Here is a 46231-nt window from a genome sequence, read left to right as displayed (position 1 = left end):
TGGACGGTTCGCTGGTGTTCGACAGCGGCAGCGACTTCGAACGCATCATCGCGGCCCGCGAGCCGGCGTTCTTCAACGCCAGCAACGACGACCGCGCCTTCGACAGCCGCTCGGACAACAAGGGACCGGAACCGGAAGCCGTCACCGTCGGCCAGGTCGGAAAACGCACGTATGCGTTCGTGGGTCTGGAGCGCCAGGGCGGCATCATGATCTACGACGTCACCACGCCGCGCGCGCCGGTGTTCGTCGACTACGTGAACAACCGCGATTTCTCGGTCGATCCCGCCACGGCACCCGCCGCGAAGGATCTGGGCCCCGAAGGCGTGATCTTCATCGACGCCAAGGACAGCCCGACGCGCGATCCGCTGCTGGTGGTCGCCAATGAGGTCAGCGGCACGGTGACGATCTATGCGGTGACCGCCACCGACAGGAAGTGAAGTCGTCGACGTGGAGGCCGGCACTCGCCGGCCTCCACCCTGCCGTGAGAATTTCTATCGCACGAGCTGCCTGCGGCAGTTCCTGAAGCGTTCGGCGAGGCGCAGATAGCTGACCTCTTCGACCGGCCCCACCGCCAGCCATTCGAAGGCGAGCGCATCGAGCGACTCCGGCGCCGCCGATCCCTGTCCCATGCCCTGCTGCAATCGTCGCAGCTGATATTCGCGGCGCAATGCCAGATCCTCGGCAGGAGACGCCCGGTCCGCGAGGATCTCCGCACGGATGCACAGCTGTCGCAGCGCCAGTTCATTCGCTGCCAGATCGTCGTCGCCGGCGCGTTCGAGAGCGGCCTGCAACGCCTCCACGCTTCCCTTGGGAAACGGGGCCGCACCGGCCAATCGCGCCTCTGCGGCCTGCTTCAACGCGTCGAGTTGCGCCGCATCGGCCTGCTTCGCCGCCGCGAGCCGATAGGCGCGCACGGCGTTCGCCGCGTCGAACAGCTCGATCCAGCCGCGCTCGGCATCGCGCGCATGCTGTTGCGCGACCGCACGCCTGCACCGCTCGAAGGCCCGCTCGAAGCGGTCCTGAAGCTGTCGCGTGCTCGCCCGCGGCAGTTCTTCGATGGCATCGAAGGCGAGACGCAGTTCGGGCAGCTTCCTGGCGCCTTCGAGCAGCGCCTGACCCGTAAGGCCGGCGATGGCATCCAGCTCGTCGCACAACCCGCTCGCCTGGAGCCGGTGGGTTTCCAATGCGGCGTTGCGGCTGTCGAATTCCTGCTGGCGCTTCTGGAACAGGGCATCGCACTGCTCGCGGAAGGCTTCCCACAGCGTGCGATCGTCCTCGCGCGAGACGGGGCCGACCGACTTCCAGGTGTCCTGCAGCCGTTTCACTTCTTCGGCGGCGGCGCGGCTGTCCGGCGCCGACAGCAGGCCGCGGGCGCGTTCGATGAGCGATTTCTTCGTCCTGACATTGCGGGCGTATTCGGCATCGATGCGGCCCTGCAGCGCGGCCGCAAGCTCACTGAACTGTTGCTCCAGCGGCTCACCCGCCACCGGATCCACAGGCGAATGGCCGCGCCACAGCTGCCTGGCTTCACGCAGCGCCGTGATCGTCATGCGCCAGTCGGGCTGCTCCCAGTCCTGCCGCTGCTCGAAGGCGAGCAGGCGCTCGAACAGCTCGCCGCGCCGCTGCAGGTTCTCCTGCTTCAGCCGATCCTGCGCCTCGAAGAACTCGCGGCACGGCTGGAACGCCTGCTGCGAGGCTTCGTGAAAGCGCTGCCACTCGGCCTCCGCGTCGCCGCCGCCCGCGCCCTTGCTCAGGGTGCGCCACTGTTCCTGCAGGCTCCGGATCTGGCCGGCGAGTGCGGTCGGATGCATGGTCGCTCCGATCAACGCTTCCATCCGTTCGATGAGTTCAATCCGCTTGGGCGCGACCGAGAAACTCTTCCAGTCCTTCAGTTCCTCCAGGCGGGTGTCGAGCTGTTTCAACTGGCTGGCAAGATGCGCCGGCAGCGGCGGCGCACCGGCAATTTTTTCTTCGATGGCGCGACGCAGCCCGGCGGCGGTGCGGCTGCTGCCCGAGGCCAGCGCGCCATGCGCCTTGCGCAGCAGGCCACCGATCTGGCCGAGCGCCTGGGCCTCGGCTTCGAGTTTCCCGGAGCGGGCCTTGCGATCCTCCTCCTCGACTCTCGCACGCTCCGCGGCTGCCTCCGCTGCCGCGTGTTCTTCCTGTTCGCGTTGCGCGCGAGCTGCGGCCGCCGCATTCGCCGCGGCCAGTTCGGCAGCGGCCTGCGCGGCCACCTGGCGCAGATGCTGCGCGATGACTTCGCGGGCGCGGTCGATCGCCTGCTGTGTCTTCTGCGCGATGGCCGGCTCCGCGCCGGCCGCGACGGCATTCCAGCGACCCTCGAGCTGCTCCAGATGCGGCGTGAACAGCGAATCGTAGACCCGTCGGCTGTGCCGCTCGATTTCCGCGGACGCTGCGCCGATCTCGGCCTGCTGCAACTCCACGTCGCGCTCGCGCGCCAGCAGCGCATCGCGCTTGCGCGTCAGGATCCGGTAGACGTTCTTGTCGTTGCCGCCGCGGACCTTGCGGATCAGCTCGCGGATCTGCTGCGGATCGTCGATGGCCTCGGCGGCGAGCTGCCTGATTCGGGTGGACGATCCACCGACGACCGCGCGCGATACCGCCGGGAAATCTCCCGACGCCATCGCGTCACGCAGCGTCGCTTCCTCCTGGGCCGCAGCCGCGGCTGCATCGACGGCTGGCGTGGCAGGTGCGGCCGGCGGTACGGCGTCCCGTGGCTCCACCGGAGCCGGAGCAGGCGGCGCTTTGCGAAAGCGCGAAAAAAACGACATCGATCGATCCTTGTCGGGCGGGGATGGACTTCATTCTACTTTGCCATCCACGCCGACAAGCAACGGATATGGAGCCGCCTCCGGGATCGAAGAAGTCAGGCTAAAGCCTGACCCACAGGGAAAGCCCTCCGTCTCAAGCCGCGAAGCCCGCCAGCCGGCCGCGGATGATCGCGCTCGCTTCTTCGATCATGCGCGTCAGCAGTTCGGCGACGGAGGGGATGTCGTGGATCAGGCCCTGCGACTGACCGGCCCAGATCAGGCCCGCATCGAGATCGCCGGTTTCCAGCAGCTTGCGGCCCTGCGCGCCCTTCACCAGGTGCGCCACGTCTTCGAACTTCGCCTCGGACTGCGCGAGGATCTTCACGACCTCGTCCGACACGCTGTTCTTGCCGACGCGCGCCGTGTTGTGCAGCTTGCGGAAAATGAGATTGGTGCCGCGCTCGTCGTTCTCGACGATCAGCTGCTTCGCCCGTTCGTGGATGGGCGCTTCCTTCGTCGCGCAGAAGCGCGTGCCCATGTTGATGCCCTGCGCACCGAGCGCCAGCGCCGCGACCAGGCCGCGCGCATCGGCGAAGCCGCCGGAAGCGATGATCGGAATCTTCACCTTGTCGACGGTGGCGGGAATCAGGATGAGACCGGGAACATCGTCCTCGCCCGGATGACCGGCGCATTCGAAGCCGTCGATGGAAATGACGTCCACGCCCATGCGCTCCGCCGACAGCGCATGACGCACCGACGTGCACTTGTGAATGACCTTGATGCCGTTGGCCTTGAATTCATTCACGTGTTCCTGCGGCTTCGAGCCCGCCGTTTCCACGATCTTGATGCCGCTTTCGATGATCGCGCGGCGGTACTCGGCGTACGGCGGCGGCGTCATGGTCGGCAGGATGGTGAGGTTCACGCCGAAGGGCTTGTCGGTCATGGAGCGGCAGCGTTCGATTTCCTTCGTCAGCGCCTCGGGCGTCGGCTGCGTGAGCCCGGTGAGCACGCCGAGGCCGCCCGCGTTGGACACGGCCGCCGCCATTTCGGCGCGACCGACCCACTGCATGCCGCCCTGCACGATCGGGTGCTCGATGCCCATGAGCTTCGTGAATGGAGTCGTGATCGCCATGATCCTAAAGCGCCTCGATGATGGTCATGTTGGCGAGGCCGCCGCCTTCGCACATGGATTGCAGTCCGTACCGCTTGCCGCGCGCACGCAGCGCGTGCACCAGCGTCGCCATCAGCTTGGCGCCGGTCGCGCCGAGCGGATGACCCAGCGCGATCGCGCCGCCGTTCACGTTGAGCTTGTCGGGATCGGCGCCGAGCGCCTTGAGCCAGGAGAGTGTCACGGAGGCGAAGGCTTCGTTGATCTCGAACAGATCGATGTCGGAGAGCTTCATGCTCGCACGTTCCAGCGCGCGCTTCGTACCCGGGATCGGCTGTTCCAGCATGACCACCGGATCGCCGCCGACCACGGTCAGGTTGTGGATGCGCGCCAGCGGCTTGAGTCCGTGCGTCTTCAGCGCACGTTCGCTCACGACCAGCACGCCGGCCGCGCCGTCGCACATCTGGCTGGCATTCGCCGCGGTCAGCACGCCGCCTTCCTTCAGCAGCTTCACCGAGCGGATGCTTTCGATGCTCGCGTCGTAGCGGATGCCTTCGTCTTCGGTGTGCAGGCCGCCGTCGACGGCGACCTGCACGATTTCATTCTTGAAGGCGCCGGCGCGCGTTGCCGCGGCGGCGAGCTGATGACTGCGCAGCGCATACTGATCGAGTTCTTCGCGGCTGAGCCTGTACTTGTCGGCGAGCATCTGCGCGCCGGTGAACTGGCTGAATTCCTCGACGCCATATCGCTTGCGGATGCGCTCGCTCCACGGACCGCCGAGCCCGGCCTTGACGGCGAGATCCGTCGGCGAACCCATCGGCACGCGCGTCATGCTCTCGACACCCGCGGCGATCACCACATCCTGCGTGCCCGACATCACGGCCTGTGCCGCGAAGTGCACGGCCTGCTGCGACGAACCGCACTGACGATCGATCGACACCGCCGGCACGCTGTCCGGCAGCTTCGAAGCGAGCACCGCGTTGCGGCCGACGTGGAACGCCTGCTCGCCGACCTGGCTCACGCAGCCGAACACCACGTCTTCGACGGCCGCCGGATCGATGCCGCTGCGATCGACCAGCGCATTCAGCACTTCGCCCGCCAGGTCCGCGGGATGCCAGCCGGCCAGCCGGCCCTTGCGGCGACCGCCTGCCGTGCGCAGCGCCTGAACGATGTATGCCTCACTCATGCGAACCTCTCGTCAAGTGAAATCCGGCTTGCGGCGCGTGACGAACGCGGCGACGCCTTCGCGGCCGTACCTGGTCCTGCTCGAATCGGCGATCGAGCGCGCCTCGGCTTCCATCTGCGCTTCCAGCGTCGAGCTGAAACTCGTCAGCAGCAGGTTGCGGACCTTGCCGAGCGCCGGCGTGGCCGACGCCGCGAGCTGCTGCGCGATCTGCCCGGCCTCCGCACCGAGGCCGGCGTCGTCGACGGCGCGCGTAACCAGTCCCAGCGTCGCAGCTTCTTCTGCCGACAGGCGCTTGTTCAGCAACGCCAGTTCCTGCGCGCGACGCAGACCCACCAGGCGCGGCAGCAGCCAGGTGGAGCCGCCGTCCGGCGTCAGCCCGAGCGCCGTGTAGGCCAGCGTGAAATGCGCGGAACGTGCCGCGAGCGCGATGTCGCCCAGCACCGCGAGACTATAGCCGGCGCCCGCGGCCGGGCCGTTGACTGCAGTCACCAGCGGCTTGCCCATACGCGACAGGCGCGTGATCGCGGCATGCAGGTACGCGGTGATTTCCTTGAGCATCGCGGGCAGGGAATCCCCGGCCGCGGCGAAGGCGCCGACATCGCCGCCGGCGCAGAACATGCGTCCATTGCCGGTCAGCACGACGCAGCGGATCGCATCGTCCTCGTCGCACTGGATGGCCGCCTCCATCAGCGAGCGCGCCAGCGGAATGTCGAGTGCATTGCCGACGTCCGGACGATTGAGACGCAAGGTCGCCACCGCGCCCTCGCGTTCGAAGAGGAGAGAAGGATTCGTGCTCATGGGAATCGCCTGTCGCAGGGAGGGTCAGGGAGGGGGCGACTCAGGCGGCGGAACGGGCCAGAGGCCGAGCCGCACCTTCGACACCGCGTCCAGCGGTGCGATGCCTTCCTCCAGTTGCACATTCACGCTGTTCGCAAACGCGCACAGCGATCCGAAGCAGCCGACGAGCAGGACGAAGTCCATCATCTGGCGCGTATCGAAGCACCGCGACAGCCGCGACCACGTGTCGTCGGCAAGCCGCGCGTCGCGGTGCAGTTCTTCGACGCCGCGCAGCAGATCAGCGTCCTGTGCGCTCCAGCCGTCCGCCGCCGAACCCGACGGAATCCGCTGCAGTTCGATCTCGCTCAGCCCCGCCTTGCGCCCCTGCGGCAGGTGCTGCGCGTACTCGTACTCGCAGCGCTGCAGCCAGCTGATGCGCAGGATCGCCAGCTCGCGTTCGCGAAACGGCAGCGAACTGGCGCTGAACACATGCTTTTCGAAAGCGAGGAAAGCCTTGCACAGCTCGGGGTGATGCAGCAGCGCGCCCATCAGATGGAGGCCCGCGATGTCGCGACGGCCCGATTGCCAGGCATTGACCAGGAAGTCGCGCGCGCCGGGGAACGTGCTCATCGCATCGAGCGCGACGGCGTCGTAGTGCGACGGCAGGATGGGTTCGAGGCGCGGGGGGTGGTCGGTCATGGGATCAGAAAGAAGAATGGCCGCAAAAGGCGCAAAAAGCACAAAGGAGAATCCAAGGTATTCCGGCTATTTTTGCGCCTTTTGCGGCCATCTGCTTTCTCCTACGTGATCGCTTCAATGCCATCCAGCACCGTCCGATGCATCATGCGTCCCGACGTCGGATCGTACGGCAGCGCGCGATGCATGACGCCGCAGTTGTCCCAGATCAGCAGATCGCCGACCGACCACTCGTGGCGATACACGTTCTCGGGACGCGTGGTATGCGCGGTCAGCCGTTCGACCAGCGCGGCGCTCCCGGCAGCCGGCATGCCGACGACGTAGTCCACCGTCATGCCGAGCACCAGCGACTTGCGGCCCGAGGCGTGCTTCCACACCAGCGGATGTTCCTTGGGCTTGCGGTGATTGCGCCAGCGTGTGCGTTCTTCCTCGCTCGCGCCGGGATTCCAGACGCGGTTCGACGCTTCGAGGCTGTGCATGATGCGCAGCGAATCGCATGCGCGGCGGTCCGCCTCGCTCAGGTCTTCGTAAGCCGCATACACATTGCAGAACTCCGTCTGGCCGCCGGTGGGCGAGAGTCGCCGGCCCGACAGCAGCGTCGCCCTGGGCGGCGGTGTTTCATCGAACAGGCCATCGATGTGCCAGTGCACCGTGGACTTCAGATACTCGGCGGCATTGTTCTCTTTCTGGTCCAGCGTGATCTTGAACACGATCTCCCGCGTGCCGTCGGCGCGCTTCGGCCCCTGCGGAATCACCTTGCCGAGATGCGAGCTGAATTCCACCTGCTGCTCGTCGGTGAGGTGGACCTGCGGAAACAGCAGCACGCCATGCTTTTCGAGCGCCGCGAGACACGAGCCGGCGAATGCGGGATCGAGCATCTCTTCGCGCGTGACCTGCGCTTCGGCGCCGATGCGCGGACGCAGCGGAATGAATGTGGCCATGGTGTTCTCCAGGTCTTCCTGTAGGTCAGGCTTCAGCCTGACCTACAGGAAGAATCAGTAGACGATCTTCTCCGCAACCAGACGTTCGCGCTCGGCCTCGCTCAGACCGAGCAGTTCGCCGAAAACATAATCATTATGCTCGCCGAGCCGCGGCGCCGAGCGCGTGATCTTCGCCGGCGTCAGCGACAGCCGCCACGGCGCGCCGGCGATCGACATCTCGCCGCGCGCCGGATCGCTCACGTGCTGGAAGAAACCGCGACGCCAGAGATGATCGGAGCTGACGAGGTCGATGGAATTGAGGCTCTTGAACGCGGCGACGCCGCGCGCGCGCAGACGCTCGCCGAGTTCCTGCGCATCCTGCGGCTTCGTCCAGGCTTCGAGCAGGACATCGAGTTCCGCGGCGTGCTGCTGGCGTGCGGCGCGATCGACGAAACGCGGATCCGCCGCCAGCGCGGGATTGCCCATCGCCGCACACAACGCATGCCACTCGTCCTGGGTGCGCACCGCGATGCTGATCCAGTCTTCGTCGCCGCACGGATAGACGCCGTGCGGCGCCATCTCCGAGTGACGGTTGGCATTGCGCGTCGGCACCTTGCCCGTCAGGAAATATTCCATGAAGGCATCGCCGACGACGGAAGCGAGGGTCTCGACCGCCGATACGTCGACGTACTGTCCTTCGCCCGTGCGACGACGGTGATACAGCGCGACCAGTGCGGCAAATGCGGCCGCCGAGCCATAGCTGCTGTCGCCGTAGCGCACATTGAGCAGTTTCGGCGCGCCGTCCTTCAGGCCCACGAGATGACACACGCCGCCCAGCGCCGAGAACGAAGGCGCGTAGCCGGTCTGATAGCTCAGCGGGCCTTCCTGCCCGTGCATGCTCATCGCCACGGCGATGATGTCGCGCTTCAGTTCGCGCAGCTGTTCGTAGCCGAAACCCAGGCGTTTCGCGGCGCCGGGTCGCAGGTTCTCGATGACGATGTCGGACTTCTTCACCAGGTCGGCAAGCAGGCGCTGGCCTTCGTCGGATTTCATGTTGAGCTGGATGCTGCACTTGCCGGGATTCACGGCCTGGAAGCCCGGAGCGGCGTTGATGTCCTTCACGCCGAAGCGGCGCGAGGCGTCGAGCGAATCGAGACTTTCGACGCGGATGACTTCGGCGCCGAGGAAGGCGAGCAGTTTGCCCGCGTAGGGGCCGGCCCAGATCTTGGTGAGTTCGATGACGCGGACGCCGTGCAGCGGGCCGGTGGAGAGTGGGGTCATTGATGCTGCCCCCACCCTAACCCTCCCCCGCTGCGCGGAGGAGGGGACCGGAAGGTGCTGCGAAGTTGGACAGAGCGTCCCCTCCTCCGCGATAGCGGGGGAGGGACAGGGTGGGGGCAAATCATGGCACGCAGGTTCACGCTTCCACCCCACTCAACACCTGCTCCGTATGCTGCCCCAGCAACGGCGCCGCAGAAGCAATCCCCGCCGGCGTCGCGCTCAACCGATACGGCACCGTCGGATACGACCGCCGCCCCAGCACCGGATGCTCGACTTCGACGAAGAACCCGCGGAACTGCATCTGCGGCGATTCGACAATATCCGCCGCCGTGTTCACCGACGCGAGCGGAATGCCGAGCTTCTGCGCCCGCGCTACGACGTCCATCTTCTGCTGATCCTTCATCCACTCGCCGATGTGCGTGCGGCAGCGCTCGATGCGCTCCGGCGTGAGATGCAGCTCCAGCCAGCGATCGGGAAACTCCGTCATCCATTGCGGATCGCCCATCAGCGTGCTCAGGCCCTTCCAGTGGCCCGGCTCGGAAATGAACAGGTAGACATAGCCGTCGGCGCAGCGGAAGAACGTCGCCGGCCCGCCGAGATCGAACGCCGAGCGCCGCGTGCTCACGTCCATCGCGCCGTCGACCATCTGGCTGAGCACGTAGTCGCTGAGCGAGGCCAGCGATTCCTGCTGCGATACATCGATGAACTGGCCGCGACGCGAATCCTCGCGCCAGTAGAGCGCAGCCATCAGCGCGATCGCGGCGCTCAGTCCCGATTCGTAGTCGACCACGAACCGTCCCGCGCCCTGCAACGGCGGCGTGCCCGGATCGGGCGCACTCGGCGAGTGATACCCCCAGCCGCTGCTGTGAAAGACGTTGAGGCTGTAGGCCTTGTGCACGTCAGGAGGCGCGTCGTAGCCGAACGGCGTGATGCAGCAGACGGTCAGGCCCGACTCGTCACTACCGCAGCGTGACGGATCGATACCGAGCGCTTCGAGATAGCCCGGCGCGTGATCGTCGAGGACGACATCGATCCGCGCGAGCAGCCGCTGCAATACCTGCCGGCCTGCATCGCTGCCGAGATCGAGCGTGACCGAGCGCTTGCCGGTGTTGAGGTAGGCGAACAGTCCGCTGTTCTCGTTGGCCTGCGCTCCTTCGGCGAACGGCGCCATGCGCCGCGTCTCGCTGCCCGTCCCGGGCGCCTCGATCTTGATGACTTCCGCGCCGAAGTCCGCCAGCAGCTTGCCGCAGTATTCGCCCGCCACGCCGCCGGCCAGTTCGAGAACCCGTAGATTGCTCAACGCGCGCACCGCGCCACCCCTGTGTGGAACCGCGGGCACTATCGCTCATCGGCTTGCCCGGTGCCGCGAGGGTGCAAGGTCAACCAAATGCCATTGCGGACGGAGGCAAGGAGAGACCGATCAAGAGTCGGAGCAACCGCATAGAACGCAAAGACGGAGAGAAGAGATAACCGCAAAAGGCGCAAAACGGAATCCTTCGGACTTTGCGCCTTTTGCGGCCATTTTCTTCTCTGACTATGCGTTCTTTGCGGTTACTCCGACTCCGGAGAATGCCTGCAGCAGAACCTGACCTTGCCCCAGGGTGGCGGGCGCAGGACGGACGGCGCGGGACGCTCCACACTGCCGGCTCGCAAGTGTCAGCGGGAACGGGATTCATGTCGGCAAGCACCCTGCACGACGAGGCGCGGATCGATCGCGACGACCGGCTGTCGGCCGAACGCGCGAAGCCGGCCGTGCGCGCCGTGGCGGTTTCGATCGCGATCCTGCGTCACCTCGCGCTGAGCCGCCGGCCCATGGGCGTCAACGCCATCGCGCGGGCGGTCGGCTGCACGCCGAGTGCGTGTTTCAACATCCTGAAGACGATGGCGGCCGAACACTTCGTCGAGTTCGATCGCGATACCAAGGCGTATTCGCTGGGCCGCGGCGTGGCCGCTCTCGCGCGTCATGCGCTCGATCCCAATGCCATGTACGGCTGGATGCGCGAGCGCATCGAACAGCTCGCCGACGACTGGGCGCTCACGATCGGACTGTGGCGCGTGCAGAAGACGTCCGTCCTGCTGGTGGGCTACGCGACGGGCTTTACCAGCACACGCATCCATCTCACGATCGGCCAGCGCGTACCGCTGCTGCTCGGCGCGACGGGACGTTGCATCGCGGCAGCCTGCCAGCTCGCCGATGCCGACATTGCCGAGCAGTTCGCCGCCCTGCGCTGGGACGAGCCGGTCGCGCTCGATCGATACCTCGCGGAAGTGGCCCAGACGCGGCAGACGGGCTGGGGTGTCGATGACGGACACCAGCTGCGCGGCGTCACGTCGATCGCCACTGCGGTGACGGACGATCTCCAGCAGGTCCGCTTCTGTCTGAGCGCGCACGCCTTCAACGGGCAGCTGTCCGACAGCGCGCGGCAGGAACTGGCGGGACAGATGCTGAATGCGTCGGCATGGGCGTCCGAGCGGATCGGCTCCTCCTGTGGGGCCGGCTTCAGCCGGCCTTCTTCAGAGTCAGGCTGAAGCCTGACCTACATCTGAGGCCGGCTGAAGCCGCCCCCACAGGAAGAACCCCCTTCTCCGGCGCTGCCCCGCACGTTGCCCTTCCCTGCAATGCCAGTCCGCTCCTCACCCGCGCTGGCTAAGATCACGCTTTCCGCTTCCACGACTGTCGAGGACCGCCCCGCATGGCCGCCAACTCCCCCACGAATGATTCGGTCCAGCTCGATCTGAGCGACGTCGATCCGCGGGTCGGCAAGGAAGTGGGCGGCGGACAACTGTGGGAACCGTGCGGCGCGCAGGACATCCGTCGCTGGGTGCATGCGCTCGACTATCCGAACCCGCTGCACTGGAACGAGGACTTCGCCCGCAACAGCAAGTTCGGCGGCATCGTCGCGCCGCAGTCGTTCACGGTGTCGATGGATTTCGCGCACGGCGTACAGCCTGCCTGCGTGGGAAAGATTCCCGGTTCGCACCTGATCTTCGGCGGCGAGGAATGGTGGTTCTACGGTCCGCGCATCCGCCCGGGCGATCGTCTGTCGCAGAAGCGCTGGTTCCACAGCTACAAGGTGGCCGACACCAAGTTCGCCGGCCCGACCATGTTCTCGAACGGCGATACGATCCACACCAACCAGCACGGCGATCCCGTCGCCAAGGAACGCGCCACCGCGATCCGCTATCTCGCCGACGAGGCGAAGAAGCGCGGCATGTACGAAAACACGCTCGCGCCGGTGAAGCGCTGGACGCGCGATGAACTGAAGCAGATCGAGAAGATCCGCTTCGACTGGCTGATGTCGAACCGTCTCGGCCTCTCGCCGCACTTCGATGAAGTGAAGGTCGGCGACAAGCTGCCGCGCCGCGTGATCGGCCCGCATTCGATCGCCTCGTTCACCTGCGAATACCGCGCCTTCATGTTCGACACCTGGGGTTCGTGGCACTGGGTCATTCCGAAGGACGTGGAAGATCCCTGGACCGACCAGGACGCCGGCTGGCTCGAAGGCTTCACCTGCGACTACGAGGAAGCGAAGATCGATCCGCGGCGTCGCGACGGCCTGTTCAACGGCCCTTCGCGCGGCCACATCGACGACGATCGCGCCGGCGAGATCGGCATGGCGCGTGCGTACGGTTACGGCGCGACGATGGGCGCGTGGGTGCACGACTATCTCGGCTACTGGGCCGGTCACGACGGCTACATCTGGCACTCGAAATCGCAGTTCCGCGGCCCGGCGTTCGAAGGCGACGTGACGTACTGCGAAGGCGAAGTGATCGGCAAGGATCCCGAAGCCGCCAACGGCCGGCCGCTGGTGCAGATCGCCGTGCGGCTGAGCAATCAGGATGGGCAGCGGCTGGTGGATGCGAAGGCCGAGGTGGAAATCCCGTTGTGATGGCAATCAACAGGATTGCCTCTCCTTCCTTCCCCTCCTCCGCTTGCGGGGGGAGGGCAGGGAGGGGGCTGCTTCGCCGCAGCAGCACTGCCGGAAACACCCCCATCCCAACCTTCCCCCGCAAGCGGGGGAAGGGGTGAAGCATGAACCCCGCAGCCGCCATCCTCTCCGGTCCACCGCTCGCCGAAGAACCCGGCCTCGGCCCGCTCACGCTGTCCGGCTACATCCGTGAAGTCACGACGCGCTACGCCGATCGCGAAGCCATCGTCTGCCGCTCGCCCGAAGGCACACAACGCTGGACCTACCGGCAATGGTGGGATCGTTCAGTGGAAGTCGCGCGCGCCCTGCTCGCCTGCGGGCTCAACAAGGGCGGCCGCGTCGGCATCCTGATGACGAACCGGCCGGAGCATCTGGCCGCCGCATTCGGTACCTCGCTCGCCGGCGGCGTGGTCGTCGGACTCAGCACGTTCTCGACGCCGTCCGAACTCGATCATCTGCTGCAGGCTTCGGGCATTTCGATCCTGCTGTTCGAGCGCCAGGTCCTGAATCGCGATTTCGCTGCAGTCCTCAAGGAACTCGAACCCGCGATCGGCAACGCCACACCGGGTGAGCTCGAATCGTTGAAGTATCCGTTCCTGCGTCGTCTCGCCGTCCTCGACGACGGCGCCAGCGGCGCGATCGAAAGCTGGTCCACCTTCCTGCGACAGGGCGAATCGGTATCGCCGGCGCTCGTCGATGCGACGGCTGCGACCGTGCAGCCGAGCGATCCCGGCGTGCTGTTCTTTTCTTCCGGCACGACCAGCAAACCGAAAGGCATTCTCAATGCGCATCGCGGCGTCGCCATCCAGATGTGGCGCTGGTGCCGCATCATCGGTGTCGAGAACGTGCGCTGCTGGCCGGCCAACGGATTTTTCTGGTCGGGCGTGTTCGGCATGGCGCTCGGCATCACGTTCTCGTCGGGCGGCACGCTGGTGCTGCAGCCGACGTTCTCGCCCGCCGAAGCGCTGGCACTCATCCAGGCGGAGAAAGTGAACCTGCCGCTCGCCTGGCCGCATCAATGGTCGCGACTCGAAGAAGCATCGAACTGGAACGATGTGGATCTCTCCAGCGTGCGCTTCGTCGATCGCAAGAGCGCGCTCGCGCGGCACCCCACCGTGCACTCGGAGTGGACCGAGCCGCGCGCCTACGGCGTCACCGAAACCTTCACCATCGTCACCGCCTACGACTCCGGCACTTCACTGGACATCGTCGGTGACAGCTACGGCCAGGTATTGCCGGGCAACACGCTCAAGATCGTCGATCCGCTCAGCGGCGAAATCGTGCGGCGCGGCGAACGCGGCGAGATCGCCGTGAAGGGCGCGACATTGATGCTCGGCTACGTGGGCATCCCGCGCGAGGACTCGCTCGATGCCGAAGGATTCTTTCACACCGGCGACGGCGGCTATGTCGACGACCGCGGCTTCGTGTACTGGGAAGGCCGTCTCAACGACATCATCAAGACCGGCGGCGCGAACGTTTCGCCGGTCGAGGTCGATCTGATCCTGAACACGTTTCCGGGCATCAAGATCGGCCACACCGTCGGCGTACCGCATGAAACGCTGGGCGAGATGGTCGTTTCCTGCGCCGTGCGGCACGAGGGTGCGTCGGTCGATGAAGCCGCGATTCGCGATTTTCTCAAGGAACAGCTCGCCAGCTACAAGGTGCCGCGGCGTGTGCTGTTCTTCGAGGAGCACGAGCTGTCGCTGACCGGCAGTGCGAAGGTGAAGTCGGCGGCGCTGCGGGAGCTGGTTGCGAAGCGGCTGCAGGCTTCAGTCTGACTCTGAAGCGGCAGGGACTCTTCCTGTGGGGCCGGCTTCAGCCGGCCTGAGAACTGTCAGGCTAAAGCCTGACCGACAGGAAGAGCCCCCACCCCAACCCTCCCCCGCTGTCGCGGAGGAAGGGGTGAGAACAGCAGAACACGATTTACATCGAATGCGGGGAACACCATGACGTCTACAAAACCAGTCGTTCTGATCACCGGCGCCAGCTCAGGCATCGGCGATGCCGCCGCACGGCGCTTCGCCAAGGGCGGCTGGAACATCGTCGCCGTCGCGCGCCGCAAGGAACGGCTCGAACAGCTCGCGAAGGAACTCGCTCCGGCGGAAGTCGACATCGTGGTCGCGGACGTCACCGCCGCCGACAGCCCGGAACGCGCCGTCGACGCGGCGATGAAACGGTTCGGCCGGCTCGATTCGCTCGTCAACAACGCGGGCGCCGCGAAGTGGGCGCCCGTGCACGCCACCGACGACGCAACCATGAACGAAGTGATCGACACCAGCCTCAAGGCGCCCTTCCGTTTCACGCGCGCGGCGCTCAACGTGATGAAGCCCGGCTCATCGATCGTCATGGTCGGCTCGGTATTCGGCCTGCTCGGCGGCCTCGACGGCGGCATCTACTGCGCCGTCAAAGCCGGATTGCAGGGCCTCACGCAGACACTCGCCGTTCAGTACGGCGCGAAAGGCATCCGCTCGAACGTCGTCGCACCGGGCGTCATCCGAACGGAAATGACCGATGCCTACTGGGACGCGCCCGGCTTCCGCCGCATCAACCAGGAAATGACGCCGTTCGATCGCGAAGGCACGGTCGAAGACGTCGCCAATGCGATCTTCTTCCTCGCCTCGCCCGAGGGCAGCTACATCAACGGCCAGACGATCGCGCTGGACGGCGGCTGGTCGACGACGAAGTTCCTGTGCATGGAAGCGCTGGTGGCCGAGCGCGTACCGCCGAAGGCGGGGTGATTTCTGCCTTCCTCTTCCTCTTCCTGTGGGGCCGGCTTTAGCCGGCCTCTGAGGAGTCAGGCTAAAGCCTGACCTACAGCAGAATTCTCACCGGCCCTTCCCAGGCCGGCGCACCGTCCTGATCCTGCCGCTGCGGGCGCCGCCGCAGAAGAAGCGCTCGCGGCCGTCCGATTCCAGTCCGGACACATTGACGCCGGCCGGCAGGTCGAGTTGCTCCAGGACCTCGCCGGTCTGCGAGTCGATGCGGCGCAGAGCGTTTTCCTCACCTTCCCAGACGCCGTGCCACAGCTCGCCATCGAGCCAGGTGACGCCCGTGACGAAACGGTTCGACTCGATCGTGCGCAGGACGTTGCCCGTGTCCGGATCGATCTGGTGAATCTTGCGATCGCGATACTGACCGACCCACAGCGAGCCCTCTGCCCACGTGAGCCCCGAATCGCCGCCGCCACCGGGCGCGGGAATGGTCGCCAGCACGCGGCCGGTCTGCGGATCGATCTTCTGGATGCGGTTCTCCGCGATCTGGAACAGATGTCGGCCGTCGAAGGCCGTGCCCGCATGTGCGGCCACGTCGATCGAGCGCAGCGTTTTGCCGCTTTGCGGATCGAGCGCATTCAGCCGTTCGCCCGAGGCGAACCAGACGCGCTCGCCATCGAACGTGACGCCGTGGACGGCGTCGACTCCGGGAAAGGGTCCGTATTCATCGATGATGTCGGCGGTGGTGCGTTTCATGTTCGGGTCTCCGGGTAACTGGCTTCTTTCCTGCTGTGGGGCCGGCTTTAGCCGGCCTCTGAAGAGTCAGGCTGAAGCCTGACCTACAAAAGCAGGAAACAAGACTAATCATCCCGGCAGCGGCGCCGGGAGTAACAAAGTCGTCGCGAATCCCGGCAGCGGCGGTGTCGTCCAGCGACGCGCGCGACCGCGGCCGAAGCACTGCACCTTGTCCGCAGCAGCGAGCGCATCGAGCGAGCGCTGCACGGTCCGCTGGCTCGTTCCCAATGCCAGCGCCAGCGCTGAACTCGACCATGACTCGCCGTCCGCAAGCAGGGCAAGCACGTTCGCATGTTCTTCTTCGACGGGACGCGCCAGCACGACGACCTCGCGCGCACGCTGCGGTGTCAGCACGAAACCGCCGGGCGTGGCATCGATGCCTGCGATGCCGCGCAACGCCCGGCGCAGCCGGCCGATCTCGACGCGCAGGCGCGCGCGATACGACTCGTCGACGTGCTTCACCCTGAAGGTGCGTGCCACCAGTGTTTCGCGCAGCACGTCGTTCGGCCACGCCTCGGCCAGCACGCGCGCGAGCACGAACAGCACCGGCCGCTTCGCCAGCGCAACGACGTTGCGCCGTTCGCGCACGACATGGCGGCACGCGTCCACGATCAGCGCCTTCGACTCCAGCAGCGTCTCGACTTCGTCGAGCACGATCGGCCGCTGCGCGCCGCGCGTCATCAGGCGCGCGGCCGGCGCATCCACGATCGACACCGCACTCTCGACTTCCGCCATCAGCGCCGGAATGGCGGCGCGACGCGCAGCGTTCCGTGCGCGGGCCAGCGCGGCACGCGCCGACTTCGCCTGCAGGCGTCGCATCGCCATGCCCGCCACGACCAGTTCATGAAAAGCGGCGAGCGCCGGCGGCAACGGTTCGACATCCAGTTGCGCCAGTCGCTGCTGCGCCTCCTCCAGACGCCCGAGCAGCAACAGGCGGCGAATCGCGAGATAGCGCGCATGCGCGACGTTCACGCGATCGCCGTGGGATTCGAGCGTGGCCTGTGCGGCGTCCAGCGCCTTCTCCGGCCAGCCCAGGTCGCGCGAAGCGAAGGCGATCTCTGCTTCCGCGACGATGCAGCGGGCGCGCGCCACCGGTTCGCGCGGACCGAACGCACGGATTGCGCTGCGCATCAGCGCCTTCGCGCGCCCGAAATCGCCGAGCTGCGCCATCGCGATGCCGCGCAGCGCGAGCGCCGGCGCATCGCTGCGCAATGCCACCCGCTTCAATGCCCCGAGCGGATCGCCGACGGCCAGCGCGCGTGCTGCCGCCGTGATCAGCGAATCCATCCGAATCCCGTCACACTTGTCACTCCCACCTGGCGCGCCTTCGCTCCTAATTTATCTCACGACCCATCCACTGCTGGAGTGAGACGATGACTACACATCAGACTGCGACGCGCGAACAATGGCTGGCCGCGCGGCTGAATCTGCTCGAGGCGGAAAAGGAACTGACCCGACGCAGCGACGAACTGGCCCGGCAACGCGAGGCGCTGCCCTGGGTCCGGGTCGAGAAGGACTATCGCTTCGATACCGATGCGGGACAGGCGTCGCTCGCCGACCTGTTCCAGGGCCGCTCGCAACTGCTCGTCTATCACTTCATGTTCGGGCCCGACTACCAGGCGGGATGTCCATCGTGCTCGGGCATCGCGGATGGCTTCAACGGCATCGCCGTGCATCTCGCGAATCACGATGTAAGCCTCACCGCCGTGTCGCGGGCGCCGCTGTCGAAGCTGCAGTCCTACAGGCAGCGGATGGGCTGGACCTTTCCCTGGGCGTCGGCGCACAGCAGCGATTTCAATTTCGATTTCAACGTCTCGATCACCGAGGCGCAGCAGCGCAGCGGCAGCATCGACTACAACTACACGCGCAACGGCCACGCGACTGCATTAATGGTTTTCTGCGTTGCGCGCCTCTGGTCTGATCCCCTCCTCCGCGAAGCGGGGGAGGGTTAGGGTGGGGGCATCAACGCAAACTGCGCTGCTTGACTCGACACCCCCATCCTGTCCTTCCCCCGCTACGCGGAGGAAGGGACGCTCGATTCGATCTCATCTCAATCCTTTGGCGCTTAATGCAGTGCCGTTGCCGGCTGAAGCCGGCCCCACAGAGGAGGCGGCAGCAACCGGGGAGCGACCGCTTGTCAGCCATCCCGACAGGGTCCTTTTGAGACACAGTTTGCAGTCCGTGCTGCGACTTTTCCGCAGCATCCGGCGCATACCAACTCCAAATCGCTGCCAGCCGAGGGCGACCTGCATGTCCTTCTTCAAGAAAAAGCCTGTCTACACTCCCCAGACCGGCGCAGTCTCGCTCGATCGCAACCAGTTCAAGACCATGATGCGGACGCGGCCCATCTTCCGCGAATACAGCCGCTACGTGGGGCTGCAGCCCGCCGCGACCGCGCTCGACAATGCCTTCACCGAGAACCTGCGCTGCATGGGCGCCGGCGGTTTCTGGCAGTTCGGCACCAGCGCCAATGTCGGCAACCCGACGGTGCTGCGATTCCCGGACGATGCGGGACTGGCGACCTTCTTCACCGCCATCGAAGGCCTGATGGATTTCGACATCAAGAAGATGGACCAGCGCGCCGCCTATGCGAACGGCCTCAAGGGCAAGGCGGGCAATGGCCTGCTGTATCTGAGCCTGCAGGCGAGCGCCGAACCGGAAGCGAACTACTACCAGGCACCCGCACCCACCGCGCCGAAGCCGGGAGCACCGGCGGTTCCCGCGAAGCCGGCGAACCTCGTGAACCAGGCCAAGGGACTCGCCTGGCTGTCGCACGGCGTGCACGGCGATACGACGGCGTTCACGCGCATGCTGTTACGCCACAGCAAGTTCGATGGCACATTCCCGCTCGGCACCGATACGTCCCTGCTCATGGGTGTGTGGCAGACGCTGGTGCCGATCGCACCGGCCTACCGCGGCTGGACCAACGTGGCCATGCAGCAGAAGTACCCGTCGAACGTCGGCGGCGTGAAGGTGCTGAATGAAATCATCAGCGACCTGTCCACCTCCGCCATGCCGGCCGCGGGTGACAACCGCTGGTATGACCTGGCGCTCTACGTGCTCGGCTCGATCGTCACCACGCAGGCCTTCACCGACGGCAACAAGCGCATGAGCCGCTTCGCCTACGTGCTGATGCTGCTGAGCGGCGGCGTGCCGATCGTGGTGCCGAACACCACGCTCGGATCGAGTCTGGGCGACATGCTGTAGCCTTGTCGTTCCCGCGCAGGCGGGAACCTGTTTCTGGCGCTGAAGAATGGATCCCCGCCTTCGCGGGGATGACGAGAGGGCGCGGCGGATGACGACGCCTACAGCCCCAGCTCCAGAATCTTCCCATTGAAGTTCCCACCCCGCTTCTGGGTGGCGCTGGCCAGCTTCTCCGGCGCAACGCCGGCGAGATAGCCGTCGATGATGCGCTGGTCGATGCTGCTTGTTCAGACAGACAGTTTTGACGACCGGATGTCGGCCCGGGAATCTCTCAGGCGTCCTTGAAGCCGAATCCCACCGCCACCGTGAGATGTTCGATGAAAGTCATGCTGTTGACGAAAATGACCGAAAACGCCGAAAAGCTGGCTCCGCCCACGCCGGAGGCGATCAACGCGATGCACGAGTACAACGAAGCGCTCATCGCCGCCGGCATTTTGAAAGACCAGATATACGGCGGACTCATGCCGACCAGCTTCGCCAAACACCTACGGTACACAGGCAAGAACCTCACGGTCACCGACGGGCCATTTACCGAGACGAAGGAAGTGGTCGTGGGTTTCGCGCTCTGGGAGGTCCAATCCGTCGAAGAAGCGCTGGAGTGGGCGAGGAAGTGCCCCGTGATGATGGACTGCACTGTCGAGCTTCGTCCCCTGTTCTCGCCGGAAATGTTTGATCCTGCATGAATGTCGCGTGCAAGGACCGGTGGATCTCGGAGGCGTCGGCATCGGCACGAAAAGTGAGTTGCAGACTCATGGGTCTCGCGGCGCAGTCGACCTCGGACCGCGAAGCCGCACTCACTACACAATGAGTTGACTCTACTTCATATGTAGTAGAAACTCCGACCCTGATCAGAGCGGAGTGCATATGCAAGGGATCGCCAGGGTATTGGCGTCATTCGTGCTGCCGAGCGTCGCGTTTTCGATCACGCAGACGTCCGGCGCGGCTGTCACTGTCGTGCGCGAAGAGGCGTATACGCAGCCGGACACGCGCGAGCTTGTCCTGCACTCGCAGAGTCTCGAACGTGACTTCGTCGTCCTAGTGAGCGCGCCCTCGGGCCCGTTCGTCGAAGCCGGGAAGAAATTGCCCGCCATCTACGCCCTCGACGGTGGCTTCGGAATCGCAGGACCGATCGGACAGGTGATGTCGTGGTCGGGATCGATGGCGCCCGCGTATGTCGTATCTCTGAGCTATCCGCCGGGTGATCAGCATCGAAATCACGACTTGCTGCATCGGCCGGTTTCGACCGATGGCGTGAACATAGGCGGTGGCGGCGAAGCCTTCGCGAAATTCGTTATCCGCGAGCTGCGGCCGTTCCTCGAAAGCCGTTTTCCGCTCGATCCTGACAACGCCATTCTGCTAGGGCATTCGTTGGGTGGGCTGTTCACTGCGAACGTTCTGGCGAACAGCCCCGAGTCCTTCGCTGGTTTCGTCATTGCAAGCCCGTCGACCGGGGCTGATCCGAACATCACCTCGGCGATGCAAGCCGTTGCTGATCGCGGACGAGGTCGTCGAGTGTTCATCGCTGCGGGCCAGTATGAATCGAGCATCGTCGGTAACGCCGATCGGATGGCGAAAGCGTTGAGTGGCGGAACATCGACGTTCGACGTCGTAAATGTCGTCTACGCGGACGCGACCCACGTGTCCTACTGGCCCGATCTCGTGCCTGCGGCATTCAGGCATGTGCTGCCGGCGGCCAACAAATCCCCCACGAAACGAGTCGCCGTCACGTTGGAGAAAGGGCAGCTCGATCGAATCGCAGGTGCTTACTCCATCGGCGATGGACGAATGCTGGCCATCACACTGCGTGGGTCGCGGGTCTACGCGACCCTGGCCGGGACGCCGGAGACGGAGATCCTTGCGGAATCACCGCAGAAGTTCTTTTCGCCGGTCGACGGCTTCGATGTCACGTTCACATTCGAAGGTTCCGACACGGCACCAGCACAAGCCGTCGTAGTCAGCCTGAACGGCGCAAAGACGCGCGCCGTACGGGCTTCTCGCTGACATTTCCGCGGCTCAGCGGCAGAGCCGAGAGGGAGGGCTGACGCCGGACACTTCACTCGCCCACCGGTCGGGAACGCGGTGCAGCCGCAGTTCCCGACGGCTGGTCATCAGGCCCGCGTCAGCTCGTAGTCGCGCGCATCGTCGACGCGCGCCTTCCAGCCCGGATAGACGACGATGGTCGTGAAGGTTTCTTCGATGATGGCGGGGCCGACGACCTCGCTGCCGGGTTCGAGCTCGGCGGAGCTGATGATGTCGGTCGGCTGGAAGCCGCGGCCCAGATTCGCGCGGCGCTGCCGCGTGGCCTGCGCGCGCCTGACCGGCGCAGTGAAGCCTCTGGCCACACTGGGCGAAGGCGTATCGATCTGCGTGACCAGGCGCACGCCGGTGACTTCCGGCATCTCGCCCTCGCGGATGTGGCCGAACTCTTCCATGTGGCGCGCATTGAACGCTTCGATGGCGCGCGCGCCGAGTCCGCCGTCGACGAACGCCAGATCGTGCAGCCCGCGATTGGTTTTCACATCGAAGGCGAGCGCCCAGTTCTGGCCGGGGTAACGCATCTTCATCTGGTAGTGCGCGGTCAACTTGTCGGGCGCGAAGCCCGCGTCCTGGAAGTACTTCGCGGCGCGCTTCTCCAGATCGGTCCAGAGGCTGTTGAGCTTGTCGGTGTCGAGCGCATTCGCCGGCGCGATGTAGGAGCGCTCCTCGTCGATGCTCGGATTGGCGACCAGCGTGCCGAGCGCGGAGAAGGTCGGCGAGGCCTTCGGCACCAGCACCTTGTCGATGCCGAGATCTTCGGCCTGCACGGCTGCGAAGACGGGACCGTTGCCGCCGTATGCGAGCATCACCATGTCTTTCGGATCGATGCCCTTGCCCGCCACCGTGCGGCGCACGGCCTGCGTCATGTTCGCGTTCACGACGCGCCAGCAATCGAATGCCGCCTGCTCCGCACTCACACCCAGGTCGTTGCCGAGTTTCTGGAAGGCTTCATCGACGCCCTGACGGCTCAGCGAGAAGCTGCCGCCTGCGAAATCCGTATCGGCCGAGAGGATGCCCATCATCAGCAGGGCATCGGTCACTGTCGGCTGCGTGCCGCCGCGGCCATAACAGATCGGCCCAGGCGCTGCGCCGGCCGAGGCCGGACCCACTTCGAGCGCGCCGCTGTTGGCGTGACAGATCGAGCCGCCGCCGGCGCCGAGCGTTTCCACCTTCACCATCGGTACGCCGATGAGATAGCGGTGATGCATGTTCCAGCCGGCCTCTGCCGGCGCCGTGCCGTTGAGCACGACCGACATGTCGTAGGACGTGCCACCCATGTCGACACACAGGAGATTCGGATAACCCTTCGCCGTGCCCACGTGCGCCGAGCCGACGACACCGCCCGCAGGACCGGAAGCCAGCACGCGGATCGGCGAGCCTTCCATGTACTCCCTGGTCATCACGCCGCCGCTGGCCTGCATGACCATGAGCTGGTTGCGATAGCCGGCCTGCTTGAGGCGTTCGACCAGCTTCTCAAGATAGGACGTCACGCGCGGTCCGACGTACGCATTCACGACCGTGGTGCTGGTGCGGTCGTATTCCGGCGCGCGCGGCAGCACTTCATAGGAGCGGGAGATGTGCACGCCCGGCATTTCCTCGGCGACGATCTCGGCCGCGCGCTTCTCGTGTACCGGATTGACGAAGGAGAAGAGCAGCGAGATCGCGACCGATTCGACGTTCTGCTTCTTCAGCTTGCGACAGCACTCGCGCACCGCGCTTTCGTCGAGCGGCTTGTACACGGTGCCATCGAACAGGACACGTTCCGGCACGGTGAGCCGGCGGCGACGCGGCGCGATCTGCTGCGGCGGTTCGAGCCGCACGTCCCAGATGTCTTCCTTGTAGCCGCGACGGTATTCGAGTTCGTCGCGGAAGCCTTCGGTGGTGATCAGCCCGGTGACGGCGCCGTTCATTTCGATGAGCGTGTTGTCGGCGATGGTCGTGCCGTGCACGATGGAATCGCACTGGCCGAGGAAATCGCCGAGCGTCAGCTGCTCGATCTCGGCCAGCTTGCGCAGGCCGTTCATGACGCCGATGGAACGATCCTCCGGCGTGCTCAGATTCTTGTGCAGCACGACTTCCGAACCCTTCAGCAGGGCGAAGTCCGTGAACGTGCCGCCGATGTCGATGCCTACGCGATACTTCACTCTTCCTCCTCTCGGACCCCTTCCCCCGCGAAGCGGGGGAAGGTTGGGATGGGGGGTCCTAGGAAACAGAGCGCTGCGCGCGCCCCCACCCTGCCCTCTCCCCTCGCCGGGGGATCTCCGGCGCGCTTCGCTCGCCTCCTCCCCGCTTCGCGGAGGAGGGAAAGACAAACTCATGCCGCCCTTGGCGACCTCATCGTCGCTCGCAGCGCTTCCGTCGCCGCGATATCGACCGTCAGGTCGTAGTCCTCCAGCGAGCCCGTCAGCACGACGCCGTATTTCTCCTTCGCTGCTGCGAGGCTGACGATTTCATCCAGCACGTCTTCCTTCACCGCTTCCGGATCGCGCAGCAACGCCGGTTCGAAACCCGCGCCGCCGCCATGCTGGTAGGCGATCACCGCGCCAGCGGGCAGTTGCGCGCGCGCCGACAATCCCACCTTGTACTCATTGGGCGTGCCGACTTCGAAGCGGCTCGAATATGGACTGGCATCGTCGCCGCCGCGCAGGCCGCGCAACGGATGATCCGCCGACACCATCCATGCCATCGCGAACGTCGGTTCGAGCACCTTTTTCACATTCAGACTGCCCGGCAATCCGCGCCAGCGACCGGCACCACCGGAATCGATGGTCATTTCGCGGCTGATGTTGATGATCGGGAAGCGGCTTTCCGCATCCTCCGCTTCGGACAGCAGCAGGTTGCCGAGGCCCACGCATGACGCACCCCAGCCGTCGATGCCCTGCACCGCCGAGGCATCCATCGAGCGTGCGTCGACGCCCTGGTCCATCCACATCTGTCCGCGCTTGTCGAAGCCGATGACGGCGTTCGGCATGCCGATCTTGTAGACCTGCGGATTGCAGCGCTCGGGCACTACGTCCGACAGCGCGACGCAGATGGCCTCGATGATCTCGCACGCCGGATGGAACGAGCCCAGCGCCGCCGGCTTGTTGATCGGCGGATGCACGATGGTGTTCTCGGGAATGATGATCTCGCAGGCGTGGAACAGGCCTTCGTTCTTGATGATGGTCGGATCGATCATCGAGGCGAGCTGCGTCATCGCGTAGCCGCGGCTGTTGGCGAACGTGTTCCACACGCCGACCAATTCGGGACGATCGTCAGTGCCGGTAAGATCGACAGTGAGCTTGTCGCCCGTGATCGTGCAGGCGACGTGGACCTTCACGTCCTTGGTGCCGAGCGTGTCGTGGTCGATGAAGACATCTGCTTCGTACCGGCCGTCCGGCCATTTCGCGACTTCCTCGCGGAAGCGCTTTTCGGTGTGGTCGATGTTGTAGTTGATCGCCGCCTTGACGCGTTCGGCGCCCCATTTGCGGACGATGTCCTGCAGCAGCTTCACGCAGTGCTGCACGGCGCCGATCATCGCGGCGAGATCGCCCGCGAACGACGGGAAGCGGTTGTTGCGCTCCAGCAGCTTGATGACGTCGCGACGCTTCTCGCCGCGATGTACGAGCTTGAGACAGGGAATCGCCAGGCCTTCGGTGAAGATGTCCGTCGCTTCGAGCGTGAAACCTCCCGGATCCTTGCCGCCCGTGTCGCCCTGATGAGCCTGCAGCGCCTGCACCAGCACGAGTTCGCCCTTGTCGTCGTACACGGGCGCGTAGACGTTGTAGTCCGGCAGATGGCCGCCGCCGTAATCCGGATCGTTGCCGAGGAAGACATCGCCCGGACCCCAGTCATAGTCCTGCTTGAACTGCAGGCCGTAACGCACCGTGAGCTGCGAGATGAACACCAGATGCGGCGTGCCGACCGACACTGCCGCGAGCCGCCCATGCGCATCGATGATGCTGCCGTTGCGTTCGTTCGACTGATTGATGATCGGCGAGGTCGCCGAGCGCCCGAGATGGGTCGCTGCTTCGAAGCACACGGTTTCGAACGCGCCGCGGATGATGCTCGCCGTCACCGGATCAACGATCGCGGTCGTCGGCAGCGGATCGCGCTTCGCGGCAAGCTGCCTGTTCAATTCGAATGACATGACGACATTCTCCCGATTTGATCAACCACGAAGCGGCGAATAGGAAAATGGCCGCAAAAAAAGCGCAAAGTCAGAAATCCCTTGTTTTTCCCATTTGCGCCTTTTGCGCCTTTTGCGGCCATTCTCTTCCGATCTGGCGGCTACTCTCCCTCTTCGCTCCAGCTCTTCGTCTCACGGCTTCTTCCGGTTCGACCGGCCCATCCGCCACTCCGGCGGATACTCCATGTCCTTGTCCTTGACGACGTTGTTCAGTCCCTTGCCGAACACCTCATCGCCGAGCTGCACGTCGTCGCTGCTGTCGTTCTTCATCATCGGCAGCATGCCTTCGACGAAGCCGGTGAGCAGGCTGCCCAGGTATTCACCGCGGTGCTGCTTGTAGAGCTCGATGAAGGTCTTCTGCACGGCGACGACATCGGTCGGACGCGAGCGCGAGCAGGCCAGCGCGTACTTCGCCGTCTCCGCTTCGAGCTTGTCGCGCGGCACGACGCTGTTGAGGAAATTGCACTCGTACATTTCCTTCGCGGTGAACGGCCGGCCGGTGAACAGCATCTCCTGGAATTTTCGCAGGCCGATCGTGTCGATCCAGGTCCACAGACGCGGACCCCAGCCGGCATAGCGGAACGCGGGATGACCGAACAGCGCCTCGTCGGATGACACGACCAGATCGGCATCGGCGGCCTGGTAGAAGTGCCAGCCGTAGCAGTAACCCTTTGCCTCGAGGATGCTGATCTTCTTGAACTCCTGCAGCGGACGGTTGCCGGCCGGCGCCTTGGCGTAGTGATCGGTCAGGCCGTGCAGGAAACGGAACGTGTCCTTCGGCGGATATTTCACATCGGGATCGTCGATGCCGAACTCGTGCAGCAGCGAGACGTCCTTGCTGGTCGCCGACAGCATCTCGGCCTGTTCGGGCAGATCGCCGCCCGAGCCGAAGTGTTCGCCTTCGCCGCGGATGACCAGCACCTTCACGTCGTCGTCGATGTTGGCCTTGAAGATGTACTCGGCGTAGACCTGCCGCATCCCGGCGGTCGTGGCATTCAGTGCCTGCGGGCGATCGAAGGTCAGGGTCGCGATCCTGGTTGCCTTGTCCTTCTCGTAACGGATGTACTTCCTGGCCTCGTCCTTCATCGCTTTGATGTCGATCATGGGATCCTCCGGGCTGGGGCAGCGAGGCTTCGTCCGCCACGGCACATGACCGGATCTTAGCCACCCGCCCGAGGCCCGGATCGGGCATTGCAGAGACGGGCAATGCCCGGGTCAGCCACAGTCGCCGCCCGACTCCGACTGTAGGTCAGGCTTCAGCCTGACTTCTCCGGAGTCAGGCTGAAGCCTGACCTACAGGAAGAATTCCGACCTCGATCCATCCGTCCACCGTGCGCACTTCATACGTCGCGATCGGCTTCGTCGCCGGCGGATTCATCGCGCGGCCCGTGGCGAGTTCGAAGCGCGCGCCGTGCAGCGGACAGGCGATCCAGGTGCGTCCCATGCGACCGCAGTCGAGTTTCTCCTCGGCGTGCGAGCAGATGTTGGAGACGGCGAATAGACGGTTATCGGTGTTGCAGAGAAGGATCCACTTGCCGGCGACTTCGACTGCCTTCTTGGAGCCTGCCGGCAGCTCGGCGGCCTGCAGTACGCGCACGAAATTGGACACTCGGGAGAACCTGTCTTTGACCGTTTCGATTCCGGCCCCTTCCTCCGCGAAGCGGGGGAAGGTTGGGATGGGGGCGTCTTCAAGAACGGAGGCACTTTCACGCGCCCCCACCCTGCCCTCCCCCGCAAGCGGAGGAGAGGAAGACTCAGGAAGACACTACTTCATGTACCTGTCGACCGTCTTCTCGAAGTGACGGATGCGGATTTCCTGGTAGTTGCCGAGCGTGATGCCCGGCTTCGCACTCGCTTCGAGACCTTCCTGCTGCAGGATCAGGTTGTCCGTGTCCTGATCGAGGATGTTGCCGAAGCCCGGATCCATGCCCTGCGCTTCGCAGAACGATTGATGATCGGCGAGCCGGATCGGTTCGGCCGGCATCGGACGATTGCCGTCGACGGGTACGGGGCGCATGAACAGCACTTCGTAGAGCGACTTGCGATGATCCTGCGGATCAGGCCGGAAGCGATACACCATCGGCAGCGAGATGCCGGGGAACACGAAGGTGTTCGGAAACACCGTGTACGAGTAGCAATCCAGCAGTTCGGAATCCGACACGCTGCTGAGATCGGTGTTGGTCGCCTTCTCGAACATGCCGCGGAACATGTCGGCCATCACCTGCCGCGCGCTGCCGCCGTTCAGCGAGCGCTCTGAATTGCCGAGTGCGCTGCTGTCGCCGATCGTGAACTGCTTGAGGATGTCCTCTTCCGTGTGCTTGCCGTACAGGTGCGGGCTCAGCACGCCGAGCGGCGAGATGAAGCGGTTCACGTGCTCGCCGTACGTGTCGTACTGCGAATTCGCGTCGCCGTTCGACACCGCCACCTGCGGATGCGTGACGATGACGTGATACGCCTCCATGAACGCTTCGATGGCGAGCTTCCAGTTGCAGGGCAGGCGCTTGGCGACGTGCAGGTAGATGTAGCGGTCTTCGAGTTTCCAGGCCTTGAAGTGTGCCAGCGCTTCGGGGCCAAGGTATTCGGCGAGCGTCGGTGCATTCGGATCCATGTTGATGAACACGAAGCCGCCGAGCGTTTCGACCTTCGCCTGCGGCAGCGAGAACTTCTTCGAATCGACGTGCGGGAAATCCCAGTCGCACACGGCTTCCTTGTGCGAGCCGTCGATGTTCCAGCTCCAGCCATGGAAGCTGCACTTGAACTCGCGCGCATTGCCTTCGGTGCCGGACGCGCGCAGCTTGGTGCCGCGATGGAGGCAGGCGTTGTAGTACGCGCGGATGTCGTTCTTCGCGACGCGCGTGACGATGAACGAGTGCCGACCGATGTCGTAGACGTGGTAGTCGCCGACTTCGGGGATGTGTTCCTCGCGGCAGGCGAACTGCCAGGTGCGCGGCCACAGGTTTTCCATTTCCCGTTTCGCGTAGTCCGCATCGATGTAGCGATCCTTGGGAATGTCCTCATCGCCCATGAAGGCGTAGGACTCGGAGCGCACCCAGCGCGGCGCGCCGACCTTGTCGGAGGCGATGATTTCCTGGGTCGTCGGCGCGCCCGGACAACGGGCTTCGCCTTTGTGTGCGCGATCTTTGATTTCCGCTGACATTGAGAGATCTCCGCAATTGCTCAGGCAGCCGCGCGCCGCTGCGCCGCGCTGGCGGTGTTCTTGTACACCTGCCCGTCCTTCATGATCATGACCAGGCGCTCGGCGTCGAGCAGCACCGCAGAATCCGCGAGCGGATCGCCGTTCACGAGCAGCAGATCGGCCAGATAGCCTTCCTTGATCTCGCCGAGCTTGTCGCCCGACACGGAAGTCATGAGCAGCCCGCCATTGCGCGTCGCACAGCGCAGCGCGTCGACGGGGGTGTAGCCGTAGTACTGGACGAAGAAGCCGATGTCGCGCGAGTTGGTGCCGTGCCGACTCCATGCGAAACCATAATCGCCGCCGATCACGTGACGGATACCGCGCTTGCGCAGTTCGGTATGCGTCTTGATCGATGCTTCGAGCAGGCCCGGAATGCCCATGTAGCCGCCGACTTCGGCAGTGAGCCCGTTGGGCGCCGCTTCGTTGTTGACGATCGAATGAAACAGGCTGACGGTCGGCGCGACGAAGACCCGGTCCTTCGCTTCCTCGAACATGTCGAGAGTCTTCGCGTCGGAATACTCGCAGTGATACAGCACGTCGACGCCGGCGCGCAGGCAGTGCTGGGTGCCGACGATCGAGCGCGTGTGTGCATTCACCTTGCGGCCGTAGTCGTGCGCCGTTTCGACGGCCATCCTGATCTCGTCGAACGACATCGGCGTCGAATGCGCCGGCGTGTTCGGATAGAACGGATCGCCCGAGACGTCGAGCTTGATGTTGTCGCAGCCTTCGCGGCAGCACAGGCGCACCGCTTTGCGCATCTCCTCCGGACCATCGACGATGATCGAGGGGCCGACGCGCGGATTGTGATTCCTGCTCTCGTCGCCCATGCCGCCGGTCACGCTGATCTCGAGCGAACCGGCGCGGATGCGCGGCCCCGGCAGACGACCCGCGTCGACTTCATTGCGCACGGCGACACCGAGTCGCAGCTTCGCTTCGGACGCACCCCAGGCGCTGGTGAAGCCATGATCGAGCAGCACCTTCGCGACGCGCGCGGTGAGCAGCGTGTGTTCTTCCGGCGGCGGCGTGATGAGATCTTCGGTCGCGGCGACGGTTTCGAAAGAGAGATGCGCGTGACCTTCCGTCATGCCGGGCATCAGGAACAGACCTTTGCCGTCGATCACCTGGCAACCCGCCGGGGCGATCTGGCCCGGTGACTTCGATACGGCGCGGATGCGGTTGCCTTCGATCAGCACATCGCCTTCGAACGGCGCGGCGCCGCCAGCATCGAAAATCCGCGCGCCTGTGATCAATGTGTTGGCCATGAACCTGCGCCTCCCGGGGCACCCGGCTGTGGGTTTGCAGTGTCGGCATACTACTTTTTCCCCTATCCACCGGAATGACCGGGTATGCAGGCCCACTTGCCTGCGTCTGCTATGGCGCCGTTGACTGGTCTGCGCGGTGTTGTCTGAGCCAGAACGCTCACGCATCCTGCTGGCGTTGTAGGTCAGGCTTCAGCCTGACAGTTCTCAGGCCGGCTAAAGCCGGCCCCACAGGAAGAGCCACCACAGCCAACCTTCGGGATAGCCAATGATCAGGGGAATCCATCACGTCGCCGTCCACGTCCACGACCTGGACCGGATGATGAAGTTCTACAAGGACGCCTTCGGTTTCGAACTCGTCGGCGAAGCGTTCAGCTGGCGCGACAGCGATTTCATCGACCGCATCGTCGACGTGCCGAACTCCGCTGCCAAGGGCGCGATGCTGCGCGCCGGCACCTGCTACATGGAGCTGTTCGAATACGAAGCACCGAAGCCCACCGTCTCGCGCGGCCTGCAGCCGTACGACAAGGGCTACACGCACTTCTGCGTGGACTGCACCGACATCGAGAAGGAGTACGAACGCCTGAAGGGCCTCGGCATGACCTTCAGCCAGCCGGGTCCGATCGACGTCGGTCACGTGAAGTCGATCTACGGGCGCGATCCGGAGGGCAACCTGATCGAGATCCAGCAGACGGCGGATCACTGCGATTTCCGCATGGGCAAACTGCCGCCGGTGCGGAGCTGAAGAGAAGACCGGAAAAGAGAATGGCCGCAAAAAGCGCAAAAGGCGCAAAGGTCGGAATCGTGCTCTGAAGCTTTTGCGCCTTTTGCGCTTTTTGCGGCAATTTCTACTTCTTTTCTCCTTTTGCGTTCTATGCGCTCTTTGCGGTTACTCCTCGTCCGACTTCCCGATGACCCAGTCCGCCACCACTCTCGACGACAAGTACCTGCAGCCCCGCGGACGGGTCTTCCTCAACTCGAATCAGGCGCTGGTGCGGTTGCCGCTGGATCAGAAGCGGCGCGATCGCGCCGCGGGACTGGCGACCGCGGGCTACCTCTCCGGCTATCGCGGTTCGCCGCTCGGCGTGTACGACTCTGCACTGTGGGGTGCGCAGAAGCTGCTCGACGCGCACGACATCAAGTTCGTGCCGGGATTGAATGAAGAGCTTGCCGTCAGTGCCATCCGCGGGACGCAGCAGCTCAAGTGGTTCGGCAAGTCGGCTTTCGATGGCATCTTCGGACTGTGGTACGGCAAGGGCATCGGCGTCGACCGCGCCTGCGAATCGCTGAAGCTCGGCAATCTCGAAGGCACGTCGGCGCTCGGCGGCTTTCTCGCGGTGGCGGGCGACGATCACGGCGGCAAGTCATCCGACAGCGCGCATCAATCCGAACACACGCTGATCGCGGCACTGCTGCCGATCCTGTATCCGGCGACCATCGACGAGATCATGGAGTTCGGTCTGTTCGGCTGGGCGATGTCGCGTTACAGCGGCTGCTACGTCGGGTTGAAATGCATTACCGATACGCTCGATCTGTCGGCGACCGCCGCGGTGCCGGACCTGAGCCGCACGTATCTCATTCCGACCGACTACGAACTGCCCGCAGGCGGCCTGAACCTCAAACCCAATCTGCCGCCGCTGGTCGAAGAAGAAACGCTGGTGAACCGCCGCCTGCCCGCGGCCACGGCCTTCGCACGCGCCAACGGCATCGATCGCACCGTGATCGACGGCGAGCGTCGCACGCTGTCGATCGTCAGCGCGGGCAAGGCTTATCTCGATGTACGCCAGGCACTCGAAGATCTGGGACTCGACGAGACGAACTGCCGCCGACTCGGTATCCGCCTGTACAAGCCGGGACTCATCTGGCCGATGGACCGCGAACGCCTGATCGAATTCGCGCAGTCGAGCAGCGCCGTGCTGGTCGTCGAAGAAAAGCGGCCGGTGATGGAAGACCAGATCGCGCGGCATCTGTATGCGATCGGCGCGGATCGCCGCCCTGCCCTCGCAGGCAAACAGGATCTGAAGGGCGCGCCGCTGCTGCCGGCAGTGGGCGAGCTCACGGTCGGCCACGTGCGCCGTGCCATCAAGACATTGCTGGATCAGATCGGCATCACCGATGCGCGCATCGCCGAACGGGCGTCGCTGTACGGCACGCTCGAAGCGCAGGCAGGGAAGCTCAGCAGCACGCTGATCCGTCCCGCGTACTTCTGCTCCGGCTGCCCGCACAACACCAGCACGAAGATTCCCGATGGCTCGATCGCGCTCGGCGGCATCGGCTGCCACGGACTCGCGGCCGTCGTGATGGATCGCAAGACCATGCAGTTCGTGCCGATGGGCCACGAAGGGTCGCCGTGGGTGTCGGTGAGCCAGTTCGTCGATCGACCGCATGTCTTCCAGAACATGGGCGACGGCACGTATTCGCACTCGGGCGTGCTCGCCATTCGCGCGGCTGTCGCAGCGAAGGCGAACATGACCTACAAGGTGCTGTACAACGATGCGGTGGCGATGACGGGCGGCCAGCCGGTCGAACTCAAGATGACGCCGATCGACCTGGTGAACCAGCTGCTGTCCGAAGGCGTGCGGCCGGTGAAGCTGGTATCGGATCATCCCGAGCAGTACGCGAACCTCTCGCTGCCGCCGAACGCGACGCTGCATCATCGCGACGAACTCGATTCGCTGCAGCGCGAGCTGCGCGAAATGAAGGGCGTCACCGGCATCATCTACGAACAGACCTGCGCCGCCGAGAAACGCCGGCGCCGCAAGCGCCAGCTGATGCCGGATCCGGACAAGCGCGTCTTCATCAATCCGGACGTGTGCGAGGGCTGCGGCGACTGCTCGGTGCAATCGAACTGCATCAGCATCCTGCCGCTCGATACCGAGTTCGGCCGCAAGCGCAGGATCGATCAGTCGACCTGCAACAAGGACTTCAGTTGCGTAAAGGGCTTCTGTCCTTCGTTCGTCACCGTCCAAGGCGCGAAGATCGCGGTGCGCGCGATCGGCGATGCGAAACGATTGCAGCAGTTGATCGATGCACTGCCCGATCCGCCGACGCGTGCATTGGACGAACGCGGCTACAACATCCTGGTCGGCGGCATCGGCGGCACCGGCGTACTGACGATCGGCGCGCTGCTCGGCATGGCCGCGCATCTCGACGGCAAGGGCTGCACCGTGCTCGACATGACGGGCATGGCGCAGAAAGGCGGCGCGGTAGCCAGCCACATCCGGCTCGGGCCGGACCCCACACATATATATGTGTCGCGGCTCTCCGAGGGCATGACGGACCTGCTGATCGCCTGCGACCTGATCGTCGGCTCCGGTACCGCCGTACTGAAGACGCTGCGGCCCGGACACACCGCCGGCATCCTCAATACCGATGTCGCGCCGACCGGCGAATTCCAGAGCAACCGCAACATCGATCTCGGGGCGGATCGTCTGCTGGCCGCAGTCGCCTCCGCGGTCGACGGCGGCCCGCTGTTCGACCTGCACGCCAGCCGACTCGCCACCGAACTCACCGGCGACAGCATCGGCACCAACATCCTGATGCTCGGTTACGCCGCGCAGAAGGGATTGCTGCCGGTGTCGCTCGCGTCGCTGCAGCAGGCCATCCGGCTCAACGGCACGTTCGTCGAAGGCAACCTGCGCACCTTCGCGCTCGGTCGCCTGGCTGCGCATGCGCCGGAGGCACTGGCGCAGGAACTCGGCGAGAAATCCGAACGGGTGCCGCTCGGCACGATCGACGATGTCGTTGCCAGCCGCACGCGTCTGCTGACGGCCTATCAGAACGCGAGTTATGCGGAGCGCTACCGCAGCTTCATCGACGACATTCGCTCGCGCACGCATTCCGTCAGGGGCAACGATGCCTTCGTGCGCGAAGTCGCACTCACGCTGGCGCGGCTCATGACCTACAAGGACGAGTACGAAGTCGCGCGGCTCTACGCCGATCCGCGCTTCCTGCAGCGCATGCGCGAACAGTTCGCCGGCGACTTCCGCATGACGTTCCATCTCGCTCCGCCGCTGCTGCCGGGGCGCGATGCGAGCGGTCGACCGAAGAAGCGCGAGTTCGGCGGCTGGATGCTGCCGGTGTTCAGGCTGCTGGCGAGGATGAAAGGACTGCGCGGCACGCCGTTCGACGTGTTCGGCTACACGGCCGAACGTCGCATGGAGCGACGCTTGATCGAAGACTATCGCGCGCTCGTGGAGCGCATCGCTGCACGACTCGATGAGTCGAATCTCGTCGCCGCGATGGATCTGGCGCGCGCAGCCGGCGAGATCGCCGGCTACGGTCTGGTGAAGGACGCCGCGGTCGCTGCCTATGAGGCCAACCTGCCGGCGCTGCTCGCCGCCTTCCGCTCAGATCCCTGTGGGGCCGGCTGGAGCCGGCCTTCGGAGGAGTCAGGCTGAAGCCTGACCTACAGCCTGACCTGCAGGAAGATCAGTCAACTGCCCAGCGTCACCACCGGCGCGAAGCCGCCGTAGATCATCCGCTTGCCGTCGAACGGCATGGGATTCTTCTCGGGGTTCATGCGCGGATCGGACTTCATCACTTCTTCCATTCGCGACATGGCCTTGTCGCGCGTGGCCTTGTCGGGCCATTCGACCCACGAGAACACGACGGCTTCGTCCTCGTTTGCCTGAACGGCACGCCGGAAATCCGTGACTTTCCCGTCGGGCACATCGTCGCCCCAGCATTCGAGGATGCGCGTCGCACCCATTTCCATGAAGACACTGTCGCCGGTGTTGGCGTGGTCGATGAACTTCTGCTTGTTCGCCTTGGGAACGGCGATGACGAAACCGTCGATGTAGGGCATGACGCCTCCTCGTTTGACTACCGTGGTTGCCGACAGGATGGGGGCTTCTGTAGGTCAGGCTTTAGCCTGACTCTGATAAAGAGGCCGGCTAAAGCCGGCCCCACAGTGAAGAGCCCCCCACCCCAGCCCTCCCCCTGCAAGCAGAGGAGGGAGCGGGAATGAGATCTGTCACCTCAAGGACGAACGAGCCGCTGCCGAACCGACACTTCGCCCGGACGCAAAGGCCGGATTGCTATGATCCCGGCATGTCCGCATCCGACCCGCAGCCATCCCTGTTCGCCCAGGCATTGGCGATTCCGGCCTGGCTCGAAGCCGACGGCGCGACGCCGTACGACGAACGGCTGCATCGGGAACGGCGCATTGCTGCCGATATCGACGCACGCGATCCGCTGACCCGCGTCCTCCGCTGGTGGGAACGCGCGGCAGCGACGCGACCCGTTCCCGCTGCCGATACGACGCTGATTGCACGACTGTTGCGCGCCCGACGCCTGATCTCGCTGCTCATGGTGCTCCTGGGCGGCGCGGCGGGTGCCGCCGCTGCGCTGGCGGTTTTCCATTACGACGGCACGTGGCCGGTCAACGTCGTCACCGTGCTCGCCTCGCTCGTGCTGTTGCAGATCGCATTGATCGTGCTGACGCTGGTATTGATGCTGCCGCAGATACCGGGCGTGCGTGCCGTGCAGGATCTGCTCGGCGGCCTGAATCCCGGTGCGCTGGCCGCCGCAGCGTATCGACGCCTGCGACGGGTCGACGATTCCCGCGCCGATGTGCTGGTCTGGCACGAAGCGCGCGGTCCGGCGGCGAGCCGCTTCGCGCGCTGGCAGATGCTCGTGTGGTCACAAACGGCCGCTGTCGCATTCAATGCCGCCGTCGTGCTCACCGCCATTGCGCTGATCGCATTCACCGACCTCGCATTCGGCTGGAGCACGACCCTGCGGCTCAATGCGGATCGCGTGCATCGGATCACGCAGACGCTGTCGTTGCCGTGGCGCGAGTTCTGGCCTGCCGCAGTGCCCGGCGTGGATCTCATCGAAGCCTCGCGTTTCTATCGACTCGCGTCGGCGCCGCCGAGCCGCACGGTGGCGAGCGAACTGACGGGCTGGTGGCCCTTCCTGCTCGCCTGCATCCTGACCTACGGGCTACTGCCGCGCGTACTGATGCTGACGTTCGCATCGCAACGCCTGCGGACCGCAACCAGACATCTGCTGCTGGACGATCCGCGCACGCGTGCCCTGCTCGATCGCATGGACACCGCGGAAATCCAGCTCGGCGCGACGGACACGGAGAACGCGCCCGGCACCCGCAACGAACTCGCCGCCGCACCGCCGGCCAGCGACGCCGATGCGCTCGCCATCGTCTGGTCGCATGCGCTGCCGGACGAAAGCGTGCCGCGATGGAGCCTGCAGCATTTGCAGCGACGCGTATCGAGTACCTATGCCGCGGGCGCAGCGACACTCGATGCGGACCGCGCGCTGCTTCGCCAGATCGCCTCGCTGCAGCCGCGCGCGACACTCATCTTCGTGCGCGCCTGGGAAGCGCCGCTGCTCGATCTGCAGGACTTTCTCGCCGATCTGCGCACTGCCGTCGGCCGCGAGTGCTCGATCATCGTCGTGCCGGTGTCGGCGGATCAGTCGCCACCCACGCGCGCGCAGCAATCGACGTGGTCGCGCTGGACGGCACGGCTCGCCGATCCGGCGCTCTACATGGAAATCGGGCTCGAGAGCGGCGCGTGAACGATTCGCATCCGACCTTCGCCGTCGTCGGCCATCCCAACAAGGGCAAGAGCAGCATCGTCGCGACGCTGGCGGAAGACGACTCCGTGATCATTTCGCCGGACCCGGGCACGACGCGCCGTGCGCGCAGTTTTCGCATGCGCATCGACGACCAGGTGCTGTACGAACTCATCGACACGCCCGGATTCCAGCGGCCGCGCAGCACGCTCGCGTGGCTGCGCGACCACGAACGCGACGCCAGTGCGCGGCCCGCTGTCGTGCGCGAATTCGTGACCGCACACGAGCGCGATGACCGGTTCCACGATGAATGCGAACTGCTGCGGCCGATCCTCGAGGGCGCCGGCATCCTGTACGTCGTCGATGGCGCGCATCCCTACGGCGTGGAATATGAAGCGGAGATGGAGATCCTGCGCTGGACCGGCCAGCCGCGCATGGCATTGATCAACCTGATCGGACCGGGCGATCACATCGAGGAATGGCGGCGCGCGCTGAACCAGTATTTCTCCATCGTGCGCGTGTTCGATGCACAGCGTGCCGACTTCGCGCGACGCCTGGAACTGCTGCGGGCCTTCCGCGAACTCGGCGAGGGACACGCGCAATGGAGCACGATGCTCGAACGCGCCGTGACGACACTGGATCGCGATCGCGCGACGCGCGCCCGGCGCGCCGCTGCGGAGATCGCCGATCTGCTCGGCGACGTGCTGTCAGCCCAGGAACGCGCGCCCGCACCGGAAGGCAGCGACGAGGCCGACATCTCGCGCCGGCTAGGCGAGCAGCTCAAGACACGCATCCGCCAGCGCGAACAGCAGCAACGCCGCGCGGTGCAGGCCATCTACCATCACGCCGCGCTCGCCGCGCAAGAGCAGCAGGTCGACCTGCTGCAGGAAGATCTGTTCTCCGAACGCAGCTTCGCCGTCTTCGGCATGTCCACGGCGCAACTCGCGGTGACGGGTGCAGCGACCGGCGCGCTGACGGGCGGCGCCATCGATCTTGCGGTCGGCGGCGCATCGCTGCTGATCGGCGCGGGCGTCGGCGCCGTCCTCGGCGGACTGGGCGCCGTATTCGGTGCGGGGCGTCTTGCGAAAGTGCAGGTGCTCGGCACACCGCTCGGCGGGCATCGCGTGATCGTCGGCCCGATCACCTCACCCAATCTGCCGTGGGTACTGCTGGGCCGTGCACTGCTGCATCAGCGCCTCGTCGCCGAACGCAACCACGCCGTGCGCGATGCGCTGGTGCTCGATGCCACTGCGGGAACGCATCTGGCCGATGCGATCGACACCGGCAGACGCAAGCGCATGGCTGCGTGCTTTGCGCGCATCCGCGAGGATGGCGGTCTGAGCGCCGGGGATCGCGAGGCGTTGATCGGCGAGATCGTCGGACCTCTTCCTGTAGGTCAGGCTTCAGCCTGACATCTTCAGAGGCCGGCTGAAGCCGGCCCCACAGGAAGAGGAAGAGGAAGAGGAAGAGGACTAACGAACCGGCAGCTGAATCTCCGCCTTCGCCGTCGACATCGTCGCCCCGGTCTGGCTGGTCATCCTGAAATCGACCTGCACGACGTGGCGACCCTCGTCGTCCTTCTGTTTATCGACGACGCTCGCATTGAAGATCGTGATGTCGCCGGTGAAGGCCGGGCCGCGATACGCGCAGTTGGAATGCACGACCCTGCCCCACTCGCCGGCCCAGCCGGCGAGATAGTCGATGATCCACGCGCCCATCGATGCACCGTAGCCGTAGCCGCGCGGCATGCCGATGTAGCGCGCCCAGCGCGGAAACAGGTGGCCGCGCGAAGGGCCGATGTAGGCGCCGTCGGTCTGTTCGGGATTGATGCGTTCCAGCTCGCCGTCGGACTCCTTGCCGGCCATGTCGGCGGTGAAGCCCAGCTCTTCGAGATCGATGTCGGTGCGACGGCGCATGCCGCCCCAGATGGTGAACGGATACGCACGCCATTCGGTGGCGAAGCTGGCGATGCTGTGCGGGCCGATGACGCGTACCGGCAGCCTGTCGCCGACCTTCACGTCATCCCACCAACGTTTGCCGTGACCCAGGTCGTGCAGCATCTTGATGTACTCGAACTTCCGGTCTTCGAGTTCGGCGAGCTGCACGTCGGTCCATTCGGGATCATCGGTCGCGCTCGCCGGCGGCGTGCCGCCCATTTCGCGCGCGAGATCGGCGCGGTAGCGGATGCTGGTCGAGCGTTGCGTGGCGATCTTGTCGCCGAGGTGGTTGTAGTAGTGATTGTCGCCGCGCTGGAAGCACGTCGGGCCGGCGAACCTGGTGTCCTTGACGGCGTAGTCGAACGGAATGCGTTCGTTGTGGATCGTGTCGCCGCCAGCGATCTGCGGGCCATAGAACCACCACTCGTCGCCGCCGAACAGCAGATGCGACTGCGGGATGCGGCCGACGCAGGCCGGCGCGGCGCCATGCCCATCGTCGCAGGCCACCGAGAACGACTGCGGTGCGATGAGCTTGCCGAAGCGGCTGTCCGCTGCATACGCGTTGTCGTAGTGCAAGCGGTTGGGATAGTGCATCGCCTGCGCCCAACGCTTGATGTCGAGATTGCCGATCGGGTCCTTCATGCGGGCGCCCTCGATGGGCTTGCCCAGGTAGCGATCGATGTCCGAACAGTCGAGGATCTTGTCAGTCATTGCCGGCAGGCGCTCCGCGCACACGGGATCGGCCGGAATGGTAGAGAACGGTCCGGGGCTTGTCCCGACCGCAGACGACGCAGAGATGGCGGGGAAAACCCTGAAGGTCCCCTCTTCTGTAGGTCAGGCTTCAGCCTGACTCCAAAGAAGTCAGGCTGAAGCCTGACCTACAGGCGGAGGCCGGCTGAAGCCGGCCCCACAGGAAGAGATGAAGACCAGGCCGATCAACCCGTGGCTTGCAGCCGCGACGCCTGCTCCTCTGCCTTCGCCCGCGCCGCAATGTCATTGGCCGCGACGAAGCCGAACGTGAGTGCCGGCCCGATCGTGCCGCCCGCGCCCGGATAGCAGTTGCCGAACGGGCTGCCGGCATTGTTGCCTGCGGCATAGAGATTCGGAATCGGCCGGCCGCTGCCGTCCAGCACGCGTGCCTGCGCATCCGCCTTGAGTCCGCCCTTCGTCCCGAGATCGCCGAGATTGATCGCCACCGCGTAATACGGCGCCCTGTCGATCGGCCCGAGGCAGGGATTCGGCTTCACGTTGAAATCGCCGAACATCTGGTCGTAGCTGTTGCCGCCACGACCGAACTCCGGATCGACGCCGTTCTTTGCGTAGCCATTCATGCTGGCGACCGTGCGCTCGAGCGCCTCTGCCGGCACCTGGATTTTTTTCGCCAGCGCGTCGAGCGTGTCCGCGCGGAAGATGTAGTGATCCCACCAGTCCGGCGGAATCTTGCGATCGGCCATGAGGATCGTCGGCATGATGCCGCCCGCCGTGAATTTCTCGCGGAACGTGGCATCGAATACCAGCCAGCACGGCGTGTTCGCACCGGTCTTCAACTGATCGGCCACCATCGCCTTGCCGAATTCGTCGTAGCCCGTTGCCTCGTCCACGAAGCGCACACCGTTTCGGTTGACGCAGACACTGTGCGGGCGACCGACATCGAACGCCGCCTGATGGATCTCTTCGAAGTTCGATGCCGACGCCATCGGCAGGTGCATGGTCGGAATCCACCAGCCCGATTCGGTGTGCTCGGTCGCGGCGCCGATCTTCATGCCCGCGATCAGGGCTTCGCCGCGGTTCGCATCTTCGGGCGAGCTGCTGTGGCGCGTGAGGCCCGGCACCGGGAAGAAGCGATCGCGCAGTTCCTGATTCCACTCGAAACCGCCGGCCGCCAGCACGACGCCGTGCTTCGCGCCGATCTCGTACACACGACCGAAGTGATTGACCTTCACGCCGGTCACCTGGCCATGGGCGACGACGAGTTCATCCAGCTTCGTGTCGAGCCTGATCTCGATCCTGCGCGCCAGCACGTGCTTGTAGAGCCAGCCCATCAGCGCAGCGCCCATCGTGAAGCGCCGGTCGCGTGCCGTGATGCGGCGCGTGCTGCGATCCGTCCAGTAGCGCCACCCCATCTTGAGGAACGTGCGCACCCAGCCCTTGGAGCGCGTGGAGATCGAGAAGAACTCCATCACATCCATCGAGTAACGACCGAGCACCTTGAAGCGGTTGTACTGCTCGCGCATCAGCGGGAAGTGCTCGCCGAGTTCGCGGCCGTCGAAGGTATCGCAGATCAGCGAACGGTCCGTGCGGGCGCTCGGCGCCGTCGCGTAGTAGTCGGGCCAGGCAGCGACGGCCAGCGGAATGCCGAGCGACTTGATGAATTTCGCCATCTCCGGCGCATTGTCGAGATAGGCATCGAGCCGTTCGCGGTTCACGCCGCTGCCGAGGATGCTGTCGAGATACGCGAGCGTCTTGTCGCGATTGTCATCGTTGGGCGTGAGCTGGTGGTTCGGCACCCACAGCACGCCGCCCGAGGTAGCGGAGGTGCCGCCGAACTTGTGCGCCTTCTCCACGATGAGCACGGAGAGACCGCGGTCGGCCGCGCGCAGTGCCGCCATCGCGCCGGCGGCGCCCGATCCGATCACGACGACGTCGTAGGTTTCTGTGCTCATGTATTGGCTACTCTGATGTAGATCCGGCTCTGGCCTGAAGCGGGCTTCTGCTTCTTCCTGTAGGTCAGGCTTCAGCCTGACTCTTCTCTTCCTGTGGGGCCGGCTTTCCCGTGGGATTCCCTTCGGTCACAGCCGGCCTTCAAAAGAGTCAGGCTGAAGCCTGACCTACAGCAGAAAAGCCGAAGCCTCAGAACCGGTACGACAGCTCGAGTCCGTACATCCGCGGCTCACCCACCGCCGCCGCGTTGTGCCCCAGCGCCGCCGCGAGCGTCATGCCGCCGACGAAGTACTCCTCGTCGGTCAGGTTCTTGCCGAACAGCGCCGCCGAGAAGCCGCTGCCCAGGATTTCATCCCAGCTCAGGCGCGCATGGACGAGTTCGTAGCTGGGCAGTTCGGTGCCCGGCGCAATGGTCGCCGCCGCGTTCGAGAAATACTGTTCGGACTGCGCGTACATCTCGGTGCGAAACTTGATCGCACCGACGCTGCCCGGTGTCGGGAAATCGATCTGCGCGTACACGACGCCGGAACGCTCCGGCGTATCGCCGACCGGGCCGTACGAATAGTCCGTGCCGAACAGCGACACCTGGCCGTCGGTGAATTCGGCGTCGGTGTACGCCGCCGAGATGCCGAACTCCAGCCACGAGGTCGCAGCGATCGATGCTTCGAGTTCGACGCCCTGCACCTGCATCTCCGGCACGTTCGCCGTGACGGCGATCGAGGCGAGGCCGCCGGGACCATCGGGATCGGGGAACTCGACGCGCTGCACGTCTTCGACCCACTGCTTGTAGGCCGCGAGATTCAAGCTCGCAGGACGGCCGCCGACATCGCCGCGGAATTTGAGACCGGCTTCGACGTCCTTGGTGGTTTCGGAATAGAACAGGTTGCCGCCATCCGTCGCCGTGGCCTTGACCGGCGGCGCCGAGCCGTTGAAACCGCCGCTGCGGAAACTTCCGCGCGTCTTCAGGTACGTGAACACGCTGTCGGTGGCCTGCCATTCGAGGCCGAGTTCCCAGCTGGGGTCCTTGAACGTTTCCGATTCATTCGGCGCGCCGTAGGTGTACGTGGCCGCGGGCAGTTGCTCGATCTCCACGTCTTCCCAGGTGTAACGCACGCCTGCGGTGAGACGCACCGCGTCGGTCACTCCATAGCTGCCCTGCGTGTAGACGGCGTTCGTCTCGTTGCGGATGCGGAAATTGTTGGTGACGCTCGACGGCGGAATGACCGGGCTGACATCGAAGTACGTCTGCGGCCAGAGCGTGTCCGTCTTCATTTTCTGGAAGTAGTAACCCGCGATGTATTCGAGCCGGCCGTCCAGCGCCTCGCCCTGCAGCTGGATTTCATCCGAGATCGAATCCACGTCGTTCTCGTTGCCGGATTCGCCGGTGACGAGATTCGCCGTGAGGATCGTGATGAACGGTGCGCCGAGCTGCGGCTGCTCCGAGTCCGTCTCGGACTTCGAGGCGCCGAGGATGTTCTTGAGCGTCAGGTGGTCGTTGATCTCGAAGGTGGTGGTGTTGGACAGGCTGATGTCCTTGCCCTCGTGGCGCGCGCCGGCCGGGTGACGCGTCTTGTACGGTCCAATGCGGCGCTGCTCGTTCACGTAGTCGACCAGGCCCGGCGCATAGGCATCGGGATGCGCGGCGAGGTAGGCATTCCACGCGCCAGCGCCGCCGACGAAGTCCAGTCCCGGTCCGAACAGGAAGCCGGCGCTGGTGTTCAGCGGGCTGCCGTTGTGGGTCTCGCCCGGCGCGTACACGCTGTAAGTATAGGAAGCACCTGTATTGGTGCCGCCGACGTCTGTGTACTGGAAGACCGTCGTGTTCTCGAATGCATCGGTCGGCTTGATCGACAGCGACACACGACCGCTCTTGCGATCGAGCGTGCCGAGTTGGTCTCCGGTCACGAGATTGTCGATGTAGCCTTCGCGCTTGATGGCATCGAAGGCGAAACGCACGGACACGGCATCGTTGACGACGAGGTTCGCCATACCCTCGAGTTCGCGCAGATCGTAGTTGCCGAGGCGCGTGCGCAGGAATCCCTCGTTCTTGTCGGTCGGCTTGGCCGTCGTGTAGAGCACGGCACCGCCCGTGGTGTTGCGACCGAACAGCGTGCCCTGCGGGCCTTTCAGCACCTGCACCGATTCGAGATCGTAGAACGAGGACGCGCTGCCGATGGTCAGCGGCACTTCATTCAGATACGCGATCACCGCCGACGGCGAACCGCTGAACGTGTCGGCCGACTGGCCGCGGATCGAATAGGTGAGCGAGTTGTTGCCCTGCGTCTGACGGATCGTGAGACCGGGCGCGGCGAGCTGCAGGTCGGAGTCGGTGCGGATCGAACGATCCTCGAGTTGCGCGGCGCCGATGGCGGTGATCGCGATCGGCACTTTCGAGAGGCTTTCATCGCGACGTCGCGCGGTGACGATCACTTCTTCGGGTCCGCTGCTCTCGCCTTCCGCGCCTGCCTGCTGCGCCACGGCACTGGAGGCCGGGGTCAGCGAAAGCGCCATCAGCATCGATGAAGACAGCCCTGCCGACAGGGCCAGACGACGAGCCGGACCCGCTGGGAATCTACGCACTGAGCACCCCCTCGATTGGCCGCGTACGCCCATCGATACGGCGTCGCGGATTGATGTGGGGGTTACGTTAACGGCGGCGCGATGACCCGCCGCGAAGGGCGCATTGCTTCGGGAGGCAATGCCCGACGATCCTCTCTTGCTGCAGGTCAGGCTTCAGCCTGACTCCGAGAGGCCGGCTGTGACCGAAGGGAATCCCACGGGAAAGCCGGCCCCACAGCAAGAGGAAAGTCAGCTCGCCAGCAGCCGCTGCGCTTCCAGCTCGGCGCCGCCGTGGTTCGCCCTGAACTCCTTCGGCGAACAGCCATAGGTCGACTTGAACGTGCGACTGAAATGCGCCGCGCTCTTGAAGCCGGCCATGCAGGCGATCTTGTGGATGGGATAGCGACGGAACGCATCCGACACCAGCCATTCCTTCGCCTTGGGCAGGCGCTGGCTCCAGAGCAGATCCGAGAACGAGGTGTTCCTGGCGCTCAGCACGTAGCACAGGTAGCGCGGCGAAATGCCGCAGTACGCCGCGACGCGATCGCAGGTGAGATCCGTCGCCGTCAGGTACTTCTGGATGCAGGCCTGGATGTCGGCGAAGCGCTTGTCGAGCACGCTGTCGGGACGCGCGAGGCTGGCGATCTGATCGCTGACGCTTTCGGTGACGGACTGCAGGAATGCTTCGGCCAGCGGCTCGGCCGTCTGGCGCCCCAGATGCGAGCCTTCGAAACACAGCATGTCGAGCAGGCCCGTCACCACCTGTCGGTGCGACGGGTCCATGTCGAAGGCCATGTTGCAGTCCTTCGCCCACGGCAGGCACGACAGCACCAGGTGTTCGGGCACCACGGCCAGTGCGCATTCGAAGCTGCCGCGATCGCCGACCACGGCGTTCGAGTAGAACGGTTCGTCGGCGTTGATGATGGCGAGCTGGCCGGGCGTGGCCGTGTAGGAACCGGCGGAATTCACCACCCGCAGTTCGCCCTGGATGACGAAGTACAGCAGGTGCACGGCAGCGCGCCGCGAGCGGATGTGGTGCCATGCACGCCGGAAGGAAATCCCGGTGGCATTCAGCGACCGCATGGTCATGATCGGCTGGTTGAGTCCCTTGCGGATGAAGGAACGGACTTCACCCGCGGGCTGTTCGATCTCGACGTCGCCGTCGGTGAACTCATGGCGCACCATGTTGGCGAGCGCGCGGCGAGACTCGGCGATATCGCGCCCCGAATACGCGTAGACGGTCTGCATTTCCCCCTCCGCCTCGATAGCCGCATTCGCGGCCTGTGTGCGGATTCTTGTACGTTCGGCAGGCTGGCCTTGTCAACGGATTCGAGAATGGTCATTCACAATCCGCGCGGAGATTCAGGGAAAACCTCGTCCGGTCATCGGTATCTTCCGGATGACTTGTCTACGCCCGCAATGAAATGTTGACTGCCGCTGCAGTCGCGCCGGCTCAGGATGAAAGCGCCCGCGCGCGGGCTTCCATGATCTCTTCGAGATGATTGACCGCGTCGCCCGCCGTCAGGCCACCGTCGACCGGTATGAGAATCCCCGTCACCTGCGCCGAGCGGTCGCTGCCGAGATAGAGCGCCGCCTGCGCCACGTCGTCGGGCCGCCCCTGCCGCCGCAGCGGCCGGCCCGCATCCATCGCCTCGGATACCGCCTTCTGCACGCGCTCCGCCGTCTCCGGCGCCATGCCCGGCGCTGCATATGACGACATCGCCGTGCGGATGTGGCCCGGTGCGATGCAGTTGACGCGGATGCCGTATTCGGCGAGATCGATCGCCGCGCATTTCGTGAAATGAATGACGGCCGCCTTCGAGGCACGGTAGGTCATCACGCCGAAACCGGCCTTGATGCCCGCGATGGACGCGGTATTGATGATCGAGCCGCCGCCGTGCTTCGCCATGTGCCGCGCCGCCGCCTGCGTGCCAACCATGACGCCGAAAGCATTGATGCCCATCACCTTCTGGAAATCCTGCAGCCCGTCGTCGAGGAAGCGGCTCTGCATCGCCCCGGAGATGCCGGCGTTGTTGAACATGATGTGCAGCCCGCCGAAACGCGACACGGCGAAATCGACCAGCGCCCGCACGTCGTCGGCACTCGCGACATCGGTCCTGCGGAACGCGACTGCCTCACCGAGTTGCGCCGCGAGTTCTTCACCGCGCGCTTCATCCACGTCGGCAATCACGACCTTCGCCCCTTCGCGCGCGAACAACTCCACCGTGGCACGGCCGATACCACTGGCGCCGCCGGTGACGATCGCCACCTTGCCGGAGAGTTCCTGGGTCATGTCTTGGTTTTGCGTCATTGGATCGGAGGATCAGAGTAACCGCAAAGAACGCATAGAACGCATAGACCGGAAGAAGAAATAGCCGAAAAAGGCGCAAAAAGCGCAAAACAAGAGTTTCTTACTTTGCGCTTTTTGCGCCTTCTGCGGCCATTTTCTTCTCTGAATTTCTTCTCTGAATTTTTGCGTTCCATGCGTTCTTTGCGGTT

Annotated in this window: 35 protein-coding genes and 1 pseudogene; 13 read left to right on the top strand and 23 right to left on the bottom strand. The window is 64.9% G+C overall.

Going from position 1 to position 46231, the window contains the following annotated elements; translation table 11 throughout:
- Positions 1 to 437: choice-of-anchor I domain-containing protein (locus V7D81_RS03860; RefSeq protein ID WP_324314621.1), on the top strand; the 437-nt coding region annotated here is incomplete at its 5' end.
- Between the two features lie 54 nt (positions 438 to 491).
- Here V7D81_RS03860 and V7D81_RS03855 read toward each other — a convergent pair.
- The 8 genes from V7D81_RS03855 to V7D81_RS03820 form a co-directional block, all read right to left on the bottom strand.
- Positions 492 to 2792: a DUF349 domain-containing protein gene (locus V7D81_RS03855; protein WP_324314620.1), complete on the bottom strand. Its 2301-nt coding sequence runs from the start codon at positions 2790 to 2792 to the stop codon at positions 492 to 494.
- Between the two features lie 133 nt (positions 2793 to 2925).
- Positions 2926 to 3903 carry an NAD(P)H-dependent flavin oxidoreductase gene (locus V7D81_RS03850; RefSeq protein ID WP_324314619.1) on the bottom strand — a complete coding sequence of 326 codons (978 nt, stop codon included), beginning with the start codon at positions 3901 to 3903 and terminating at the stop codon, positions 2926 to 2928.
- Between the two features lie 4 nt (positions 3904 to 3907).
- Positions 3908 to 5065 carry an acetyl-CoA C-acetyltransferase gene (locus V7D81_RS03845; protein ID WP_324314618.1) on the bottom strand — a complete coding sequence of 386 codons (1158 nt, stop codon included), beginning with the start codon at positions 5063 to 5065 and terminating at the stop codon, positions 3908 to 3910.
- 12 nt (positions 5066 to 5077) lie between these two features.
- Positions 5078 to 5863, bottom strand: coding sequence for an enoyl-CoA hydratase/isomerase family protein (locus V7D81_RS03840; protein WP_324314617.1), 786 nt, complete (start codon positions 5861 to 5863; stop codon positions 5078 to 5080).
- Positions 5864 to 5887: 24 nt separating this feature from the next.
- Positions 5888 to 6541, bottom strand: a complete 654-nt coding sequence (locus V7D81_RS03835; protein WP_324314615.1) for a carboxymuconolactone decarboxylase family protein — start codon at positions 6539 to 6541, stop codon at positions 5888 to 5890.
- Positions 6542 to 6642: 101 nt separating this feature from the next.
- Positions 6643 to 7479: a TauD/TfdA dioxygenase family protein gene (locus tag V7D81_RS03830; protein WP_324314614.1), complete on the bottom strand. Its 837-nt coding sequence runs from the start codon at positions 7477 to 7479 to the stop codon at positions 6643 to 6645.
- 54 nt (positions 7480 to 7533) lie between these two features.
- Positions 7534 to 8739, bottom strand: coding sequence for a CaiB/BaiF CoA transferase family protein (locus V7D81_RS03825; RefSeq protein ID WP_324314612.1), 1206 nt, complete (start codon positions 8737 to 8739; stop codon positions 7534 to 7536).
- A 136-nt stretch (positions 8740 to 8875) separates the two neighbouring features.
- Positions 8876 to 10039 carry a CaiB/BaiF CoA transferase family protein gene (locus tag V7D81_RS03820; protein ID WP_324314610.1) on the bottom strand — a complete coding sequence of 388 codons (1164 nt, stop codon included), beginning with the start codon at positions 10037 to 10039 and terminating at the stop codon, positions 8876 to 8878.
- Between the two features lie 374 nt (positions 10040 to 10413).
- Here V7D81_RS03820 and V7D81_RS03815 point away from each other — a divergent pair, with 374 nt between their 5' ends.
- The 4 genes from V7D81_RS03815 (at position 10414) to V7D81_RS03800 (ending at position 15406) form a co-directional block, all read left to right on the top strand.
- Positions 10414 to 11268, top strand: a complete 855-nt coding sequence (locus V7D81_RS03815) for an IclR family transcriptional regulator (protein WP_324314608.1) — start codon at positions 10414 to 10416, stop codon at positions 11266 to 11268.
- Between the two features lie 164 nt (positions 11269 to 11432).
- The gene (locus tag V7D81_RS03810; protein WP_324314607.1) at positions 11433 to 12629 is read left to right on the top strand and encodes a MaoC family dehydratase; all 1197 of its coding nucleotides are present in this window, start codon (positions 11433 to 11435) and stop codon (positions 12627 to 12629) included.
- A 143-nt stretch (positions 12630 to 12772) separates the two neighbouring features.
- Complete coding sequence (locus tag V7D81_RS03805) at positions 12773 to 14446, top strand: class I adenylate-forming enzyme family protein (protein ID WP_324314606.1); 1674 nt, start codon at positions 12773 to 12775, stop codon at positions 14444 to 14446.
- 168 nt (positions 14447 to 14614) lie between these two features.
- Positions 14615 to 15406, top strand: a complete 792-nt coding sequence (locus tag V7D81_RS03800) for an SDR family NAD(P)-dependent oxidoreductase (RefSeq protein WP_324314605.1) — start codon at positions 14615 to 14617, stop codon at positions 15404 to 15406.
- Positions 15407 to 15493: 87 nt separating this feature from the next.
- On the opposite strand, the gene V7D81_RS03795 is transcribed toward V7D81_RS03800, so the two are convergent.
- On the bottom strand, positions 15494 to 16135 hold the full coding sequence (locus V7D81_RS03795) for a Vgb family protein (protein WP_324314603.1): 642 nt from the start codon (positions 16133 to 16135) through the stop codon (positions 15494 to 15496).
- Between the two features lie 108 nt (positions 16136 to 16243).
- Positions 16244 to 17461, bottom strand: a complete 1218-nt coding sequence (locus V7D81_RS03790; RefSeq protein ID WP_324314602.1) for a hypothetical protein — start codon at positions 17459 to 17461, stop codon at positions 16244 to 16246.
- Between the two features lie 86 nt (positions 17462 to 17547).
- Between V7D81_RS03790 and V7D81_RS03785 the strand changes: the two are divergent.
- From V7D81_RS03785 to V7D81_RS03770, 4 genes and pseudogenes are all read left to right on the top strand, one after another.
- A pseudogene (locus tag V7D81_RS03785) lies at positions 17548 to 18063 on the top strand (DUF899 domain-containing protein); the annotation flags it as partial.
- A gap of 361 nt (positions 18064 to 18424) precedes the next feature.
- Positions 18425 to 19381, top strand: a complete 957-nt coding sequence (locus V7D81_RS03780; RefSeq protein ID WP_324314599.1) for a hypothetical protein — start codon at positions 18425 to 18427, stop codon at positions 19379 to 19381.
- Between the two features lie 314 nt (positions 19382 to 19695).
- Positions 19696 to 20061 carry a YciI family protein gene (locus V7D81_RS03775; protein WP_324314597.1) on the top strand — a complete coding sequence of 122 codons (366 nt, stop codon included), beginning with the start codon at positions 19696 to 19698 and terminating at the stop codon, positions 20059 to 20061.
- A 181-nt stretch (positions 20062 to 20242) separates the two neighbouring features.
- Positions 20243 to 21379 (top strand): alpha/beta hydrolase, encoded by a 1137-nt coding sequence (locus V7D81_RS03770; protein WP_324314596.1) that lies wholly within the window; start codon positions 20243 to 20245, stop codon positions 21377 to 21379.
- A gap of 107 nt (positions 21380 to 21486) precedes the next feature.
- On the opposite strand, the gene V7D81_RS03765 is transcribed toward V7D81_RS03770, so the two are convergent.
- The 6 genes from V7D81_RS03765 to V7D81_RS03740 form a co-directional block, all read right to left on the bottom strand.
- Complete coding sequence (locus tag V7D81_RS03765; RefSeq protein WP_324314595.1) at positions 21487 to 23559, bottom strand: hydantoinase/oxoprolinase family protein; 2073 nt, start codon at positions 23557 to 23559, stop codon at positions 21487 to 21489.
- Positions 23560 to 23729: 170 nt separating this feature from the next.
- A complete protein-coding gene (locus tag V7D81_RS03760; protein WP_324314594.1) occupies positions 23730 to 25544 on the bottom strand; it encodes a hydantoinase B/oxoprolinase family protein in 1815 nt (604 codons plus the stop codon).
- Between the two features lie 171 nt (positions 25545 to 25715).
- Complete coding sequence (locus tag V7D81_RS03755; protein ID WP_324314592.1) at positions 25716 to 26687, bottom strand: enoyl-CoA hydratase/isomerase family protein; 972 nt, start codon at positions 26685 to 26687, stop codon at positions 25716 to 25718.
- 172 nt (positions 26688 to 26859) lie between these two features.
- A complete protein-coding gene (locus V7D81_RS03750) occupies positions 26860 to 27192 on the bottom strand; it encodes a Rieske (2Fe-2S) protein (protein WP_324314591.1) in 333 nt (110 codons plus the stop codon).
- 156 nt (positions 27193 to 27348) lie between these two features.
- A complete protein-coding gene (locus V7D81_RS03745) occupies positions 27349 to 28740 on the bottom strand; it encodes an aromatic ring-hydroxylating oxygenase subunit alpha (protein ID WP_324314590.1) in 1392 nt (463 codons plus the stop codon).
- Positions 28741 to 28760: 20 nt separating this feature from the next.
- The gene (locus V7D81_RS03740; protein WP_324314588.1) at positions 28761 to 30041 is read right to left on the bottom strand and encodes an amidohydrolase family protein; all 1281 of its coding nucleotides are present in this window, start codon (positions 30039 to 30041) and stop codon (positions 28761 to 28763) included.
- Between the two features lie 265 nt (positions 30042 to 30306).
- Here V7D81_RS03740 and V7D81_RS03735 point away from each other — a divergent pair, with 265 nt between their 5' ends.
- The gene (locus V7D81_RS03735) at positions 30307 to 30783 is read left to right on the top strand and encodes a VOC family protein (protein WP_324314586.1); all 477 of its coding nucleotides are present in this window, start codon (positions 30307 to 30309) and stop codon (positions 30781 to 30783) included.
- Positions 30784 to 30949: 166 nt separating this feature from the next.
- Positions 30950 to 34438, top strand: a complete 3489-nt coding sequence (locus V7D81_RS03730; protein ID WP_324314584.1) for an indolepyruvate ferredoxin oxidoreductase family protein — start codon at positions 30950 to 30952, stop codon at positions 34436 to 34438.
- A gap of 35 nt (positions 34439 to 34473) precedes the next feature.
- Here the strand turns inward: V7D81_RS03730 and V7D81_RS03725 are convergent, their stop codons facing one another.
- Complete coding sequence (locus V7D81_RS03725; protein WP_324314583.1) at positions 34474 to 34845, bottom strand: DUF1428 domain-containing protein; 372 nt, start codon at positions 34843 to 34845, stop codon at positions 34474 to 34476.
- Positions 34846 to 35090: 245 nt separating this feature from the next.
- On the opposite strand from V7D81_RS03725, the gene V7D81_RS03720 reads away from it, so the two are divergent.
- Positions 35091 to 36578, top strand: coding sequence for a DUF2868 domain-containing protein (locus V7D81_RS03720; protein WP_324314581.1), 1488 nt, complete (start codon positions 35091 to 35093; stop codon positions 36576 to 36578).
- Entirely contained in the window at positions 36575 to 37987 is a 1413-nt protein-coding gene (locus V7D81_RS03715; RefSeq protein WP_324314579.1) for a DUF3482 domain-containing protein, read from the top strand. Before V7D81_RS03720 ends, V7D81_RS03715 begins: the two co-directional genes overlap by 4 nt.
- A gap of 60 nt (positions 37988 to 38047) precedes the next feature.
- On the opposite strand, the gene V7D81_RS03710 is transcribed toward V7D81_RS03715, so the two are convergent.
- The 6 genes from V7D81_RS03710 to V7D81_RS03685 form a co-directional block, all read right to left on the bottom strand.
- Positions 38048 to 39223 carry an FAS1-like dehydratase domain-containing protein gene (locus V7D81_RS03710; protein ID WP_324314578.1) on the bottom strand — a complete coding sequence of 392 codons (1176 nt, stop codon included), beginning with the start codon at positions 39221 to 39223 and terminating at the stop codon, positions 38048 to 38050.
- A gap of 224 nt (positions 39224 to 39447) precedes the next feature.
- Entirely contained in the window at positions 39448 to 41175 is a 1728-nt protein-coding gene (locus V7D81_RS03705) for an FAD-dependent oxidoreductase (protein WP_324314575.1), read from the bottom strand.
- 187 nt (positions 41176 to 41362) lie between these two features.
- Positions 41363 to 43753, bottom strand: a complete 2391-nt coding sequence (locus V7D81_RS03700; protein ID WP_324314573.1) for a TonB-dependent receptor — start codon at positions 43751 to 43753, stop codon at positions 41363 to 41365.
- A gap of 228 nt (positions 43754 to 43981) precedes the next feature.
- A complete protein-coding gene (locus V7D81_RS03695; protein WP_324314571.1) occupies positions 43982 to 44980 on the bottom strand; it encodes a helix-turn-helix transcriptional regulator in 999 nt (332 codons plus the stop codon).
- Between the two features lie 205 nt (positions 44981 to 45185).
- Positions 45186 to 46025, bottom strand: a complete 840-nt coding sequence (locus tag V7D81_RS03690) for an SDR family NAD(P)-dependent oxidoreductase (RefSeq protein ID WP_349257603.1) — start codon at positions 46023 to 46025, stop codon at positions 45186 to 45188.
- A 14-nt stretch (positions 46026 to 46039) separates the two neighbouring features.
- On the bottom strand, positions 46040 to 46231 hold a 192-nt coding region (locus V7D81_RS03685; RefSeq protein WP_324314568.1), incomplete at its 5' end, for a hypothetical protein.

This window comes from Povalibacter sp., assembly GCF_036735925.1.
GTDB lineage: Bacteria > Pseudomonadota > Gammaproteobacteria > Steroidobacterales > Steroidobacteraceae > Steroidobacter.
This window is presented reverse-complemented; position numbering and strand designations above follow the sequence as displayed.

Excerpts from the sequence above, each read along its gene's own strand:
- V7D81_RS03855 (WP_324314620.1), bottom strand. The coding sequence starts at position 2,792 with ATGTCGTTTTTTTCGCGCTTTCGCAAAGCGCCGCCTGCTCCGGCTCCG.
- V7D81_RS03850 (WP_324314619.1), bottom strand. The coding sequence starts at position 3,903 with ATGGCGATCACGACTCCATTCACGAAGCTCATGGGCATCGAGCACCCG.
- V7D81_RS03845 (WP_324314618.1), bottom strand. The coding sequence starts at position 5,065 with ATGAGTGAGGCATACATCGTTCAGGCGCTGCGCACGGCAGGCGGTCGC.
- V7D81_RS03840 (WP_324314617.1), bottom strand. The coding sequence starts at position 5,863 with ATGAGCACGAATCCTTCTCTCCTCTTCGAACGCGAGGGCGCGGTGGCG.
- V7D81_RS03835 (WP_324314615.1), bottom strand. The coding sequence starts at position 6,541 with ATGACCGACCACCCCCCGCGCCTCGAACCCATCCTGCCGTCGCACTAC.
- V7D81_RS03830 (WP_324314614.1), bottom strand. The coding sequence starts at position 7,479 with ATGGCCACATTCATTCCGCTGCGTCCGCGCATCGGCGCCGAAGCGCAG.
- V7D81_RS03825 (WP_324314612.1), bottom strand. The coding sequence starts at position 8,739 with ATGACCCCACTCTCCACCGGCCCGCTGCACGGCGTCCGCGTCATCGAA.
- V7D81_RS03815 (WP_324314608.1), top strand. The coding sequence starts at position 10,414 with ATGTCGGCAAGCACCCTGCACGACGAGGCGCGGATCGATCGCGACGAC.
- V7D81_RS03810 (WP_324314607.1), top strand. The coding sequence starts at position 11,433 with ATGGCCGCCAACTCCCCCACGAATGATTCGGTCCAGCTCGATCTGAGC.
- V7D81_RS03805 (WP_324314606.1), top strand. The coding sequence starts at position 12,773 with ATGAACCCCGCAGCCGCCATCCTCTCCGGTCCACCGCTCGCCGAAGAA.
- V7D81_RS03800 (WP_324314605.1), top strand. The coding sequence starts at position 14,615 with ATGACGTCTACAAAACCAGTCGTTCTGATCACCGGCGCCAGCTCAGGC.
- V7D81_RS03795 (WP_324314603.1), bottom strand. The coding sequence starts at position 16,135 with ATGAAACGCACCACCGCCGACATCATCGATGAATACGGACCCTTTCCC.
- V7D81_RS03790 (WP_324314602.1), bottom strand. The coding sequence starts at position 17,461 with ATGGATTCGCTGATCACGGCGGCAGCACGCGCGCTGGCCGTCGGCGAT.
- V7D81_RS03780 (WP_324314599.1), top strand. The coding sequence starts at position 18,425 with ATGTCCTTCTTCAAGAAAAAGCCTGTCTACACTCCCCAGACCGGCGCA.
- V7D81_RS03775 (WP_324314597.1), top strand. The coding sequence starts at position 19,696 with ATGAAAGTCATGCTGTTGACGAAAATGACCGAAAACGCCGAAAAGCTG.
- V7D81_RS03770 (WP_324314596.1), top strand. The coding sequence starts at position 20,243 with ATGCAAGGGATCGCCAGGGTATTGGCGTCATTCGTGCTGCCGAGCGTC.
- V7D81_RS03760 (WP_324314594.1), bottom strand. The coding sequence starts at position 25,544 with ATGTCATTCGAATTGAACAGGCAGCTTGCCGCGAAGCGCGATCCGCTG.
- V7D81_RS03755 (WP_324314592.1), bottom strand. The coding sequence starts at position 26,687 with ATGATCGACATCAAAGCGATGAAGGACGAGGCCAGGAAGTACATCCGT.
- V7D81_RS03745 (WP_324314590.1), bottom strand. The coding sequence starts at position 28,740 with ATGTCAGCGGAAATCAAAGATCGCGCACACAAAGGCGAAGCCCGTTGT.
- V7D81_RS03740 (WP_324314588.1), bottom strand. The coding sequence starts at position 30,041 with ATGGCCAACACATTGATCACAGGCGCGCGGATTTTCGATGCTGGCGGC.
- V7D81_RS03735 (WP_324314586.1), top strand. The coding sequence starts at position 30,307 with ATGATCAGGGGAATCCATCACGTCGCCGTCCACGTCCACGACCTGGAC.
- V7D81_RS03730 (WP_324314584.1), top strand. The coding sequence starts at position 30,950 with ATGACCCAGTCCGCCACCACTCTCGACGACAAGTACCTGCAGCCCCGC.
- V7D81_RS03725 (WP_324314583.1), bottom strand. The coding sequence starts at position 34,845 with ATGCCCTACATCGACGGTTTCGTCATCGCCGTTCCCAAGGCGAACAAG.
- V7D81_RS03720 (WP_324314581.1), top strand. The coding sequence starts at position 35,091 with ATGTCCGCATCCGACCCGCAGCCATCCCTGTTCGCCCAGGCATTGGCG.
- V7D81_RS03710 (WP_324314578.1), bottom strand. The coding sequence starts at position 39,223 with ATGACTGACAAGATCCTCGACTGTTCGGACATCGATCGCTACCTGGGC.
- V7D81_RS03705 (WP_324314575.1), bottom strand. The coding sequence starts at position 41,175 with ATGAGCACAGAAACCTACGACGTCGTCGTGATCGGATCGGGCGCCGCC.
- V7D81_RS03695 (WP_324314571.1), bottom strand. The coding sequence starts at position 44,980 with ATGCAGACCGTCTACGCGTATTCGGGGCGCGATATCGCCGAGTCTCGC.
- V7D81_RS03690 (WP_349257603.1), bottom strand. The coding sequence starts at position 46,025 with ATGACCCAGGAACTCTCCGGCAAGGTGGCGATCGTCACCGGCGGCGCC.